The following is a 57671-nucleotide window of genomic DNA, read 5'->3' on the forward strand; positions in this document are numbered from 1 at the left end:
CTGATGCCTGATAAAAAAGTGACGGTCAGCAATATTAAAGGTAATTAGTGCTCAAATTTATATAAAGAATTCTATCGTTTACAAGTTCATGTAAACATAGAATTCTTTTTTTATGAATTCCACAAATGTTGTTGTATGCAAGATTTGAGCCGAAAGCAGCATCAGTAAAAATCGTTTTGAGGCATCGTGAGAGGCGTCAAAGGTTACTCCCTCCTAGGAATATATTCACTTCAAGAAAATCTATTTTAAAGTAAAGAAACTGTAAAAAAAAAGTGAACTCTATTGACTCAATAGAGGAGAAGGTGTATATTATAAATGAAGTTAGCACTCAACTGATTAGAGTGCTGATAAAAATATTTTATTCTTTTAAAGGAGGAGTCATTATGTTAAGTTTAAGACCATTACCATCACAAAAAAGAGAATTGGAAAATATTTATGATGTATTTGAAGAATTTTTTAATGACAGCTTTCCTGTGATGAATCGATTTGGAAATGATAATTTTAGGATTGATGTCAAAGAAAACGATGATGCCTATATTGTAGAAGCAGAATTACCTGGATATTCAAAAGAACAGATTAAAATAGAATATCATGATTCGAAGTTGTTTATCTGTGCAGATCAAGTTACTGAGACAAACGAAGAAAATGATAAATTTATTCATAGAGAGAGAAATGTAAGTTCCATGAGGAGAGGCATCTACATGAAGGATATCAATTCCGATAAAATTCAAGCATCACTAAAAGATGGGATTCTCAAAATCACTGCACCAAAATATGAAGCAAAACAAGAAAAACATTATATTGCAATTGAATAGCGGGACCCAAAATGAGTCATGGGTTGTCGGATAATGGACAGCGTCATAAGAGGCTATTGCAAATCAAACGGACTAGATTTGCAATAGCCTCTTTTTGTATAAAAAAACCTCAAGATATTGCAGATTATTAAAATCAACATATCTCGAGGCATTTTAATTTAGTCTTGAGTTCAGTGAAATAATTTTTTCTGGAATGCCTATTAAATTAATGGCGTCGTGTATCCATGTGTAAAACGACATAAATACGCCAAGATAAACCGCACAGAAGAAGGGCTATAATGATAAAGTGCAATAATGGTGCAAGAGTGTACGAAAAAGTGAATGAAATCAAAATGGTACACGCAATGAGCGCCACAATGATGTGAGTGATTTTTTCACCAAGTGTTACTTTAAAGCCTTTTGCTTTGTCCTCCTCATATTTTGCTTCATCAAGACGTTCCTTAATGGCAATCATGTCAAATGACGTTTTTTTACTCATAAACTTCCCCTTTTGTCGTATTATGTGACCTCTTTTCATTATACTAAATTTATGCGTGATAATCTATAATTTGACCTTCAAACTCATCATTATTACCAATGGTTAACACTCTATAATTGATTTTAAGCAATTGCTCCACAAGACCGTTGGGTTTATATAGAAATTCGAGAGCGGCAATATCGAAGGAAAAAGCGTCTATGAATCGTCTGCGATCAAAATGAACCATGCCATTGTTTAGGTAAATGCCTATATTTTTAAGTTCATTCTCGTAATCGTGAAGATAGGATTCAACTAAAAAGTAGAAATGTGTTCCATAAGAAGCATCTACTTCTTTTGAATCTCTTATAAGTTGATTGATTGCCTTTACAAGATTTTTACCTCCTGATAGAATTTCTTGTTTATGGGATTTATAGTAATTCTTTGCCGTATTTTGATCAGAAAGTCTTTGATAGGAAGCTTTTAGATTATGCACTTTTTCATAGAAGTAATCAATAAGGACACTTTCATTATTGGCACTTTTGTGAGGATTATTATGTGCTTCAGATTTTGGTTTGAGCATGGTGACAGCAATGGGCTTATAAGTGGATTTAATTTTACTCGCAGAAAGATTTTTAGAATTATAAACTTGGTTGGTTTTTAAAATTTGAGACATAATCTGTCACCTCCTCTATAGGATATATCGGTATTTCTGGGACATTTCTTTAGAGGGGCGGAGTTTTAACTCCCAATTGTAATACCCACTAGAATATGGGATAATAGAGTAAATAGTGAGCTTGTGGGGGGATGAAATGATTAATAAAATGGAGCAGTTTATAGAGGATATTGAAAAGGAAATTTTAAATAGATCTTTTTTGAAAAAATATGGATTCGAAAGAAAAGTGATAGATGAATTTCTGTTGGGAGATCATTTTCTCCACATGGTCCACGAAATTATTGAAAAAGAGCAATTTCATTCCAAGATGGTGTTTGAAATGGTGGCACCTTTAATTGAACGCTCTTTCTATGGGACACCACCAGAGCATTGGCTTAGCTATTTTTACAACTACGCGCTTTATTTTTCTTTTCCGGATGCAGTTACAACCCAATTGACAGCATCTTATAATCGAATTGCTGAGTTGTATCTACGTGTTTTAAAGGTTGTCTGTCAATATCAAAAAAAATCGAATGACGGCACGTGGCAAAGCAGATATGCTCTGGAACTCTTAACAGATGCAGAAGTACTAGAACTCGAAGATTCAAAAGAGTTTTTAACTTTTAAAAAATATTTTAATAATGAATATGTGTATGAAATGATGAAACTCAACCAAGAAGTGATTGGCTTTACTACGCTTGACCACATCTGTGGGGTACATTTTTTGGCAATGAGAATTGCAAGACAACTAAAATATGCTGGGTTTCCAATTGATTTAGGGCGGGTATCCGGTGCTGCTGCAGGCCATGATATCGGTAAATTTGGCTGTAAACAAGAAGAGATGAAACGCGTTGCATATTTCCATTACTTTTATACAGGTGAATGGTTTGAAAAAAGAGATATTATCTATATCAGAAATGTTGCTCTCAACCATTCTACTTGGGATCTTGAACTGGAAGCCTTGCCAATCGAATCACTCATTTTAATTTATAGTGACTTTAGAGTAAAAGCTGAAAAAGTCAACGGTAAATCTGTGATGATGTATTTCAATTTAAAGGCGTCTTTTGATGTCATTTTAGACAAGTTGGATAACGTAGATGCCGCTAAAGAGGACAGATACCGAAAGGTATATCGGAAATTAAGTGATTTTGAACACTTCTTATTGGATCTTGGTATTCAAGTGAGTCCGGATAGCGATCAACTATTAGGACCAAATTGTATTCAAAAACGCAAATATTTTTCGTTAATGCAAGGTAAAGAAATTACTGAAAATGTCATTCACTCATCTATAGAGCACAATATCAATTTGTTGTATCGCCTTAGAGATGAAGCTTCTCTCAATAAGCTTTTAGAGCCCGTTCGGAATAGTCGCGACATGACTAAGTTAAGAGGGTACATTTCGATTTTAGAGGAATACTATAACTACTTAACTCAAAAACAAAAACAAATCATGATCAATTTTTTATATGAAAAGCTGATTTTACCAGAAGAGGATATTAGAAAGCAATGTGCTGAGTTGATTGGAACCATTATCGCCTCATACGATGAAGAGATCAGAAAGGAGATTCCGCCAAGTGTTACACTTGTTGAGACAGAAGTGGATACCGTTCGGCTTTTTGATATCTTTGTGGAGCGCTTTCTTTTGCCTGAAAATCAAATTATTGATAGACATAAAAAGTATATCAGCTACAGTCTTAGAGATATGATCGATTCGTATTTTAAACATTTAAAAATTAAAAGAAGTCGAGAAAAGAGTATCGCTCTGATCGTTCAATATTTCAAAGCATTTGATCAAGATGATAAAATTAGATTTTATCTTGTAAAGGCAGCGAGAATATTGCCTTTTAAAGAATTTGATGAATCGCAAAAGGCAACGATTCTTAAATTCGTCTCAAGGCTTTTGACAAACGATGATTTAAAATTGAGGCTACGTGCGTTCAATTTGATTTACACGCTGATTTCTTATGCAAATGATGATCTGCTTAAAAGTTGTGATGTTTATAGGATTTTTAAAGAACCCTTTAAATCTGCAAATTCTCCTGCTGAGAACTATGCGCGCTTAAAGCTCGGAGAGCACTTAAAACTGGAACCCGATAGGATTAACAGCTTAAAGGAAATTTGCTTAAATGATCTTCAGTACACTTCTAATATTTTTTTGAGCAACTTAAAATCGGCAACGCTTGATATTGAAAAACGATTTCAAATCGAATTACTTATAAGAAATACATTGCTTTACGATTATGATAACTGTTTTTATATGGCAATGCATCTTTGCAATTTACTCAAAGTTAGTGCGCTTGAATCCGTAAGAAATACGGCTGGCAGAATGCTGTTGGAGTTAATATCACATCTTAACTTCGAACAGAAGAATGATATTGCAATAGAGCTTATCCGGGCGCTTGAAATGGAAAGTTATGAATTCACAAAGTACATTCCACCTTATTTAGGAAAAATTTTACTGCATATTAAGCCTAAAGAGTTAGATGAAATATTGGAGAGTTTTGAAAGAAAGATGAGCACATCTAATTCAGGACTGATATCGTTGATTGAAAAGACGATCGGTGTATCCATCACCAAGTATGCAGATTATAAATATGCTTTTAAAGAGGAAGCAGATGGGCACAATAGGCGTGTTTTAAGAATGTATGGCATTCTCTTTACTGGATTTGTTCATTCTTCAAGTCATGTCAATCAAATGGCCTTTAGCGTCATTGCCAAAGACATTTTCCAAGATCAGTTTTTAAGTCTGAGAAAGAGGGAATATCTCTACAAATTGATTATCAAAAAAATTATGTCCCTTATGGTAAATACTGATGAGGATCTGGATCTTATTTTCTTCAATAATTCGTCTTGTTTAAAGTATATTTATCAGTTTATTTCAGAGTTTCAACACGAATATGGCGATATCGAGCTGAAACCCAATAAAAAAATTGCATTTTTCCCAGGTGCTTTTGATCCATTCACATTAAGCCACAAGCAAATTGCCATGGATATTAAAGAAAAGGGTTTTGAAGTGCTACTTTATGTGGATGAGTTTTCATGGTCAAAGCGTACGCAGCCGAACTTAATTAGAAGAAACATTATTAAGAGATCTGTGGCAAGCGAGATTGAGGTGTATCCATTCCCAAGAGATATTTCTATTAATATTGCCAATAATGAAGATCTCGATAAACTGGTTTCGCTCTTTCCCGATTCAGAAATATATTTGGTAGTTGGCAGTGATGTTGTTATGAATGCATCGGCATACAGTAGCGGGAAAGTAAGCAAGATATTTGAAATACCGCATGTTATATACCAAAGAGGCGGTTTGGAACTGTCACAAGAAGAAACAGAAAGGCTCAATGATAAAATCAGTAAATTGCATCCTAATACAGTTAAAGTCCTTTTGCCTAAGGAATATGAGAGCATCAGTTCAACACTGATCAGGGACTATATAGATGAGAAGAGAGATATTTCTTCTCTTATTGATCCGCTTGCCCAAAATTATATTTATGAAAAGGGCTTGTATCAAAGAGAACCTATGTATAAGAGTGTCATGACAACCAAATCTTTAGTGTTGGAATTACTAGAAGAACCTAATTTGATGGTCATTGAATCGCTGGCAAGTATTTCTGGAATCGAATTCCCTGAGGCTTATCAAAAACTAAAAGATATTTCTGGAATGCTTAATTTTAGAATGCTTATTTTGAGAAGCCTAGAAAAAAATAATGAAATTGTTGCCTATTCTCTGTTTCATTGGCTTAGAGCAACTAACATTCACAATGAATTTGAAGACCCTGCAATTATTAACTTTATCAGGGATCATTCTGTAGGGCGTATTATAGTCATTGATAGTATTGTTAAAAAGAAAAATTGCGAAATCAAGAATCTTGAACAGATCATGATGACTGAAACACTTGCAAATGCACTTTCTAGAGATTACACTTACTGCGTATATAAAGAATCGATTAGACATCAGGTGAGTCGAGAAATTTCGGAAATTCTTTTAGATCAAGGCTTTATCAATATCTCTTCATCAAAAACGAATGAGATGGTTTATGCTGTGAATATGTCCTCGCCATGCACGGTAAATTTGGATATCCACTCTATGTTTAAAGAACCATACAAGCATATTCCAGAAGTTGTACAAGTGATGAATAAAACGAGATCAAGGCTTCAAAAGGCATTTACAGAACTTTACCCAGGCAATCTTGTGCTCAATTTTGACAGATCTATGATCTATGAGACTTTGATTAAAAAGGTCTGTGATGAAAATAATATGCCCACCACGCCGCTTGTGCCAAAGCAAGTGGGTGAGGCTATGTGCGTCCCTTTTGGTGCGATTTTTAAACGGTGGATTTTGCCGAATACAGTGACTAAGACATTGCATGCAGAAAAATATTTTTCGACGGATTTAACAGAACATCGCATTATGGAATATCCTTTTTATCTAGATATTGCCAATCAAATAAAAATGATTAAATCATTTAACAGACCTTTAATTTTAGTAGATGATTTGTTGAATAAGGGTTACCGCATCAAGGCACTTCAACCTCATTTTAAAAAGGAAAATGTGGAAATTCAAAAATTTATTGTGGGTATCATGTCTGGAAGCGGCAAAGAAATTGCTGAACGCATGAACATAAATGTAGACGCCGCCTATTTCATTCCTAAAATCAAAGTTTGGTTTTATGAGAGCAAGCTTTATCCATTTATTGATGGAGATGCGATTTGGAGAGGCAGTATTCCAGAGAGTAATTTGATTAACTCGGTTAATCTCATATTGCCTTATTCATCAGCTAATTATATCGTGGGCGCATCCAAGGCTTCTATTTACAATCTCTCGGAAGTGGCGTTGCTCAATTCTATTGATATTATGAGTGCAGTGGAGCTTGCCTATGAAAGTCAAAATGATCGATTGCTGACGATTGATCGTCTAGGGGAAGTGCTCAACACACCTAGATATCCTGACAAGGGTAAACATATTTTTTACTCCAATAACATCAGACCTTCTGAATATTTAAAAGATGATTTGGAGCAGCTTAGAAAATTAAAATCATTTTATCTATAATAGAAAAATTAAATTAGGGGTGAGTTATGTATTATTACAAAATGGATGATCTGCAACTGGTTTCAAACGAACCCATTGAGGTTTTAAATTTCTTTAAAATAGAGAGCTTGAATTATTTTAAGCGTACATTCTTGGTGTTTAATAGCCCGAAATACAAAGGCAAACAGTACTTTAAAATTACACCTTCTTTTACATCTCTAGAAGCATATGAATCTGTAAAGTGGCTTATGAGCCCTCATACGAATCAAATTTCGGAAGAATTGAGAGTGCTCTCTGACAGAGAGCTCTTGAGTGGGCTCAATATAAATCCCTGGATCACACAATTAAATACAAGAGATGTCGAACAGATTATCATAGGGTTCAAGGGCTTTGTTGCAGAGGTGACGGCACTGGATACCGGTAAGAAGAGAATACATCTTTTAGGACTTGGAGATGTAGGTAGTACGCTGGCAATTGGTCTAAAACTTTTAGGTGGTGAACGCATTCATACACTAGGCGTTTATGATATCAATGAACATCAGAGAAAACGTTATGAAATGGAACTCAATCAAGTGATTGTGAATCCTGAAATAAAGGTGGAAGCATTAAATGGAGATGATCTTTTCCATTGTGATGTGTTCATATTTTGTGCTTCAAAATATGTGCCGAAAGTCGGTGAAAAAGTAGACGATGTTCGAATGATCCAGTTTGAAGAAAATTCGAAAATTATTGAAATTTACGCTAAAATGGCACGAAAGATGGGTTTCAAAGGTCTATTCTGTGTCGTATCTGATCCGGTAGATTTACTTTGTCGTAGCGTTTTAGAGGCATCCAATCAAAATGAAGCCGGCGAATATGATGGTCTGGGCATTTCTGCCGAAAGGATTAGAGGTTTTGGATTAGGTGTCATGCATGGCAGAAGTATTTACTATGCTAAAAAATTGGGCATTGAATATGGTGCCAACGGACGTGTATTTGGGCCGCATGGCAAAGACTTGATTTGTGTCAATCATATTAACAGATATGATCATGAGGCATCTCTTGCGCTTACGAATAGTGTTATTCGCGCGAATGTCGATGTGCGTGAAGAAGGGGTTAAGCCTTATATCGCCCCAGCAATATCCTCAGGTGCAAAATCCATATTGGATGCAATATCCGGGAATTGGCACTATAGTGCAACCTGTATGGGTTCGACTTTCTTTGGTGCTTTGAATAGACAGACAATTGCAGGTATCGAATACGAACAAAACATATTCGATGATCAATTATCGGAACGTATGATCACTTCTTATGAAAGGCTGGAATCGTTATGGCAGGCATTGAAATCATAAATTACTCAAAACATATGAAACCTATTGTAACATTTTGCGAAGGGTTGGTAAGCCAAGAGAGTGAAAAGGATAAAAACAAGTGTCTACTCGTCATTGAACTGGATGATATTGGTGAGAATGAAGCGGTTGATCAGCTCCTTAGAACTGAGACTAGAAAACAATTAAAAGGAGAGACTACTTTTTTCAATGACAAGATATTGGCCTTGATTGTGAAGTCGCATAGTGAGCATTATACGAAGACATTTGCCAAAAAATGCATTTATCATATCAATCAATTGGGAGGCACCTTTATTGGACATCCTCTTGTGGAAATAATCGAAGGATACCAAAACTTTAAGACGTGGCAGAAAGTTGATTCAAAGCCATTAGAGAGAATTTGCTTTGAGCAAATTGAACAGTTGATAAAAAGACTCCATACCTATCAAGCTTTAAATAGAGCAACGCTCAATATGCTCGTTTTACATGCGGGATATAGAGAAATCTCAAATACATTAATGCTTTGGGACGCTGTTGCAAATGCGTTAGAAATATATAATGCCAAGAAAGATGTGCCCATATTAAATATGGATACACTTCACGTGGAAGAAGGTAAAATTTCAGATTGCTATGGTTGCAGCTTTGAAACCTGTATGTATTATGCACGTGAAAAAAGTTGCTTTTATGGTGGTTTTGTGGTGGAGGATCTTTATCCAAAACTTGAAAAGGCAGATATTGTGGTGTGGATTTGTCCCAATTACAATGACGCTATTTCAGCTAAATTAATGGCCGTAATCAATCGTTTAACAGCACTCTACAGAAATATGGGTTTTAAAGACAAATATCTTTTAAGTGTTATTGTTTCTGGAAATTCGGGAAGTGATTCTGTAGCGAGACAATTGATTGGTGCACTTAACATCAATAAAGGGTTTAGATTGCCAGCAGGCTTTTCAATTATGGCACTTGCAAATGACCCGGGTGAGATCAATCACGCTTTAAATATTGACGAAAAGATTTCAAGTTATGTAAACAAAGTGGTGACGTTGATTGAAGAAAATATTATAAAAAATTGAAAAAAGATGTTTTATTTTTCGTACAATATGGTATAATAAGTGTAACAAAACAAGATTTTGTTAGATATAAAACTGTTGTTACTGAGTCAATTAAACGTTTTCAATGGAAGGGGTGAGACCGCCAGGAAAATAGCGTAATGATTTAGTTTCAAGTATTTTTTTAGGAACTAAAGATAGGGTTTTAATGGTGAACGTAAAGTTACGTTAACCTCTCGAAATCAAGTCTATGTATGAAATCACAAAGATTTTAAGTTTTAAAGATGACTTTAGAAAACAATGAAAGGCACTGTTAAGACCAAGTGTGACAACTGTATTTAAAAAGTTACTATTATTGATTTATAATTGAAATTAACAATCGATAAGCAATTTGTGTTTTACATTGAGAAAGGGTGAGACCACCAGAAATGACAATTGAAGAATCTATTTAAAAGCACTTCTCTAAAGAATGAAAATGGAGAAGTGCTTTTATTTTTTTGTTATTTTCAAAAAAGAGTTGATGGCGTTTGAAAAACATGTTACTATATTGTTGTATTGTTGAACAATTGAACCGTTAAACTATAAGACAATAAATTCAAGATAAATAAGCACTTTAAATGAGCTTAAATATAAATATTAAATAAGAAAGGAATGTGAGCGATGGATATTCGACCAATTAGAACAGATAGACTTTCGGATAAAATAGTCAATCAGATGATTCAAATGATGAGAGAAGGCAATCTAAAGTCGGGTGATAAGTTGCCAAATGAAGGTATGCTGGCAGAACAGTTCGGTGTTAGTCGTGGTATTTTGAGAGAAGCATTGACCCAATTGCAAGCGCAGGGATATATCAGACGCAAGCCTAAAGATGGCACGTACATTCAAGATGATATTCAAAGCATGTTGATGAATGATTCCGTAAATGAGCTCCTCAAGAAGACAACTTACAGTGACCTTCTTGATTTTAGAGAAACACTCGAACTGAAAATGGTGGAGAAAGTAATTGAGAGAGCCAGTGATGAAGAGATAGAAGAAATTATTGAAGGCCTTGGAGTTGCAGATAATGAAAAGGTTCAACATGATATGGATCATTATTTTCATTACAAACTTGCACAGGCATCAAAAAACATTTTTTTTATGAATTTCATTGATACTTACTATGATCTCATTACAGAAATTGCTGTGAAGAGTAATCGAGATCAAGTGAGAAGAAATCAAATTGCAGAAGAACATCTTGCCATTGCCAAGGCAATTTCCGCAAGAGACAAAGAAGCTGCTAAAAATGCAGTTTTACATCATATGAAAATGGTTGATAAGACCGTTATTGGTGAGGAAGGAAAGTAATATGAAGGATCATGTTAAAATTTTATCCCCCTGTGGCATTCTCGGATATGGGTTTCCTAAGGCGTCCTTTTGGAAGGGGATAGAGGATGAACCGGATGCCATTGTTGTGGATGCAGGCTCAACAGATGCAGGGCCTCATAAATTAGGCGCAAATACGGCTATTGTCAGTAGACAGGCCTGTAAAAAAGACCTTGAATTTATGCTTGTTGCAGGCCATGAGCATAAGATACCAGTAATTATAGGTTCTGCAGGTGGCAGTGGTGGCAAAGTGCACGTCAATTGGACATTAGATATTATCAATGAAATTTTAGAGGAAAAGGCATTGATGCCTTCTAAAATTGCTGTTGTCTGGGCAGATATTCCCAAAACATTGATTAAGGAAAAAATGCAATTAGGACAAGTGACACCACTGGGTAAAACGGTTCCTGAATTAAATGAATCCGTTCTGGATGAGACCAATGATGTGGTTGCACAAATGGGCATCGAACCCATACTGGAAGCATTGTCACAAAATGCAGATATCATCGTTTGTGGCAGAGCATATGATCCTTCGCCATTTGCGGCGGTGGGGGTATATTACGGCTTTGACGAAGCTTTATCCTATCATCTTGGGAAGGTGCTTGAATGTGGTGCTCTAAGCAGTGAACCGGGAACCACTAAAGATTGTATGATGGGTATTATATACAAAGATCACTTTGAAGTTTATCCCACAAATCCCATAAGGAAATGTACTTCTGTCAGTGTGGCAGCACATACCTTTTATGAAAAGGATCATCCCTTTCTACTTCATGGACCAGGTATTATGATGGATCTAGAATCCTGCGAATTCGTTGAGTCCGAAGCAGGTCACGTCAAAGTATATGGTTCCAAGTTGACGCATACATCACCCTATAGAGTAAAACTTGAAGGCGCAAGAAAAGTGGCCTATAGAACGATTGTGGTGGCAGGTGTAAGAGATCCCATTCTCATAGATCGAATTGATGAAGTCGAAAAATCCGTTTATGAAAGTGTATTAGAGCAATACAGCGATATGGATAAGGCAAATTATCAAATTAATTTCTATAATTATGGGAAAAATGGTGTTATGGGAGCTCTTGAACCTCATAATAAGGCCGGCCATGAATTGGGTATTCTCTTTGAAGTTGTGGCCAAAACACAAGAATTAGCTTCAATGATCTGCAGTTCTGTTAGGTCCACTTTTATGCATTTTGGCTATGAGGGCCGAAAATCCACAGCAGGCAATTTAGCGTTTCCATTTGCACCAAGTGATATTGAATTTGGCGCTGTCTACGAGTTTTCAGTTTATCATCTTATGGATGTAGAAGATAGCACAACGTTATTTCCTATAGAATACATCAACAAGGAGAGTGCTTAAATATGACAAAATTAGTGGACCTTGCGAAGGTTTTACGCAGTAAGAATAGTGGTCCTTTTGAAATTACACTGGATATTTTATTTGAAGATCAAAATGTCTACAAGCGTGTTGAGAGCAGTGGGGCCATTTCCAAAAAATCCATTGCGACACTTTACCAGCTGCAAGAAGAAGAAATTACAAATATCATTTTTTTTAAGAAAGCACTTGGTATAAAAATCACTTATAGCAGAAAAATTTCTTCTGGTACAATTGGAGACCGTGATGTGTATGGCGCTCAACAACATGCGCCACTCATGGATATATTAATTCCATAAGAGGAGTTGAAAATGAAATCATTGACACAAAAAATAATAACCCCCCAGATGAAAAAACAACTTAAAAAAGACTGGATGCTCTATTTGATTCTAGCGCCTACTTTAGCCTATTTTATAATTTTTAGATTATGGCCAATAATTGGAATGCGTTTGGCATTCTATAATTATAAAGCGCGGAGTCCATGGACGTTTGCAGGATTAAAATATTTCTCGATGATTGTGAAGTCACCTGCATTTTTAGATATCGTAAAGAATACTCTAATCATAAGTTTTATGAAGTTCATCATCCTATTTCCCTTCTTCGTCTTATTTGCTATTTTACTGAATGAACTGAGGGTTTCTGGTTTTAGAAAGTACGTCCAAGTGGTTTCTTATATGCCCCATTTTTTATCTTGGGTTGTTATTGCTGGCATTTGGATTGCTGCACTTTCTGTTACCAATGGATCAGTAAATCAAATATTGAATATATTCAACTTGCCCTCCATTGATTTTATGACAGATAAGAGTAAAATCAGGTGGATCTTGATGCTGTCTGAAGCTTGGCGGAGTATCGGTTGGGATTCTATCTTCTACTATACGGCCATTATAGGCATTTCGCCAAGTCTTTTTGAAGCGGCTGAGATCGATGGGGCCAATCGCTTAAATATCATCAGGCATATTATTCTGCCGGCTTTAATTACACCGATAGTGACTATGTTTATCTTGAATTTGGGATTTTTCTTAAATGCAGGGTTTGATCAAGTTTTAAACTTTTCAAATGATGCCGTCCTTAGTGTTGTGGATATTCTAGATACTTACATTTACAGGGTGGGGATTCAGAATGCTCAATATTCTCTATCTACTGCTGTGAGTTTAATAAAAGGTGTCGTGGGCGTCTTTCTGGTGCTGGGGACGCATTTAATATCCAAAAAAGTGACTGGGAAAGGAGTGTGGTAATTTGAAGCGATTTAAAAAATTATCTCCGAGTCAAATTTTTTTAATGGTCGTTTTAGGAGCGATCACTCTTACGATGATTATCCCCCTTTTAAATATTTTAGCACGTTCTTTATCGGGACCAGAAGCGTCTGCAACGATGGGAGGCCTTGAGATATTTCCAAAGGATTTTGATTTGATCAACTATAAAATAGTGCTCAATCATCCCAAATTAATGAAGGCGTTTTGGAATTCCATTTTTGTGACTGTGGTGGGCACATTTATCAATATCATGCTGACGACTTCAGCTGCCTATGTGTTGACACGCCCCAAATTGGTCTTTAAGAAGGTCATTATGGTTTTTTTAATATTCATGATGCTGTTTGAACCTGGATTAGTACCGGAATATCTTGTTGTAACTAAACTAGGACTTATGGGCAGTAAGTGGTCTGTGATTTTGGTCTCGGCAGTGAATGTGTATTACTTAGTCATTATGATGCGCTATTTTGAAGAAATTCCTGAATCTATTTTCGAAGCAGCCACATTGGATGGCGCTGGACATTTAAGAATGATGTTTTCTATTGTCTTTCCACTTTCAAAAGCGGGAATGGCAACAATAACGATGTTCTATGCTGTTTTGAGATGGAATGAGTACTTTAAGGCAAGTATCTATCTTATAAAAGCAAATGATACCTTATTCCAGGTAGTTCTGAGACAATTTGTCGTACTGGGGGATACCACTTCTATTGTAGGACAACAAAATCTCTTTAACTATAATGATCTTGCAAGAATTGATTACACTGCATTAAAAGGTGCTACGATTATAGTAGCTATTATTCCCATTTTATTGCTCTATCCTATTGTTTTAAAATACTATGCAAAAGATGCAATGGGTGGTGGCGTTAAGGAATAAAGTTTCTGCATTAAAGAAGATGAACTTGATTTAAGGAGGATTTAAGATGAAAAAGTTATTTAGTATGATTTTAATTTTGATTTTGATCTCATCAATGCTCATAGGCTGTGGATCAACAGATGAAAAGGCACCTGAACAAACACCAGCAGCAACGAATGAGACGGCACCAACTGATGCCAATAAAGAGACAGCAGGTATTGGTACAGCTGATGCACCTGTTCATGTGACATTTCTATGTAAAGATGTCGTCCCTTCAGAGGAAAATGTTCAGAGCTTAGTGGCTGAAATTGAAAAGGGCATGGCACTTGAGGGCAACTATATTGAGTTGGAAGTGCTTGAAGCACCTGCGGGAAAATACGCTGATGTTGTGCCAATCGCTTTTAGAACAGGTCAAATCACGCCAGATATCATTTATTTTCAAGGCGGCGATTTACCAATCGCACAGGAAGATATGCTGGTGGATTTAACATCATATATTGAGAATTCCAAAAATATTAAGGGCATTATGGAAATGCATCAAATAGAGAAGGTTAAGAATTATCCATATCTTCTTTGGCTGGCACCAGCAAGAGTTCAGATACCTGTAATGCGAACAGATTGGTTTAATCAACTTGACAGTGGCAAAGTGCTTTTAGAAAACCCAACGTCAGATAATTACTACGCACTCTTTAAGGAAATTAAGGACAAGGGGCTTGCAGAATATCCTGTGACAACGGATGGCGGTATTGCTAAACTTGACAGTGTTTTCAATCATGCATTTGGTGTAACGAGCACGATTATGAATGTTGAAGGCAAGTTTGTGTATTCTAAGGCAACTGAATTTGAAAAAAATAAACTTGCATTTTATGCCAAATTATATAAAGAAGGCCTGTTGGATCAAGAATATGTGACAAAACAATGGGATACAATGGAACAAGCATTTTATGAAGGTAAAGCTGGGTTTGTATCGGGAACTGCTGGGGATGTTGTAAACGTCTATAACAATAAAATGATTCAAACCAATGGCGATTCTGCAGAACTTATCGTACTGCCACCAGCTAAAGGCATTTCTCAAGCATATCAATCCATTGATGTCACTAAAGAATCACGAGGATTTGCCATTAATGCCGATTCCACCGTTAAAGATGCAGCATGGGCAGTTCTGGACTTCATGGCAGGTAAAGAAGGTCGAAAATTAGATAAATTAGGCCTTAAAGATATTCACTACAAAGAGTCTAATGGCAAATATGTTTTAACAGATAAATTCCCTGAATGGTGGGCAAAATTCTGGCCGACATTGAACGGATTAGACCTATCTGTTGTAGAAGGTGAGGTTTTAACCAAACCAGCAGTGGACTCTCTTGAGGCGGCAGGTCAATATTACTATGGCGATATCAATGTCGTGTTGCCAAATGACTTATTGCCCCTTAAAGATGGTATGGACAAGTTGTATACGGAGTACTCTACGGACATCATTCGCGGCGTAAAAAGCATTGACAGTTTTGACGAATTCGTTAAAAAATGGAATGATGCTGGTGGCGATGAAATCAGTGTCTATTTACAAGAGCAATTACAGTAAACTCGGTGCCTCCCTTTGACGATTCAGAGGGAGGTACTTCATAACGAAGAGGTGAATTATGATTCCAGAAAATTATCTTGAAAAAACCTATGCGGGATTTCTAGGTATGAATATTGGTATAAGATTGGGTGCCCCTGTGGAACCCACTGCATGGACCAGTGAAAGAATTGAACGCTTTTATGGGGACATTAAAGACTATGTCAAGCCCTTTAAGAATTTTGCAGCCGATGATGATGTGAATGGGCCCGTTTACTTCTTAAGGGCACTTACAGATCGTGAAAACAAGAACTCATTGACGCCTCAAGATGTTGCAAATGCATGGCTTAATTATACGCGCGAGGGCGTTGGTATGTTTTGGTGGGGAGGATATGGCGTCAGTACGGAACATACGGCTTATCTCAACTTAAAAAGAGGTGTTTCAGCACCGCTTTCGGGTTCGGCAAGCACAAATGGTCTTGTAATGTCCGAACAGATCGGCGGGCAAATCTTTATTGACACTTGGGGGCTTATCTTTCCAGATCAAATTGAGAAAGCAGCTGAATTTGCAAGTATTGCCGCCAGTGTTTCTCACGATTTTAATGGAAAATATGGTGCCGCTTTTATTGCAGCGTGTATTTCTAAGGCTTATGTGACTTCTGATGTATTGGAAATTGTAAGTGCTGGTCTTTCACAAATTCCAAAAAGTTCGACTTATGCTGAAGTGGTTAGAGCCGTGATGCAATTTCACGAGGCGCATCCGGAGGATTTTAGATTGTGCTTAAAATTTTTACAAGATCACTGGGGCTATGACAAATACACTGGTGTCTGTCACATTATTCCGAATGCAGGTGTTTGTGTACTCTCCATGCTCTATGGTAAGACTTTTAACAGAACGGTTGAGATTGCAACCATGTGTGGCTGGGATACAGACTGTAACGCAGGTAATGTTGGCACGATTATGGGTGTTGCAGGTGGACTTGAACAAGTGGGTATGCATTATAGAAAACCCATCAATGACTCAGTGGTGCTGTCGGGTATTTCAGGCTATTTAAATATCTTGGATATACCCACTTATGTGAAGGAGATTGCAATTATTGGATATGAACAATCTGGTGTGGCGGCACCAAAATCGCTTTTAGAAAGTTATAGGGCGGGAGAAATCTACTTTGATTTTGAGCTCAGTGGTGCCACACACAATTTTAGAGTTTCCAATCCAACGTTTTGCAGTATAAGACATAGTGATCGAATAGCCTATAAGGGCACTGGCTCATTGGAAATATTATTCGATAGGATGTCTAGAGGTCAAAGCTCAAAAATTTACTACAAGCCTTTCTACAGGCGGTTCGACTTTGATGATGAAAGATATATGCCTGTATTCTCTCCAACAGCATATCCAGGTCAAATCGTTTCAATGATGGTGAGTTTAAAACAGTTCAGCGGTGAGAGTATTATCATCAATCCGTATGTTAGAAACACTGATACGAAGGCAGATGTCTTGCTAGGCGGCATAGTTCTAAAAGATGAACTCTGGCATGAAATCCAATTTGTGATCCCTGATTTAGGTGGGAGCATGATTGATGAGATTGGCCTCTTATTCGAGGCAAATTCACCTGCAAAGAATAAAGATTTTGGTTGCCTTTATATCGATGAGTTTTCTATTTCTGGTAAAGCGCATTATACGATAGATATCTCTAAACAGTCGGCAGAATTGGCATCCATTACGCCTTTTTCTCATAATCATGGTGCGTGGCAAATAGAGGCAGGTCTTATGGAGGCCATGTGTTTGGAGCATGCAGAGGCGATGACAGGCAACTATTATTCTAAAGATATTTGTGTTAAAGGGAGTATAAAACCGCATACTGGTCAGATGCATTTCATTTCATTGAGAGTTCAAGGGGCTTTAAAAGGTTATTATGCAGGACTCTATAAGGAAGGCATTGCCATTTTAAGACACAATCATGAATTAGAAGTGCTTGCTTACATGGATTATGCATGGGAATTTGAAGAGCAGTATCCTATAGAATTTAGTGCAATAGGAGATCAATTGATTTTTAAAATAGATGGTAGGGAAGCACTCAGTTGTGTGGATCATGTATTAAAATATGGTATGGTCGGTTATGCGCTTTATGAGTGTGGAAGATGTGGATTTGGCAATTTAGAAGTAGAGACATTTTAAGGAGAAGAATATGATTTCAATATCTGAAATAAAGCAAAATAAAACATTGGCAAGAAGTAAAGCAACTGGTTGCATTTGTGGTCTTGCAATTGGTGATTCGTTTGGAGATGCCTCTAGAATGCAGAGTAATCGTGAAAATTATGGCATTACAACGGATTTTAACAGTGGTGCAACGTGGAGTACAGATGACACGGAGTTTGCTTTGCTGACAGCTAAAATATTGATTGGATGCAAAGGCAATTTAACTACAGAAGATGTGGTTAAAGCTTGGTTTGAAGATGTGGTTGTTCAGGATGAATTCAAAAGAGGTGGTGCAAGTGAAGTCTCAGCCGCTAATAATCTCAGAAGAGGCATAAGGCCACCTGAATCAGGAAAATACAGCACATTTCATATGAGTGATGGTTCTGCAATGAGAATTGCACCTGTGGGTGTTATCTGTGCTGGAGATCCTCAAAAAGCAGCTGAAATGGCTGAAATTGATGCTTCAATTAGTCATTACGCAGATGGTATTTGGGGCGCACAAGCTGTTGCAGCAGCGGTTTCAGTGGCAATGGTTGATGGGACTATAGATGAGATTATTGCAGCTGCAATGTCCGTTATTCCAAAAGATTCATGGCTTTTTGCAGCTATGAATACTGCTTTTGAAATTGTGGAACAGGCAGAAGGTTCTATTATTGATGCCTGGATGCCACTTCACGATGCGCTCAGAGCTAGTACCTGGGCAACTACGGCTGAAGCAATTCCAGCTGCATTTGCATGTCTCAAGATGGCGCATAAAGATTTTAAAACAGGCGTTATTTTGGCAGGAAATTTTGCAAGAGATGCAGATACTATTGGTGCAGTGGTAGGTGCTATATTGGGCGCTAAGTATGGTTTAGAAGCAATTCCAACGCATTGGGTTGAAAAAACAAGATTCCCTTCTGGAACTTGTCTTACTTTTACCAAGGGTATTGATCTTATTCAGATAGGAGAAGCGTTGGCGGAACTGATATAAATAAAAACTTATACGGAGAATAGAATCATTACAGTGATGTGTGGTGATCTTTTCAAAATAACGACCTCCCAAAATAAGGCTATGTCGAAAATTAAAAAAGTTTTCAGCATAGCCTTATTGCAATGTTAAGAAAGATTATGATGTCATAAATTCACTAAAGCACTGTTCTTTATTTGGAAAGTGCCTTCGTCACAAACAAATTGCATTGATTTTCGTTTCGCATGGCTGTTAAAAGATTTTTGCGGCTGTTTGGGACTTCCTTGTAGAGTGCTTTTAGCATATCGGCAACTTCTTCGCGTTTTGTATGTTTATCCATGGGACACGGACTCTTCAATACAGGGATGTTCTCTGAGTGAATTGTACCGACAATTTGTGCCTCGGAAGCATCTAAAAAAGGTCTGATCACGTGGATATTTGTACGCGAAAGATAGGATTTATATTCCAAAGTATTCATTTTCCCAGAATAGAGCATATTCAGAAACAGTGTGGACAGTGCATCATCAGCGTGATGTCCCAATGCCAATACATTGAGATTTCTTTCGATCATCGCTTGAGCAAGTGCACCACGCCTCATATTTGCACATAGTGCACATGGATTTTTTTCATACCGAATTTCAAAGACGACTTTTGCGATATCTGTTTTAATAATTGTGTAGGGAACATCCAGTTCAAGACAAAATGCCTTTGCTGCCTCTAAATCAAAATTATTGAAGCCCATGTCTACGGTGAGTGCTTCCAAATGAAATTTAAAGGGACTAAAACTTTGATATCGCTTTAAAAGACGTAATAATGCCATGCTGTCTTTTCCACCCGATAAGCCCACCGCGACGCGGTCTCCTTCGGCGATTAACCCGTATGTCTCTATTGTCTTTCTCATAGCACCTGATAAACTTTTCATTTTCAATTAACCTCATTTTTAATTTCTATCTATCTCTCTTCGACTTCATTGATTATAGTCTATAAAATCTTTTTTTTCAACAGTTTAAGGGAAGGGCAGGAGACATAAATAAAAAAACTGAAGGAAGAGGGCGGACGAGAAAACGCCACTTCTATCAGTTCTACTTTACAGATTAATTGCCTTTGCTATTTGAAGGTGCTTTAGAATCGGATGTATACACATAGTCTTGTTTATATTCTTTGCTCCAATTGCCTTCTTTATCCATGACGCGAAGGACAACTTTGTATTTACCCTCAGTATCAAAGATGGGGTAAAAATTTTCCGCTTCGTAAGTTTCTATAAGCTTATCATCATAATAAACGGTCCATTCACAGAGATCTAAATTTTTAAGGTTTGAGCTCGTATTCACAAATGCCACGCGATTATCTGCCAAGGTATTGATTTCGTAACTGGCCCTTAATTCAGTATCCTTGTGGAAAAGGAACTTGTTGGCCAAGAAGATAATCAACACTAGAGTGAGGAGTACTGCAACGGACAATAAAATCTTCTTCCAATGGTTTGGTTCCGGTTCATCTTCAGTAAAGAGGTCTTCCAATAGTGTATCGCTTTCAGTAACCAGTTGCTCATCATCCCATTCAGGAAACTTTGCAGTCTGCTTAGTATTTTCCACAGGCATTGCATTTTTATGAGCACGTCTGACCTCGGCAAAAGTAGCATCCATATCGTCAATAGATGGCAATGTACGTGTATTCATCGTAAGTGTAACTTCTTCTGTGAAAAGCAATTTTGAAAGTTCACTTCTGAGCAGTTCGCTTTCTGCAAATGGGTCCTCTCTAGAAGCTAAGGCATCAAATGGTGTGGATTCATCTTCTCCGTCGTTCGCTTCCTCTGATTGGACCTTTTCAATAGGATCTGTTGAAGCGATATCGATGTCAATTAAAGATTCAGGTGAATTTGAATCTGAATCAAGAGGTTGCGTATGTGTAATTGCTTCAGAAGTCTTTGAGAGAGAACTCCCTTGGTTATTTTGCTCGAGAACGAGATGATACTCATAAGCAATTTTAGTAAGTATTTCAGGCTTCTCATAAATGAAGATATCTTTGTAATCTTGCAATAGATCAGAGATCGTATAGTAATGATGATTTCCAATCAAAAGGTTGTCAATGAATTGCTGATGAAAATCTGTTTCAGGCTGAACAAGGCGTTCCAGTAATCGAGCACTCCTAAAAATGACATCCTTAAAACTATGATGTGTAATTGTTGTATAGTCAATCAGTTCTTTAAAACATATGACGCCATTATGAATTAAGATTTGGTCGTCTTCCAGCAGTTGATATTTAATTGCATTTGAAAAGGTATCGTATTTATTGAGTGCTTTGAGTAAACTCAACCCTAAATAAATGCGTTGATCATATGAGCCATCAGGATCAACAAGATAAGTTTCAAGAGGTATGCCTAAGGGGTGTCTCAACACAATATGGAGTTCATTTTGTTCTTCAAAGACATCAAGGACATTATATAGATGATCTGCAATCAATAAGCGCGTGGTTGTTAAAATACTTGCAGGATTCTTAATTGATATAAGATTTATTTCAGCAGGCTCATCATCTAGATAGCCTGTGGAAAATCGCTGGAATGAATCTTCGTGAATTAATTTTTCTACTCTAAAATTCGATAGATTCATAGGTTTGCCTCCAATATAGTAAACTCAAGTTTATTATATAATATAATGAGGCAATACAACAATACAATTTCAATAAAATTAGAATAAATACTCAAGATGTAGTGGAAAAATGATAAAAAAGCACTAAATCTTCCTGATATATTGAAATCTTATGGCGTGGTCGTGGGAATTGAATTATAATCGTAGTATAGAAAGCGAGTGATACAAAATGATTCGATTACTTCATATTTCAGATATACATTTAAATACAGGATTTGCCAGCAAAGAAAATGTCGTCAGAGAACAACTCAAAGAAGGCCTTGTTAAATCTTTTGAGAGGGCAATTGAATATACCATTTCTGAAGATTTAGATGGTGTTATACTATCGGGAGATTTTTTGGACAATGATAAAATGCCCTTCAAACTCGAGCAAATTATTTTGATGTTGTTTGAAAAATTATTTCACGCTAAAAAGTATTTGTTCTACACGACTGGAAATCATGATCCGATGAACACGGCTCCATTTTTAAAAAAATTTGAGGAAGAACCTTTTTTTTATTATTTTGACAGTGATGAACCCAAGCATTTTCAAGTGGAAATGTCTTCTGGAGATATTCTTGAAATTGTAGGTTGTGGTCATAAATCTAAAAATGAGAAGCGCAATTTAATTAAACAATTTCCAAGAAAAAATAATGATCATCTATGGCTTGGTGTAGGACATGCCAGTGTACCCTCGGCTTTTTCAGTGGGGGCAAAAGAACAGTATATGGCAACTTCACTTGAAGATATAGAGGCTTTAAAATATGACTACTTTGCATTGGGCCATATTCACATACAACAATTATTATCAGAACGCATTGCTTATTCGGGCAATATTCAGGGGCTTAATTACAAAGAAATTGGTGATAAAGGTGGTCTTCTCATTGAACTTAAGAAGGATTACATTGAAATAACGCCAAAAACATTTAACGAAGTTCAATGGGAGGCGTTTGATTTTGAACTCTCAGAGGGCATAGAGTCCCTACATGATCTTGAAACAGCACTTTTGGCATTTGTTTCAGAAGAGATTTCAGATATAGATCGAAGTTCAAATCGGTTAATTTTAAGGATTAACCTTGAAGGACGAACGCCTTTAGCACATGTTTTGAAAGAAAGTGAAAATTTAGAGTATCTCAGCTCTTTAATCAAGAGAAAAATAGGTCTTTTAAATGTGGATATAAAGTTGCTTTCAGTGAGTGTCATAGTGGATAAACAAGCTCTATTAGAAGAGAAGACGGTTTTGTCGGAAGCTCTCAGTCTTGCATCGCATTTAAATGAAAATGAGCCTTTGTTAGAAAGGCTTTTAGAACTCCCTATTTTTGATGCTAAAATGACATATAGAGAAAAATGTTCTGAAATTCAAAGTATTCTAGAATCTGCTGAAGATGACCTCATTGATTATTTTATAAGAGGCAAAATATGATTATAAAAAAAATACACTACAAGTCTTATGGAAAACTTAAAAATCAAGACATTTGCTTTGACAAGGGTCTGAATTTGATCTATGGCGAGAATGAAGCTGGAAAATCCACTATTTTTAATAGCGTATTGAATTTGCTCTATGGGATTTCACCGCAGTCTAGAGAACGTCACCCCTATGTGAATTGGGATACGAATGATTTGGATTTTTCTGCTTGGTTTGATGCAGAGGGCGATTCGTATTGGATCAATAGACGCCTTATGAGTTCACCGAAGGCTGTACTCACCAATCTGTCAAAGAATTTTACAGAAAATAGCAGGAATGATGCGTTAAAAGTGACTTCTGGCATCAGTGAATCTCTATATGCATCTGTTTTTCATTTTACCTCGGATCATCTTTCGAATTTAGAAGATGAAACATGGGAGAGCATTCAAGAAAATTTAATTTTTAATTATGGTATGGATTATCTTAGAAAAACAAGCGATATTGTGTCCGAGCTTGAGCATGAAATTAACAGCATTTGGCGCAAAGATAAGAGAGGGAATCCTCTCATTAACCAAAAGCAAGCTGAAATTAGAGAGATTATGAAAAAGCGCATTGAACTAGATGCGCGTTATGATGAAATTTCAAAATTGAATGTTCAAGTTGAAGAACTTACAGGCAAAATGAATCGCGCCATGCTTCAAAAAAGAGAGATCGAGCGTGAGTATAAAGAGATTCAAGCGCTCATTCCAATTAAAGAAAAAATAGAAAAAATTCTCTTTTTAAAAACACAATTGGTCAATTTTGAATGGCATGAAGTTATTGCAGATAATGCTTATGATCTTTGTATGATGTTAAAAAAAGACGTTATAGAATTTGACGGTGAAATTCTAGCGCTGGAAAATGAAAAAAGCCAGTTGGAAAAATCCATAATTGCGTTTACAGATGAATCTCAAACGATACTGAAGAATGCTGACAGCGTTCAATATGCAAAAGGTCAATTGGCGAAACTTGAACAATTAGAGGGTCAACTTCAAATTTTCACCACGGAACTCAGTAAAAAAAGCGATCTCATTCAATATCAGTTTCAAATGATGTTTGATTTGCCGTATCAGGTTGAATCTGAAGAACAGTTGGCAAAGTTAAATCCATTGGAGATAAAAACAGAGTTGTACAAATATCTTGAAATTTCAAGACGACCAGTCCCTCAATTCAATGGGAAGAAAAGAGCTATAGACTACCTTTTAATTGTTATTGGCATTGGGATGATGACAATTGCTCTTATTTTCTCATCTCTAATGCCACTTGGATTTTTGGGAACTGCTCTCTTGGGATTTGCTTTAAGCCGCTACATTTCTAATCGAAACATAAGTGGTACAGCGCATGAATCTGAACCCATTAAGTCTGCCTTAATAGCGTTATTTGATCCTATGCCTTTGCCAGAATACGTTTGGCAAGATGCTTCGCTTTCTTTTATTTCAAAGTTGGAACAGCTTCTGGCTCTATTGTTTGAACGCACGCAAACTGAGGTGCACATTAAAATGATAAAAAGCGAAGTGTCGACAATTGAAGCAGAATTAAGAGAAGTTTTATCGTTTGTCGCTTTAGATCAGGGCAATAATATTAAGCTCTTTGTGCACATGATCAGCCTAAAGCTTGAAAAAGTAATGGAAAAAGCAAAGGCGCAAGAGCTCATAGAATATGAAATTAACGAACTCAACAAGCAAATAAAATCTCTTACAACAAAGAGAGCGGCTAAAAACGATCGCTTATCAGAACTTGAGATGAATTTTTTGAACTTGGGCCAGGGCAATTTAGAACAAGGATTTAAAAACTATCATGACAATAACGAGCTTATAAAACGTATTAAAGTTTTTGAAGAGGAATTGACATTTTCTGATAAATTGGTAAAAGCATACGAGGCATATGAGTCAAAGCCATTGATAAACACAATGTATTTAGAGGAAATAAGTAAGACGGTTTCTGAGCTTACACATGAAATTCAGGAAATTTCAATTGAAAAGAATAATCTAGAAAAGGATATCTCTATTCTCAAAGAAAGTTTTCAGATGGATGAGCTCGAGAGTCAGTTGCTATTTTTACAAGAAGAAGTTGAAAGTCTTATGGCGAAACGCAATAGATTAATGGTCATGTGTGAAGTCGTGAAATTTGCAGATGAAAAGTTTAGGAGAGAAAATCAACCTGACATCCTACAAAGAGTTAGTGACTATATGAGACGCATTACAAATGGCAAATATCAAGAGGTTTTGATCAGCGAGCAAGGTGGAAAATTTGAACTTCAATTTTTAATGGGTTCAGAAATTTATTCGATTTCAAGAGCCTTTAGTAAAGGGACAATTCATCAGCTTTTTCTAGCTTTCAGATTGGCTGTTATTGACAGTCTGAATGGAGGGGATGATAAATTGCCGCTTGTGTTGGATGAAGTCTTCATAAATTGGGATCATCAGAGACTGGATACTACCCAGAATATTATTGAAGAAATCTCTAAAGAACGTCAAGTAATTTTATTGACATGTCACGCGCATCAATTGAAATATTTCGAAAAAGCGCATATTATAAAGTTAGAAGAAACATCTTTAAAAAATGTGAATTGAGGACAAATTTATGAATAAAGCTTTAATGGAACAACTTGAGCTTGAGAAGAGAAAGAGAGAAATTTTAAAAGAAGCTCAAAACAATAAAAAAAATGTATCCGCCAAGGAACCGTTTAGTGAAAAATCATCTTCAGTTAGAAAAGATGTGTCTTCGGTTTATGAGGAAGCTTTAAACCGGGAGGATTCACAGAAATTTGCTTGGGAATATGAACTCGAGCGCTATAGAAGAGATAAAAGGAGAGATAGATTCTACTTATTCGGAATGATTTGTGGTATTTTAGCTTTAATTCTAACGCTTTATTTCAATGCGTCAGAGTGGATGCAGTGGTTTTAAAAAGAGGGTTATGATAGAACAATTTCAATGTAGAAGCGTGGCTGTTAAATGATAATATAGGAAAAATTTATATTGAGTCATCAAATCTGAGTTCATAAAAGGGATGCTTTCTAAAATCAATTTGAATTGTTTGGGAAACATCCCTTTAAAATATGTAATGAAGAGGAACTTAATTCGATCATCTTGCGTCTCAATGGTGATGGCAATGTATTCACATATGAAATTTAAATCAACCTGATTAAACGTTATAATAATGATTTATAATTTTTTCTAATGAAATTTTAAGAAAAATAGATTCAAAACAGCTGTAAAAGTTCACACAAAGGACATAACAAAAAGATATGCTAGCAAGGGTATGGAAAAATGTTTAAGGGGATAAATCCTATCAAAATTTAGAATGCTCTGTTAAAGTGTTTTTAAATTATAATAATTGTGTGGATATAAAAGAGAAAGGAGGGTGTTCGTGGGAGAACTGATTATTGAAGTTAAAGATCTTAGAAAGGTCTATAAAATTGGATCTGAGAAAGTGGTGGCACTCAATAAGATAAATTTATCTATTTATAAAGGCGAAATTTGTTGTATTTTAGGGACGTCAGGTTCTGGAAAATCAACACTTTTGAATATGATGGCAGGACTGGAGAAACCCACTAAAGGTTCTATTGAGATTAAAAGTGTCGGCATAGAAAAAATGACTGAGAAGCAATTGGCTCGTTTTAGACAAAAGCACATTGGATTCATATTTCAGTCCTATAATCTTTTGGGTGCATTGACTGCCCTTGAAAACGTTGCAATGCCCCTTATCTTTAGAGGTTTTTCAAAAATAAATAGAGAGAAATTAGCACGAAAATACTTAAACATGGTAGGTCTCAAAGACCGTTATAAGCATAGACCAACACAGATGAGTGGCGGACAGCAACAGCGTGTTGGGATTGCTAGAGCTTTTGTAGGGACGCCTGAAATTATATTTGCAGATGAGCCCACAGGGAACTTAGATACGAAGACATCTATTGAAGTCATGCACATCATGTGGAAAATGGCAAGGGAAAAGCAGCAGACTATTGTTATTGTAACGCATGATCCGGAAGTTGCCCTGTATGCAGATAAAGTCATCCACATTAGAGATGGTGATATTCAGAAAATTGACAATCGGGAAAATGACGATGTATATGAAAAATATATCTTGCCTTATGAAGTTCAATATGATGAACATTTGGAAGATGCAAAAGTAAGCACCTGATTTAAAAAAAGGAATGAAATTATAAAGAAAGAGGAAGGATACAATTTATGAAAAAAAGTGTATTATTAATGATAATGATTTTAATAGTTAATATGATGTTGCCGGTGAGTATGGCTCTTGATATGAACCAGCCTTATATTGTATTAGAAGGTACAGAAGAGATTCAAGTTATGAGGGCAGGTGAGGAGGGAACCTTTAAACTTACACTAAAAAATGAGACTTATAATACTGCATTATATATGGATGTTGAGCTTTCAGGGGAGCATCCATTTAGAACAGATTTAAATAATTTAACCCAGTATGTACCTTCGGTTGAGGTAAAAAAATCTGTGAAGTTGGAATTTGATGTGGAAGTGAGTCCGACTGCTCAGTCCAAATTGTATGAGTTTGATTTGGTTTTAAATTATGTAAATGCCTTTGGGACGGTTTACAAGCAAACAAGAAAAGTATACGTTAAAATTGAAAATAATACTGTAGGTCCAATACTTGGTGCGTATACAACGGTTGGCCCCGAATATGTTTTTAAACCAGGAAATTCTGATGCAATAGGGATCAAGCTAGTGAACTCAGGCACTATGGTTGCTAAAGATATCATTTTAAAAATTTCTGGATTTGGTGTGAACAATTTAATGTTAGACAAAGATGTTGATACGAAAAAGGTTGTGATGATTGGCAAGGAATCTTCAGAATTTGTTTATTTCAATGTTGTTTGTGCCCCTAAAGCAAAGACGGGTATTTATCCTTACAAGGTGGAAGCGAAATACATTGATGAATTCGGCGGTACTTATGAAAAGGAATTTGAAATATATATGAGTGTGGAGGGGAATGATACTTCAGGTGCGGAACTGGCCATAAAAAATATAAAGGTACCAGAAGTCATTGTTCCAAACGAACCCTTTGAAGTTTCTTGTGAGCTTGTAAATGAGGGCGATATACTTCTAGAAAAAGCTGAGGCAAGCATTGAATATCCATCGGAGTTTACTTCCAAATCCACTTCAAAAAAAGTTGTCAAAAACTTAAAACCAGGTGCAACAAGTATTGTGACCTTTAATTTAATGGCAAAAAGCGATACCAAATCGGATAGTTACAGTGGCTATATCAGTGTAAAATACATTGCCGATGGTGATACGGAAGACAATGCGCAAACCATTCAAGATTATGTGGGACTCATTGTGGATGGTTCCTCTGGAACCAGCAAGCCGAAATTGATCATCGAAAATTATGAGTATGGCGGGGAGCATGTTTTAGCAGGTGAACCCTATAATTTAAAACTCTTCATTAAAAATACAAGCACAGCAAGTGATACAAAAAATATAAAGGTTACTCTATCCAGTGAAGAAAATGTGTTTACACCAGTGGATTCATCAAGTTCATTTTTTATTCCCAAAATTGCAGCTGGGGAAATTTATGAGCACAATATTCAATTAAAAACAAAAATTGATGCTTCCGTAAAAATATATCCGCTGACCATTAAAATGGTATATGAAGATGGCAAGGGAAATGCTTACGATGCACAGGAAAAACCTTTTGAAGAATCTGAAGCATTAAGTGTTGCCGTGGCGCAACCTGTTCGTCTTGAAACCGCGGAACTCATTGTGCCTTTTGAAAATTATGTAGGTCAACCCTTTTATATAGAACAAGAATTTTACAACATGGGGAAAGCAACCATGTATAACACAATGGTTAAACTTGAAGGTCCAGAAAGTAGCAGTAGCAGTTATTTTGTAGGCAATTTTGAAGCGGGAAGAAGCGAATATTACAGCGCAGAAGCTTTTGCGAATGAAGAGGGAACGTTTGAAGGCAAGCTCGTATATACCTTTGAAGATGCACTCGGAAATGTTTCAACGCACGAAGAACCTTTTAATTATACAGTTGTTGCGGCACCGGCATTTGATGAATTTGGCAATATGGATTTCAATATGAATGAAGAATTTCCTATGGAGGAGCCCCAATCAGGTTTGCCTGTGACCAAAATTGTCATCGGTGTTGTTGCGCTTGTAGTTGTTGTAGGTGTCTTTATTATTAGGAAGAGAAGAAAAAAAAGAAAATTAAAGATGGAGTTGGAGGCACTCGATGAGTAATATAGACTTAGCAATTATGGGCATAAAAAACCTGCTAAGGCGAAAAGCGAGAACTGTTCTGACGGTTTTAGGCGTTATCATTGGAACCGCAGCGATTGTGGTTATGGTGTCATTAGGTCTTGGTATGACAAAGGCCTTTGAGCAACAACTTGAAGAATACGGCAGTTTGACCATGATTACAGTCCAAGCGAACAGAGACTATGGAAGCATGATGGTGTCCTCCTCTGATTCTTCATCAAGCCTTTCAAGTGAAAAGGATAAAGTTGTATTAGATGATGCCATGATAGAATCTGTAGAATCCATGGATCATGTAAAATTTGCTATTGGATTCAAGCGATTTGATTCTAAGTTTTTTGCAGGTAGATATGAGAGCTGGTCCAATGTCAAAGCAGTGGATTTCAATAAGCTGGCGCTTATGGATATTGAACTCAGCGAAGGTGTTTTGCCGACTTTAGAAGGACACAATGAAGTCCTATTTGGATTTCAAGCATCGAAGGAATTTTATGATCCTAAATCAAGAAATTACAATGGACAATCTCCTGAGATTGATATTTTTAATACGAAGATTGAAATGATTCCAACATCAAACTACAGTGACAAGAGACCAAGAGGTTATATTGTTACGCCAACAGGCATCACTTCTGAAAAGAATTGGGATTATGCATGGGACATTTTTATGGACTATGACACTTTTGAGAAAATAAAAAAAGAATTTGATCGCAAGAATAAAAATAATAATAACGATACCAATAAAGGCAATAGCAGACGAAAGAGCCAACAAAAAGAGAATAAGTACGATGAGATGAAAGTCAATGTAGATAAAATTGACAATGTTCAAGAAGTTCAAGAAAAGGTTAAAGCCCTGGGATTTGAAGCATACAGTCTTACGGACGCGCTTGAACAGCAAAAGAAATCATCGGGTCTCATGCAAGCCGTATTAGGTGGAATCGGTGCAGTGTCCCTTTTTATAGCAGCCATTGGTATTACCAATACTATGGTGATGTCCATTTATGAGCGAACAAAAGAAATTGGAGTCATGAAAGTTATTGGCGCTGAGCTCAGGGATATCAAACGATTATTTTTATTTGAAGCGGCTATGATTGGATTTATTGGGGGGGTATTTGGTGTACTCGTAAGTTTTGGGGCCTCCTTCTTAATCAACACGGTGCTCTCAGGTATGAATGGAGACTCCGGTTATTATGGGCCTCAGATGTTGTCTGATATCCCCGTGTGGTTGGCAATATCGGCATTGGGATTTTCCACTATAATCGGACTCCTCGCAGGATATTATCCTGCAGTAAGGGCCACTAGACTCAGTGCACTTGAAGCGATTAGAACAGATTAAAATTATTTTGTTAGGGAGATGTTTAGACAATGATCTGAGCATCTCTTTTTTGTAGAATCGTTGCAAATTTAATGGATAAGGGTTTATTATTTTAAAGGGAAGGCTTATAATTTAATAAAAAGTAAAAGTCATTGGGATATGCTTAAGGCTTTTTTACTCCTATGAGATGAGAACGAACTGCAGAACCACATGAAAAATATTTATCAGGAAGGGAGCTGTGAGGGGCATTTGGTCAATCACAATACGGGAATATGAATAATCAATGTCATATAATGATTATAAAGAATGGCGAGTTGATGGGTTTAAATGAAGAGATAAAGTACATTCAATCTCCTGTTTATGAAGTCATTCGAATTATAGACGGAACACCTTTATTTTTTCAAGAGCATATGGCGCGATTTCGAAAGTCATTAGAACTTGTCCACTATCAGTGCGACTATGACGACAGAGAGATCTTTTATCAAATTGGAACCTTAGTTAAAGTAACTGGTTTGAAAAATAATAATATTAGGATTGAATATGGTCTTACGGATTTAGGCATGGTCATGATCTGTTTTATGGTAAAATCTGAATACTTGGACAAGTGCTTTTATGAGCAAGGTGTCAAAGTTAAAACCGCTTGTATCGTCAGAAAAAATCCCCATGCCAAAGTTGTTAACAAGTCCTATCTGGATCAGATTAAAGCATTAAAAGAGGCTTCAGGGGTTTATGAAATCATCCTTAAAGATGAAGTGGGAAAAATTGCTGAGGGCAGCAAATCCAATTTATTTTTTTTAAGGGATCATACGATTTACTCTGCTATGGAAGCTGATATTTTAATGGGCATTACAAGACTTGAACTCATGGATTTGTTTAAAAAATTAGGTTTGAAGTATGTTGAACTCGATATTTACGAAGAAACTCTGGCGACATATGAGGGCTGTTTTATTTCGGGAACCTCAATAGGTGTCTTGCCAATTGAATTCGTGAACGAAATGAAATATAATTCTGCATCGAATCATGTTATCATGAAATTAATACAGGCTTATGATGATGTTGTAAAAGCAAATTTAATGCAAATAAGGAGGTTGTACTTATGACAAAAGTACATGAACGTTTTTTAAAATATGTGTCGGTTGATACAAAATCTGATCCTGACTCGAAAAGTTGCCCATCTACTGATAAACAAAAGAAACTTGGTGCATTTCTTGTCTCTGAAATGAAGGCAATGGGTATTTCAGATGTTGAAATGGATGAGAATGGCTATGTCTATGGCCAAATTCCTTCGAATTCTCCTAATGATAAGGCGCCGAGTTTAGCACTTATAGCACATATGGATACATCGCCAGATTTATCTGGTACCAATGTTAAGCCCCAAATTATTGAAGCATACGATGGTGGAACAATTGTGCTCAATGAAACGTTAGACATCAAAATGTCACCTGATGAATTTGATCATCTGGCACACTATAAAGGACAAGATTTAATTGTTACGGATGGTACAACACTTCTTGGGGCGGATGATAAAGCGGGGATTGCTGAAATTTTGACCTTATGCGAGTTTTTGCTTGAACATGATGGAGTACTTCATGGTCCTCTTAAAATTGCATTTACGCCCGATGAGGAGGTGGGTAGAGGTGCTGACCTGCTCAATCTCGAAAAGTTAAAGGCTGATTTTGGCTACACTGTAGACGGTGGCGAACTTGGAGAGCTCGAATTTGAAAATTTTAATGCGGCATCAGCAAAAGTGATTATTCATGGAACCAATATACATCCTGGATCAGCAAAAGGCAAAATGGTAAATTCCATTTTGATCGCTATGGAATTTAATCAAATGCTACCAGCATTTGATGTGCCCTCATTTACAGAAAACTATGAGGGGTTTAATCATTTAAATGACTTTCATGGTTCGGTTGAAGAAACGCAAATGCTTTATATTATAAGAGATCATGACTTCAAAAAATTTGATGAGAAAAAAACACTTTTTATGAACGTGACGCATTTTCTGAATCAAAAATATGGTGGGGATATTGTTGAAACACAAATAGTGGATTCATATTTTAATATGAGAGAGAAAATCATACCCCATTTTCATCTGATTGAGACGGTTAAAAAGGCAATGGAAAATTGTGAAGTTACGCCTCTTATCGTTCCCATTAGAGGTGGCACAGATGGTGCACGACTTTCTTATATGGGGCTGCCATGTCCAAATATTTGTACAGGTGGACATAATTTTCATGGTAGATATGAATACATCTCCATACAATCCATGGAAAAAACAGTGGATATCTTAACCGAGATTGTGAAACTCTATGAACAATATTCGTTGGAGGTTTAGATGAAGCATCGCTTTCAACGGTTTGAATTTTTAATTGGCGAAAATAAACTTAGAATATTGGAACAAAAGCATGTGGTTGTGTTCGGTGTCGGTGGAGTAGGTTCATTTGCAGTGGAAGCACTCGCTCGATCTGGCATTGGCAAGCTCACTATTGTAGATTATGACACAGTTGATATGACCAACATTAACAGACAAATACATGCAAATGATCATACAATTGGGCAGATCAAGGTTGAGGCAATGGCAGACCGCCTAATGCTCATCAATCCAAAACTAAAACTGGATGCAGTAAACCGAATGATCACACCCGATAATGCAGATGACTTTTTTGATTCTAGACAGGTGGATTACATCATAGATGCCATTGATATGGTTACCTCAAAAATTGAGCTTGTACTCCAAGCACAGAAGAGAGCAATCCCCATTATTGCTTCAATGGGGACGGGAAATAAACTCGATCCTACTCGATTGAAAGTAACGGATTTGTATAAGACGGAAGTTTGTCCTCTTGCCAGGGTGATGAGAAGAGAACTTAAAGCAAGGGGGATTAAAAAATTAAAGGTGGTATTTTCAGATGAAACACCAATTATTCCAGATTACTCAGGGACCGATGAAATAAAATCTAGTGGACGTAAACTACCTCCTGGCAGCTGTTCTTTTGTACCTTCAAGCGCAGGGCTTATTTTGGCTTCAGTTGTGATTAATGACTTCTTAAATGAGGTTGAATTAGTTGACATAATGTGATAAAATTTAGACAATAGTGATTAAAAACTACAAGCAAAGAGAAAAGACATCCATAGAGCTTGTTTGTATATACGAGGTAAGATAAGCTGTGCATGGCGTTTAAGGTTTATTATTGTAGAAATTCTGCGGAGGAAATTTATGGCGAAAAAAATATGGATTCAAGTGATGTTGGTGATATGCTTCTCTACACTTCTGTCTGTGAGTTTTATGGAGAGTGTTATTCCAGTGAGTCAGAGCACTTATAAAAAAGGTGATGATTCTGAGGATGTTAAGCTCATTCAGATTGCACTCGCACTGGATGGTTCTTATGATGGAAGTGAATTTACGACGACATTTGGACCCAAGACAGAAAAGGCCGTTATTGCATTTCAAAAAAAATATGATCTGGATGCAGATGGCATTGTAGGACAGTCTACAATTGATAAGATGGCTTCTAAAAATTTATTTCCACTCTTATCTCAGCCGGTATACAAATTTGAAGATGAAAATAGTGAAATCAAGTTTATACAGTATGCACTTATTCAAGAAGGCTTGTTAGAGATAGAGCATCCAACCACTTATTTTGCAACTTTGACAGAGCGTGCTGTTAGAGATTTTCAAAAAAAATATGATCTGACGGTAGATGGTATCGTTGGTGAAGCGACAATTAAAAAATTTGCGGCTCTGGGATATGTGAAAAACAGTATTCAACAAGAAGTGACAAGTGAGAATAACAGTGATAGCGAAGCTGCTATCGAAGATGCAGTGGTTTTAGATGCTATTGATCCTCAATCGTTGAGTTATTTAGGCAATGTCCAAGTGACTTCTTTTAAAAAGGGCGATAACAACAGTGATGTGGCGCTTATTCAGAACGCACTTCAGATGATGGGGTATCTTGAAACAAGTGATTTTACGACGTTTTATGGCGATCAGACCGTTGAAGCAGTTAAAAAGCTACAAACGGCAAATGGTTTGGAAGCGGATGGCGTCATTGGCAGTTCAACTTTCGCAATTTTTAGACGTTATGGTATATTGACGAGTGATGTAGCTGTGGTATCAAGAGGAAATCAGAGATATGGTGAGTACTTAGATTGGTTTAAAGACGTTTTGCCAATGGCAAAATCAAAATATGGTGAAGACTATCGAGGCAAAATTAAAATTGTCATTGAGGATTATCAAACAGGTGTTAAGATCAATGCACTCTTTTCATATGGTCATAATCATATGGATATAGAACCTCTGACGAAAGAAGATACTGAGAAAATAAAGAAATTGTGGAATTACAAGTATGAGTGGACGATGAGACCGGTTCTTGTATACTACTTAGATCATGTGGTGGCTGGGTCACTTGCAGGAATGCCACATGCGGCGTCAACTTTAGATAGAATTGGTGATAATGGCATGGCTGGCGTATGTGACCTGCATTTTAAAAACAGCAGAACGCATGCCACTAACAAGATTGACGAAAGACATCAAAAGCAAGTTCGAATTGCAGCGGGTGTAAAATAAAAAGAGCCTTAAAAGGTCTATCTCAAAATGATTTAACTTTAATCATTTGACATAGACCTTTTTTATGTGTTGTCTTATTGTTTTTTTAGTGGTTTAAAACGACTTTACTTTTTTAATCGATCTGAATGACATGTATTTTTTGAATACTTTGAACTGGTAGCATCATCACTGTATTGTTTATCGCAATGCTCATCAAATGTTTCATCATAAGCTTCATCGAAATCATCATCCTCGCGATCTTTAGTGATAAGATAGAGTCCAAAGAGGACAAGACCAATGTAAAGCGCCATATCAAATGGAATATTCAAGATTGTATCAATTAGAAAAATACTAGAGGTGATTACAAGAATAATGCCCATTTTAAAATTGTACTTGCGACTGTGACCGTAGTAATACATTTGTAAAAATCCAAGTCCCGGTCCCATAATATATAGTGGCCAAATTCGACTGGAATAGTTCCAAGAAGCAAAATTACTAATCATAAAGATGAGTGAATAAGTAATTAAAGTAGCACCTGTTAGAAGGTTTTTAGAGCCACCTCTGCCATTGAAATACTTCCGTTCTGCTTGAATGCCCATGTATAAAATAATAAGAGGCCAAAGCTCCCAAATGCTAAAGTGGATAAAGTGATAATGATCAAAGATGAGTAAAGCGCCTAAAATGATAAAGATAAGTCCCAAAAACCCGTTGCGTGTTTTCATGCTGAAATCCCTCCTAAGAAAATATAAGCTTTAAATAAACTATATCATAAATCAATTATGGATTCATAATAACTTTATGTCTCTATTATGTGCCCAAAAAGTTAAGAATGCGTTAGAACGCTATTAAAAGCGAATTAGCGTTTAAGAACAATAGAGCGCCTCGTAACAGTTGACAGTGGATTTAGTTTTCATTATAATAAGAGTTATCTATATAAGAAATATTTATAGTGTTAATATCTGAGAAAAAGAGGAGTAAACATCGTGCACTTACTAGAGAAGAGAATCCACTGGCTGTAAGGTTCTTTAAAGGGCAAATGTTGAAGGTAGCTTTTGAGATGATTTTCTGAAAAAAGAGTAAGAATTTCCGGTGAGAATCGTTAAATCTGTTGAGAGTTATGATGAAAGTCATAAAATTAGGGTGGTAACGCGGTCCATTCGTCCCTTTCAAGGGATGAGTGGCTTTTTTTGTGTCAAAATAGCATTTCTAGCTAAGGAGGTTTAGGGATGAGCGATTTATTGATCAGACATGTTGAAATGAAAGATGCTGACGGTATCGTGGCAATTCGAAAGCAAGAGACTGTTGCTCAAAATACCTTAGGATTGCCATATCAATCCGTCAAGCGAACAGAGCAGTTTTTATCAAGGGCACTTGAGGATGCCACCGGTTACATTCTCGTCGCAGAAAAAGGTGAAACCATAGTAGGGATTTGTTCCATAAAAGTTTTTGATAATCCAAAGATGAATCATGCGGCAACTCTCGGAATTATGGTACATGAAGCTTATCATGGGCAAGGCATTGGCAATGCACTTATGACTGAAATTTTAAAATTGTCGGATGATTGGCTTATGCTTAAACGCATTGAATTAGGGGTGCTCAGTGATAACGAAAAAGCGATGAAGCTCTATGAAAAGCACGGCTTTGAAAAAGAAGGACTTAAGAAGTATTCCATTAAGAAAAACGGTGTTTTTGCAGATGAAGTGATTATGGCAAGATATCGTTAAATTAAAATAGAGAATTGTGGAGGAGAAATGCATATGGACAGTAAATACAATCCAAAAGAATTTGAAGATCGAATTTATGATGAGTGGATAGACAATAAAAGCTTTATGGCAAAGGTAAACCCTGAAAAGGAACCCTATACGATTGTATTGCCGCCACCTAATATCACTGGGCAGCTTCATATGGGACATGCCCTTGATCAGACGCTTCAAGATGTTTTAATCAGATGGAGAAGGCTCCAAGGTTATGAGGCACTGTGGTTACCTGGCACAGATCATGCAAGTATTGCAACTGAAGTAAGGGTCTTAAAAAGTATAGAAGAAAAAGAAGGTATTACAAAAGAAGCGCTTGGGAGAGATGAATTCTTAAAACGTGCATGGGAATGGCGTGATGAGTATGGTCGCATTATCGTCAATCAAATGAAGAAGTTAGGCTCATCATGTGATTGGGATAAAGAGCGATTTACAATGGATGAAGGGTGTAATAAAGCGGTTACAGAAGTCTTTATAAGACTTTACAATAAGGGACTCATTTACAGAGGCAATCGGTTGATTAACTGGTGTCCAGATTGTATGACAACATTATCTGATGCAGAAGTTGAGCATGAAGAAAAACCAGGTCATTTTTATCATATTAATTATCGTGTTAAAGACTCTGATGAAATGCTTGAAATTGCAACGACTCGTCCAGAAACAATGATTGCAGACACAGGGGTTGCGGTAAATCCAAAAGATGAAAGATATAAGCATCTCATTGGCAAAACCTGCATTTTGCCACTTGTTGGGAGAGAATTACCTATTATTGCGGATGATTATGTTGATCTTGAAGTTGGCACAGGGGCTCTAAAAGTCACACCTGCCCATGATCCAAATGACTTTGAAATCGGTATAAGACATAATTTAGAGCAAATCAATATTTTTAATGAAGATGCAACCATGAATGAAAATTCAGGAAAATATCAGGGCATGGATCGCTATGCTTGCCGAAAAGAAATCGTTAAGGATTTAGAGGCAGAAGGCTATCTTGTAATGATAAAAGATCATGCTCACAACGTGGGTACTTGTTATAGATGCAACACAGTGATTGAACCCAGAGTATCTGATCAGTGGTTTGTTAAAATGGCACCTTTAGCAGGCCCGGCAATGGATGTGGTCAAAGAAAATATTTTGAAAATCGTTCCAGAGCGATTCACTAAAGTATATATGCATTGGCTTGAGAACATCAGGGATTGGTGTATCTCTAGACAGCTTTGGTGGGGCCATAGAATCCCAGCCTTCTATTGTGAATCCTGCGCAGAAATGTTTGTTGCCGCTGAAATGCCAGATATTTGTCCTAAATGTGGTGGGACGCACTTTAGACAAGATGAAGATGTCCTCGATACTTGGTTTAGTTCTGCATTGTGGCCATTCTCTACATTGGGTTGGCCGGATAAGACACCTGAATTGGATTACTTTTATCCTACAAATGTCCTTGTAACAGGTTATGACATCATTTTCTTCTGGGTTATCAGAATGGTTTTCTCAGCACTTGATGAGATGGGAGAAGTGCCTTTTGAGCATGTATTCCTTCATGGTCTTGTTAGAGATGCTCAGGGTAGGAAAATGAGTAAATCCCTTGGCAATGGTGTTGATCCACTGGATATTATAGATCAATATGGTGCAGATGCACTTAGATTTATGCTTGCCACAGGTAACAGCCCGGGAAATGATTTGAAATTTCAAATTGAACGCGTTGAATCCTCACGTAACTTTGCGAATAAATTGTGGAATGCTTCTAGATTTGTCATTATGGGGCTTGAAGAAAAAGACTTAGCGCTTACAGGTGACGAGCAGTTAACGCTTGCAGATAAATGGATGCTTTCCAGATTGAATACAGTGACTCAGGATATCACAACAAGTCTTGAAAAATTCGAACTTGGTCTCGCTGCAAATAAAATTTATGAGTTCACATGGAATGAATACTGCGATTGGTATATAGAACTTGCCAAGAAAAGACTTTATGGCGAGGATCAGACTGCGAAGCAAACGGTGCAAAAAGTATTGATTACAGTGCTCAAAGATATTTTGAGACTGCTACACCCTTTTATGCCATTTATAACAGAAGAGATTTGGGCTCACATGCCAGGAGCGGGGTCATTACTCGTAACGGATCAATGGCCAGTTCAAGATCAAAAGTGGTTAGATGCGAATTCTGAAAAACAAATGGAACTTGTCATGGAAGCTATTAAAAATCTTAGAAATGTAAGGGCGGAAATGGATGTGGTACCGTCGCGTAAAGCGAAATGCATGATTGTGGCATCGGATGTAGAGATAGGTCGCCAATTGATTGAAAATGCAGAGTACTTGATGACACTTGCATCATGTTCAGAAGTAGTATTAATCCATTCCAAATCAGAAGTGCCTGAAGATGCGGTTTCAACAGTGGTTTATGGTGCAGAATTGTTTTTACCCCTTGCGGATCTCATTGATTTTGAAAAGGAGATGGAGCGTCTTAAAAAGGAAAAGAGCAAGCTTGAATCCGAGGTAGAGAGAGTTGCTAAAAAGCTTTCCAATGAAGGCTTTGTAAAGAAAGCGCCGCCTGCGCTCATAGAGGAAGAAAAAGGCAAGCAGCTTAAATTTATAGAAATGTTAAACGCTGTAAATGAGCGTATTGAAGCGATTGCGAAGAAACTTTAACTTCATGGAAGAAACTATTTTGGAAACAGAGGCATAAAAATGGAAATGACAATTGATGAAGCATTGTCCTATATTCATGGGACGCATAAATTTGGCATCAAATTAGGGCTTGATAATATTCGCTATTTACTTGAAAAATTAGATCATCCTCAAAAGCAGCTTAAATTTGTACATGTTGCAGGTACAAATGGCAAAGGGTCAACCTGCTCTTTTATAGCCAATGTTTTATCTCAAGCAGGTTATAAGACAGGTCTATACACATCGCCTTATATAGAAACCTTCAATGAGCGCATGAGAATTGATGGGGGCTATATTTCGGACAGCGAACTTTCAGAGCTTGTTAGTGAAGTAAAAGTAACCATTGAATCCATTGTTGCAGAGGGCCGCAACCATCCTTCAGAATTTGAAGTGGTTACGGCAATTGCAATGCTATACTTTAAAAGACATCACTGTGATATTGTCATTCTCGAAGTGGGCTTAGGCGGGAACTTAGATGCGACAAATGTGATTGATACGCCTTTGGTATCTGTTATAACGCCTTTGGCTCTAGATCATACGGAATATTTGGGCACGACATTGGCGCAAATTGCAGAAGTAAAAGGCGGCATCATTAAAAAAGATGGCATTACGGTTTGTCATCCACAGCCATTAGAGGCCATAAATGTGATTCAGGGCATATGTAAAGAAAGAAATAATGATCTCATAATTGTGCCTGTTGAACAAGCTCAAATGATTGAAGATGTAGTCGGTGGACTTACTTTTAAATACGAAGGGATTCAATATGTGCTCAAGATGATCGCGCCCTATCAAATGCAAAATGCTGTTGTCGCCATTGAAGTTTTGAAGGTGTTAAAAAATATTTATAACTTTAAGTGGGATGAAGAGATGCTCGTGAATGGCATTGGGGAAACCAGATGGTTGGGACGATTGGAAGTGCTTAGAGCAGAGCCCATGACGATCATTGATGGTGCTCATAATTTGCATGGCATAAAAGGCCTTAGTGTGGCTATTCAAACATTATTTGAAGGGAAACCGATAACAGCTGTAGTAGGTATTTTAGGTGATAAAGATGTAGATGGCATGTTGGCTGAGATTTGTCCTCATATTCATAGGGTTATTGTGACGAGTCCAAATAATCCAAGAGCATTGCCTGCTGAACGCCTTGCAGAAAAAATGAGAGCATATGAACACTTGGAAATTCTCTATGTGGATGATCAAATTGAAAATGCTGTGCGTTACGCAGAAGCCCACAAAGAATCACTTGGTATTATGATTTATTTTGGTTCTCTCTATATGATTGGAGAAGTCAGGACGAAGATCCTCAAAGGAAATCATTAAATTGAATAGATGTAAAAAAAGGCAACCTGCAAAGTAAAATAGTGCAGGTTGCTTTTTTATAAATGACACATACAAATAAAAAATTAAGATCATGTACTACTTAAATTCAGTAATCACGCGAATACACACATTGGATTCAGGGTGATCAATTCCAATATCCTCAAAACCATCATGATCTGGATTAGGTGATATATAGCTCTCATTGAGGTTGCCTGTAACTGTATAGTCTATTCCAGGGTAGGGACCTTCAAGAGGTAACAGGAAGATCGAATCATCATTTTCGTACGTAACGGCTATTGAAAAGGGGTGATCTGGCGTTAATTTTATAGGGTGCTCTAATTTTATGGTATGATAACCAGGAAGTTTGGCAACGCCGGATGCAATTTCAGTAAGGTCTAAAAAGCCAGATTCAGGCACAGAGCTGTCCGCATAGGAAATTTTAAATTTAGAGTCTTTAAAACTCGTGTAAAATCCAATAGTAGTGATATATTCTGAATCACTTTCTTTAGCAGGACTAGAATTAAATACATTTAAACCTGTGGCTTGGTAGTGGTCAGAGTAACCTTCTAATCTATTGGTACCAGTTTCGTCATAGTAGTATTGTTTTTGATTTTCTTTGCGGTTAGAAATAGCGGCTATGGCTGTTGCTTTTTCGCTAATGTGGACATCTTCATAGGAAACATAGAAGAAACCATTTTCACCCCAGTCATCACCCCAACTGTTTTGAACGATGAAAGCACCATTACTTTTGGGTGGTACAAGGAAGTTTAATTTAGAATAGTGATCATCCCAGCCAACGATGACAATTGCGTGTGTGGGATCAGAATAGTAATTGTTATTGTAAAATCCATAAGTGGTATTGCTGTAGTATTTTTTTGAATCATCATAGCCAATAGCAGTGAAGACGGCACCATACTCATAAACGGCGCGTTTAATTGTGCTTACACTATTTTCAATGGTGACATAGTCTGTCATGATGTAATCTGGTTTCAAATCAGTATTTGTTTTGCCATCGCCAAAGGTATCTTCTGGATCGACAACAGGGCCTGTCCAGTTGTTATAATAGGGGTAAGCAACTTCCATGTTGCCACCAGAGTCATAATTCACTTTAAAAGGCGTGTTTAGAATCAGATGATCTTCTGATAAATCAAGATAGACCTGTTTTTGTTTAGCCAATGAAAGTTCGAAGAGTGTATTAGCAGCAAATGCCCAACAGGTACTTGAATTACCTTGATTTCTTTGGAAAAAGGATTTGCCGTCATCTCTTAAAATACGATAGGTAGAATAGGATTCAGGCAAAGGAACCGAATCATCCAAGGCGTTGAGTATAACATTGGAGTTTGGAAGTATTGGTGCTGCCTCCTGTGTGGTATCTGCAACTGTTTCTTTTGGATCTGGGCTAGCAGAATTGGCAACTTTTATTTCAAGTCCCTTATGCATATCAAAGGTATATTGCCATCCAAAATCTTCAACGGCAAAACGCCAAGTCATTGGGAAATAGGTGATCTCCTTGTAGGTTAAAAGTGGGTAGATCTCATTTTCATTTTGAATCATTACATTATTAACCTCGATGGGATATGAGGGCAGTGTTGCATACAAATCTCTTTTTAAAGGCGCAAAGTCAAGGTAGCTCACCGTAAATGGATTTGAATTAGCAGCGGCATAAGCAATGGAAAAACCCTCATGAACATCAAAATGAGTATTGAGACCAAGTCCATTTGAAAATTGATAAGTCATTGGGAAATAAGTGATATCATTGTATACAATCATAGGGTATTCAAGACGGTTATTTTCTATTTCAAGACCATTAATGGTAATAGGGAACTGTGGTAAGTTTATTTTGACCGTTTCAATTTGAGCATAGGCTGGCAGTTGTACACATAGAAGTAAGCTCAAAAAAATTAAGCTCATGATTTGCTTTTTAAATGTCATATAGACCTCCAATTGGATGTGCTGTATTGAATGTAAAATGGTATATTTTATTTTATCTTATGTTCTATTTTACCATAAGTTTCATGCGAACGTTAAACAACATTTGAGTCATCTTTCGATGCCTCAAAACGATTTTCGCTGACGCTGTTTGAGGTTGAACATTCCTCAGCACAGCTTTCGGCTCAAATCTTGTTGTTTTAATCAAAAAAATGATACAGATTATTCTGTATCATCCACTAAGCGATTCATTATATCCCCATATAAATATTGAGCCTTCTTTTCCCAATTTTCACATATCTGTTTGGCAATTTTATTTGAAACGACATTTACTTTGATGTCCATTAAAGTATAGATGCCTTCTTTAACAACAAGATTGACCACATAGTCATTATCATCCTCTTTAAAGTAATCCGCCGTGACATTTGTTTTAATCACAAATGATTTTTTTTTAGAATCTACGCTGTCATTAATTTTTCTTCGAAGGGACTGTGATACTCTATCTGAAAAGAGCTCAAGCGTATTTCTGCCACTTTCAGTGATAATATAGTAGTTTTCTCCTTCGCTCGTACTGTATTCCAACATTGATGATTCTACTAAATCTGTTAGAAATTGCTGCAAATCAAAATAGTTCATGATATCATGTTCTAAGATGAAATCCGTCAGTTGTTGATTGGTGAGCGGAACAGAAAATTGGTTTATAGTATATAAAATAATAATCTTAAATTTTAACTGTTGATCTGATGTTTGGTTAAGCAAAGCCTGCCTCCTAAAATGATGTTACAAAAATTAGTATAGCACAAAATAAGCGTATATCAAAACAAAAAACGTTTATATAACGAATGTTTCATTATATAATATAGATGAGACGATAAATTAAGGACATCTAGGAGGTAATATGAAATCAATTGGCAAATTTTTAGTAATGATTATTTTAGCAGCATCTATATTGGCTGGCTGTGCTGCTTCAACTGGCTTAAAGGTGAATTCAGATGAACCGATTCAGGCGCATTCTGAATCCGATGTCACTTCACCTACGGAGACGCCAACCGCGCCTGAGGGAACGGAAAATCATATAGAGGATACTGAGGCGGAGCAGACAACTCAAACAGCTCAAACATCTCAAACGGATAAAACAGATTGGGCTGATGCCACTGAAGCAGAAACCGTAAAAACAACTGCCAATGAACTGGATTATCAAATGATTAAACCAGATGAGAGCAAGGAAATCATGTTGATAATGTACCATAATTTAGGTGAAAAAAATACGGACTATGGTAGGACGGTTGAAAGTTTTAAACAGGATTTGGAGAGATTATATGACATGGGATTTAGAACCCTATCCATGAAAGATTATATTGAAAATAATATAACCACTGAAGCGGGCTATACGCCAGTTGTGTTGACTTTCGATGATGGTCATATCAGTAATTTTAAATATATTGAAGATGATGGCAAATTGGTTATTGATCCAGATTGTGTTGTGGGCATAATGGATGAATTTTCTAAAACACATCCCGGATTTGGTAGAAATGCGATATTTTATCTTAATTATGGCAATGCATTTGGTCAAGCAGAATATTTAGATCAGAAGATAACTTATTTGCTTGAAAACGGTTACGAAATAGGCAATCATACTTTCTCGCATGAAGATTTGTCTACGCTTAATGCTGAAGGCATTCAAACTGCACTAGGAAAAAATGCCGCTTTATATCATGAACTAAATCCAGAAATCCTCATGAATACTTTGGCATTGCCCTATGGGAAGCGTCCAGATGACGACAATCTCAGAGCCTATATTGATTCCGGTCAATATGAGCATTATAATTATGAAAATAAGGCAATCCTCGCGGTAGGGTGGAAGCCTGACTATCCAACATATCATGTCAAACACAATTACAGGTATGTCTATAGAGTTCAAAGCGGTGATGGAGAAATGCAATTGACATGGTGGCTGGACAACTACTTAAAGTCACCTTCCAAACGATTTATCAGTGATGGTGATCCAGGAAGAATTTCAGTTCCAGCAAAATATAGCGATCAAATAGATGCCAATAAAGTAGGGGAAAGAGAACTTTACTTTTATGAACTCGAATCCAATTAGCGATAAGGAGGTTCCTTTTGAAATTTGATATTATTGCGATTATTTTTTTCTTTGTGATTTTAATTTCGATCCAGTATACGCTCAATCAGATTCTTTTAAACTTAAAAGATATTAATAGAAAATTAAATCGTGTCCACAAAAATAAAATAGAATAGTTGAAAAATTCATTATAAATTAAAAGGCAAGCTCAATTTTTTGGAGAATATCTACAAAAAATTTGATCTTGCTTTTTTCTTAGGTATAATCTTAGATAGAGTAATGAGATCGCGATCAATTGTAGTGATCCATAAAAACGACTATGATCAAGTTGTGGCAGAGAATAACTCTGTAAAGCAAAATCAGATTATGAAGGGAATGGACATGAAAGTGAGCAAAGTAGCACAATTTGTCATCTATAATCTTTTAGCATCTTTTGGTATTTCGCTTTCAATTTCGTTTTTTATGACTTTAATGACAAATGGTTTATCAAATGATTTTTTACTACTTTGGTTCAAATCATTTGTGATGGGATATATGATAGCAGTGCCATCCTCTATGGCGGTGATTCCCGTTGTGAATCGAATTATGAATCGAATTATGCGTGAAACTTAAGATGTCTAACCTACTCACAAGGTATAGCATATAAAGATACCAGCCATGACGCTTCCACGTTATTTTGGCTGGTATTTTATTAAAACAACAAGATTTGAGCCGAAAGCTGTGCTGAGGGATGTTCACCCTCAAACAGCGTCAGCGAAAATCGTTTTGGGCATCGGAGATGACACAAATGTTGTTGTATGCAAGATTTGAGCCGAAAGCTGTGCCGAGGAATGTTCACCCTCAAACAGCGTCAGCGAAAATCGTTTTGGGGCATCAGAGATGACACAAATGTTGTTGTATGCAAGATTTGAGCCGAAAGCTGTGCCGAGGAATGTTCACCCTCAAACAGCGTCAGCGAAAATCGTTTTGTGGGCATCAGAGATGACACAAATGTTGTTGTATGCAAGATTTGAGCCGAAAGCTGTGCTGAGGGATGTTCACCCTCAAACAGCGTCAGCGAAAATCGTTTTGAGGCATCGGGAGATGGCTCAAATGTTGTATAAATCCGCTCATGCGGTAAAAGATACTGAGAGGGTCCAATATAAGCATTAAGTGGATTCTTCTCAGTGAACCTTATGCAAAGATATTTAACGGAATCAGAATTTAAATAAATATAATGAAATATAGTGGACATACAAACTTGAAAAAAATAGCTTGCTGGTATAAAATAGTGTTTATAATTGAAAAGTCTGGGAGGTACTAAATGAGTATTGAAAATAAGAGACGTGAAATATTATTATCGAAGGAAGCTATTGAAAATCGCGTTTCTGAACTTGGAGCTGAACTCACGAAAGCATATGAAAACAAGCAGTTATTGGTGATTTCGCTTTTAAAGGGGAGCTTTATATTTACAGCGGATCTTGTTAGAAAGATTGATTTACCTGTGAGAATTGAATTTATGACCACATCGAGTTATGATCATGGTGAAGAGACAACGGGGAAACTTAAAGTGGTTCAAGATATAAATGTAGATTTAGAAGCGTATGATGTGCTTGTTGTGGATGATATTACGGATTCTGCATTGACGATGACAGGTGTCATTGACATTTTAAGTCAACGCAATCCAAAAAGTATTAAATCTTGTGTGTTATTAGATAAACCTTCTAGAAGAAAAACAACTTATCAACCGGACTATGTAGGTTTCGAAATTCCTGATAAATTTATTGTAGGTTATGGTCTTAACTATGGTGATTATTTCAGAAATATAGATCACGTCTTTGCATTTGTAGACTGATAAACAAAGAGCTATGCTGAAAACTTTTAAGTGATCGGCATAGCTCTTTTATCGTTTACCTATATGATGTCATGCTTTACTTGCGAAGATCATCCAATAACTTGGTCTTTTCTTCCGTATTGGCATCTTTTTCTTTAACGACTCTAGCAGGTGACCCAGCAACCACCATCCCAGGAGCGACATCTTTTGTCACAATTGATCCAGCAGCAACAACTGCGCCTTTTCCAATTCTAACCCCTTCAAGAACCACTGCATTGGCGCCTATGAGGACATCATCTTCCAAGATAACGGGTGTTGCACTAGGGGGTTCTAAAACGCCTGCAATAACGGCACCTGCACCAACGTGACAGTTAGCGCCAATCGTTGCACGTGCGCCAAGGACTGCATTCATGTCAATCATAGTGCCATTTCCAATTTCGCTGCCAATGTTAATGACAGCGCCCATCATGATAACCGCTTGATCCCCAATTTTAACACGATCTCTAATAATCGCACCTGGTTCAATCCTCGCATTTACAGCTTTAATATCAAGCATTGGAATTGCAGAGTTTCTGCGATCGTTTTCAAGTTCATAGAATTCAATGTTTGTTTGGTTTGCCTCAATTAAAGCCAGTACATTTTTAGATTCACCAAATACCACTTGTAAACTGGAATCTCCAAAAATTTTCACTGGAAAATCAATATTGTCGAGTACGCCTTTAATATAAGCTTTAACAGGCGTTGTTTTTTGAGCATCTTTTATGAATTTGGCAATTTCATAAGGATTCGTCATATCGTATTGTGTCATTGTATATCCTTTCTTATATCTTATTATATGTTGCTGAAAATATGGTTCATATCATATAAACCAGGTTTTTGCGATTCCAAAAATAGGGCTGCATTAACAGCACCTTTAGCGAACACTTTTTTACTTTGAGCACTATGAGAAATCGTGATGACTTCATCTATGCCAGCGAATAAAACATCGTGCTCACCTACAATCGTGCCACCTCTAACCGCGTGAATTGTCATTTCGTTTGTGGACCGCTTGGTTTCATTGCCATGTCTCCCATATAGAAGTGTCTTAGGTGATTTTATCACATCATTAATACCCTCTGCAATCATTTTAGCAGTACCGCTTGGGGCATCCACCTTTCTATTATGATGTTTTTCAATGATCTCAATATCAAAATCATCTTCTAAAAGCGTTGCCGCTTTTTTTGCAAGTGCAATTAATAAATTGATGCCCAATGACATATTGCCAGATCTAAAAACAGGAATAACCTTAGAGGCTTCAATGATGTGTTTTTCAGTTTCATCTGTTAATCCAGTTGTACAAATGACGATAGGTGTTCTATGCTCCATAGCATATTGAATTAAGCTTGGTACCACAGAATAATGTGAAAAATCAATGATACAGTCCACAGCGACATCACAAGCTTCAATTGTCTCAAAAATAGGGAAAGGGGCAGTGCTTTCAGAAAGTCTATCCACTCCTGCAACCACTTTTAAGGTACTGTGATTTTCTAATACTTCAATTACATTGCGTCCCATGGCGCCATTTGCGCCAGCTAAAAGAATTCGAATCTGAATGACCTCCTTTGTAAATAACGGTTAATCATAGTATAACCGATTTTGATTAATCATTGTTAATACTTTCTAAAATAATGGGTCTTTAGCACATGAATAGATAGTAACTTACTTTTGACAAACACTCTAATCGTAAATGAAAACAGAACATAAAAAAGAGACAGAGAAACTTCCCCCTGTCTCGAATAAGCTTTTGATCATTTTAAAGTAAATGATACGCATTTAAAATTGAAATGAGTTGCTCTTTATGTCCTTCATCCATTTCCGTTAAAGGTAATCTCAGAAGTCCTGCATTCATACCCATTAAGTTTAGAGCAGTTTTTACTGGAATCGGATTTGTTTCAATGAAAAGGGTTCTCACAAGCGGATTAATCCTAAATTGAATTTCACGGGCCAATTTCAAGTCACCAGACATGTAAGCCTTGACTAAGTCATGTGTTTCTTTGGGCAAGATATTTGCAACAGTTGAGATAACGCCTTTCCCTCCAAGAGAAAGAATAGGGACAATATGATCATCATTACCTGCATAGAGAGCAAAATCTTCTGGTAAAAGGCTTGCCAGTTCAGCAATTTGAGAAATATCAGCACTTGCTTCCTTTATGCCCACAATATTTTTATGTGCAGAAAGCGCCTTAATCGTGCTGGGGGTTAAATTGACAGTTGTTCTAGAGGGTACATTATAGATAATAATAGGGGTGCTTACCGCATTGGCAATCGCTTCAAAGTGAGCAATCATACCTTTTGCGGTGCCTTTGTTGTAATAAGGTGATACAACAAGTAGCCCTTGAACGCCTGCTTTTTCAGCCATAACACTGAGCTGAATTGCTTTTTTAGTATCATTTGAGCCCGTACCTGCAATGACAGGTACTCGGCCAGCCACTGTTTTTACTGTGAATTCATAAAGTGATTTTTTTTCTTCATCCGATAGAGTTGCGGCTTCTCCAGTAGTGCCACTAACAATGATTGCATCGGTATTATTAAGGATATGCCATTCGATTAGCCCTTTTAAGGCTTCGAAATCAATCCCATGGTCATTTAATGGTGTAACAATAGCAACACCTGACCCAATAAATAATTCCATAAATCATACCTCTACATCATTTTTATGAGCGTTTCAGCAATTTGAATGGTATTTGTTGCTGCTCCTTTTCTTATATTATCAGCTACGACCCAAAGATTCAAGCCATTATTGACACTTTCATCTCTTCGAATCCTACCAACATAAACGGGATCTGTATCAGCAGCCACCTTTGCAAGGGGATAAACGTTGTTTGCAACATCATCTTGAAGGATGAGCCCTTCAGCGTTTTTCATCAGCTCAAAGATGTCCGCAATTTCAAACGGCTTACAAAGCTCCACATTAATAGACTCGCTATGGCTATAAAAAACGGGCACTCTAACCGCAGTTGCTGTAATTTTAAGCGTATCGTCACTTAAGATTTTTTTGGTTTCATTGACCATTTTCATTTCTTCTTTGGTATAGCCATTTTCTAAGAATACATCAATATGTGGCAGACAATTTTGTGCAATTGGATGTGCGTAACATCCCATGATATCATTGCCCTTCAATCCTTCTTCTAAATCCTTCATGCCTTTGACACCAGAGCCTGAAACCGCTTGATACGTGGAATAGACAATGCGTTTAATGCCATATTGATCATATAAAGGTTTTAAAGCGACCACTGCTTGAATGGTTGAGCAGTTTGGATTGGCAATAATGTTTTTGTGATTTTTAAGTGCCTCTGGATTCACTTCTGGTACGACAAGAGGTACTTCTGGGTCCATACGCCATGCACTTGAATTGTCAATGACGATGACACCTTTACTGGCAGCGATTGGTGCAAATTTTAAACTGATATCACCGCCAGCAGAAAATAAAGCGATATCAATATCTTGATCGAAAGAGGATTCTGTCAGTTCCTGGACGACATAATCTTTTCCCTTTACAGTTACTGTTGTTCCAGCTGATCTCTTTGAAGAGAAGCAATATAGATTTTCATATGGAAAATCTCTTTCCTCAAGTACTTTTAGAAAAGTTCGTCCCACCATGCCTGTGGCACCAACAACAGCTAAATTAATCTTCTTCATGGATACACCCCCTATTGAATACTGGTCGTATATATTATAAAATATAATGACGACGAAAATTAAAGTCTATTATCATAAATGATGTGAAAACATTGAAAAAACTAGACTTTACAAAATAATTATATATATACTAACATTACGTCTATCTCGCGTCAACAGCAAAACTAGAATTTTTAGGAATGATTTGACATGATTTTGTACGAAATGATTTGATGAGGTGAAAAATGCAATTAGACCAACTGGCGTCAGACGTCATAGAATTTAGAAGAGAACTACATAAAATTCCCGAGAATGGATTTGAGGAGCATAAGACAAGTCAATATCTTCAAACCGTTTTAAAATCATTGAATATTGATTTTGAAATCGTTTTTGGAACTGGGATCCTTGCTTACATCAAAGGGCGTGATCCCAAAAGAACGCTTGCTTTCAGAACCGATATGGATGGACTCCCTGTAACGGAAGAGAGTTCGTGTAGCGTTCACTCAGAGCATAAGGGCTATATGCACGCCTGCGGTCATGATGGTCATATGGCGATGATGCTTGGATTTGCAAAGTGGCTTTCTGAAAATTCAAATGATGTTTTAGACAATATTTTATTGATTTTTCAACCGGCAGAAGAAGGTCCAGGAGGAGCTTCCCCCATTGTAAAAGGTGGGTATCTTAAAAAATATCACGTGGATGAAATCTATGGCATTCACTTATACCCAGTTGTACCAGAGGGGAAATTTGGCCTTAAGAGCGGCGCTATGATGGCTATGACAGGTGAATTGGATATTGATATCATCACCAAAAGCGCCCACGGGGCACAACCGCATCAAGGAATAGATGCCATTGTAATCGCGGCACAGCTCATCAGTGCACTGCAATCTATTGTCTCTCGAAACGTATCGCCTATCAAATCCAGTGTGCTTACAATTGGCCGATTAGAATCTGGTGAGAGAAGAAATATCATTTCGGGTTCTGCGCGCCTTGAAGGCACTTTGAGAGCTTTTGATAAAGCCGTTTATGAACTCTTAAAAAAGAGGATCGTGGAAATACTAGAAGGCTATAAAATCGCATATGATTTAGATTATAAGATAGAGATAAGAGACTTGTATCCACCTGTAATCAATGACAATAGACTATTTGAACAATTCGTTAGAATACAGGGTGCCGATCAGTGCGTGGTACTAGAAGAACAAATGATCAGCGAAGACTTTGCTTTCTACCAAGAAGCAGTTCCGGGCCTCTTTTATTTTGTAGGAACTTATAATGCAGAGAAAGGTTATACATTTCCGCTTCACAATTCAAAGTTCAACTTTGATGAAACCGTATTGTTAAATGGGATAAAATCATATGTCAATGTTTTATTAGACTATAATAAGAGTCGAAAATAGGTAAGAATGGAGTATTCATGGAAAGCCAGAACTCAAGATCACAGCATTATAATATCTTAGAAGCAAATGTACTCTTTTTAGTCTTAGCAGGTGTATTTTTAACATTTGGTGCATATGTACAAAGTAGGAACGTGTTGTCTGGATTGTTGATTACAGAATATGGTATCATTTTGATTCCCATTTTAATGTACACCCTAATTACTAAAAAGGATTTTAAAGCCATTTTTAGAATGAAGCTTATACCGATTAAACAAGTTATTAAGATCATGGGCATTGCCGTTTTGCTTTTGCCGACAATAGCAGTGGTCAATTTAATTACTATTTTAATAATAGAAATTTTCAGTGATGCCATTGTTGTGGATATCCCCACAGCTCAGACTGGTGTACAGTACCTTGGATTGATGTTTATTATTTCCATTACAGCAGGCATATGCGAGGAAGGTTTCTTTAGAGGGATGGTACTAGATGCTTATGAAACAGAACTTGGACGGAAATGGGGCGCCATATTCAGCGGCATTTTATTTGCGATATTTCATTTTAATCCTCAAAATTTTTTAGGGCCGCTTGTACTTGGGATTATGTTTTCCTATTTGGTTCAGATGACGGGATCAATATTTGCTGGTGTTATTGCACATGCAACAAATAATGGTATAGCAGTGTCCATGGGTTTTTTGGTCAACCTCATGAGTGATGATATGGATGCAATTTCTCAGAGCAATCAAATGTTTGAATCCACAGGAACGTTATTGATTGTTATTGTATTTTATGGTATTCTTGCTATTGGTTTTGCACTTCTCATTCGTGGTCTGTTAAAGAGCTTGAAGTCTGATTATGCGGCATTTGAAGTCGGTGATCAAATCTGGGTCAATGAGAAAGCCTATGAAATTGTGGAGAGGGCAGATGAACAGTTGATTATCAGAGCGACAGAATCGGAAAAACTGTTGACGACGAATACAGAAAGACTTAAAAATGCAGGTATTTCTACTGAATATAAGCTTTGGGACAATAGACCGCTGCAATTAAATATGATGAAAATGGTACCTGTGGTGGGTGCTGTCATTGCTTATGGTTATATTATCTATCTAGCTTATATTAAAGGAGTTGGATAATGACAAGCTATGGTGCATTTGCAAGTGTTTACGACCTAATGCAATACGATGTTGACTACGCATTTTGGTCTGATAAACTGATTGAAAAAATAGAGCGATTTAAAAAAAATTCAAGAAGTGGACTTGAACTTGCGTGTGGCACAGGGACACTTGCAATAGAGCTTAGCAAGCGCGGTTTTCTTATGGAAGGGCTTGATATCTCTGATGAAATGCTCTCTATTGCACAACATAAATCAAGTCAAAGCAGGCAAAAGGTTCGCTTCTTTTGCCAAGATATGATTACCTTTCAGACAAAAAAGGCATACGATTTTATATTTTCAATGTGTGATGGCATCAACTATATTTTAGATAATGATGATTTAAACAGTACTTTTTGTACTGTGAATAATCATTTAAAAGCATCTGGTCTTTTTATTTTTGACATCAGTTCACACTACAAACTTTCAAAAGTGATTGGTGATCGGACTTTTGCAGAAACATTTGAAGAGACTGCTTATATATGGGAAAATCAATATGATCAAGAATCCGACTTGCTTGAGTTTGAATTGACACTTTTCAATAAAGTTGGAGCAGCTTATGAGCGGCATGAAGAGTTTCATACACAAAGAGCATATCATGTGAATGAGATTGAATTGCTTTGTGAGCCATATTTTGAAATACTTGAAATTGTGGATGGCGATACATTTGAAAATGTAAAGAATACTTCTCAGAGAATTTGTTTTATATGCCGTAAGAAAGAGACTAAGTAAGATCAAAAGATTATAAATTTGAAAATAGAATATGGAGGAAAATATGGATAAATTGATAACAGGGATGTCCAGTAATCGCGAAGTGAGAATTTACGTTGCAGAGACAACAGATATGGTAGATCAAGCCAGAGCTATTCACGACTTATCGCCTATATCCACTTCTGCACTTGGTAGAACAATAACAGCTGCTGCAATGATGGGCATGATGAGCAAAATAGAGCAGGAAAAATTAACCCTTCAAGTTAAAGGGAGTAGTGATATTAAACTCATTATTGCCATTGCAGATATCCATGGCAACGTAAAGGGGTATATTTCAAATCCACATGCAGAAAACAGATTTACAGAAGATGGCAAGCTGGCTGTGGCAGAGTCTATTGGCAAAGAAGGTGGATTGATTGTCATTAAGGATCTTGGCATGAAAGACCCTTATATCGGCCAATGTGAAATGGTCTCCGGTGAAATTGCAGAAGACATTGCACATTATTTTGCCAAATCAGAACAGCAACCCACTGCAGTGGGATTGGGTGTGGCATTGAGCTCAGAAGGTCATGTGAAAAATGCAGGGGGATTTATCGTTCAACTGTTGCCTGAAACAACAGAGACCACAATAGAACAACTAGAAGCAAACTTGAGCGGTCTAAAATCTGTAACTCAATTATTTGAAGAAGGTTTAACGATTCATCAAGTTGCAGGTCAAATCTTTGCGGGATTAGGATTAGATGATCTTGAAGAGTATCCATTGAATCTAAAGTGTGATTGTACAAGAGAAAAAATGGAAAAAGCGCTTATCAGTTTGGGAAGTGTTGAACTCAAAACATTACTTGATGAAGATGGACAAGCAGAATTAAAGTGTCATTTTTGTAACCAACAATATTATTTTGACAAAGAAGCACTTGAAACACTATATAAAAATGCAATATAAGGAAATTTGTCTGGAACAGTGCTATGTACTATAGTACTGTTCTTTTATCGGTCACCAGTATTGTTCACCAGGTAGTATTTGGCCTTGAATGAATTCAATGAGTATAACTCATATTTTGAGGCAAGATGAGGTAAAGATGATTGTTATAATTGCACCAAAGATATTACATTCCAAAATAGCTCCTTATTTTCATGAGCAAACTTTTTTCACTGAAATGCCTGAAATTGAAGCAGTTTTATGTCCATTGAGAAGTCATACGGATATGGGCATTCACATGACGCCAAAGGGCATTGTAATAGAACCTAGCATTTTTAACGCAATGAGAGATCAGCTCATAGACATTGGTTTTTCTGAATCACAAATTTATAAAGGTGAAACTGAACTGGAGCTTAAATATCCGTTTGATATTGCCTATAACTGTATGGCGATTGGGAATCATTTTTTTTATCACGTCAAAGCGGACCCTGGAATTATATCGATATATGATGCTATTGGATATGAAATGAATTCTGTAAAACAAGGTTATACCAAATGTGCAACTCTGGTGGTTGGTGAAAATGCAGTGATTACTGAGGATCACAATTTATATTCGAAGTTCAAAGCGGTCCATATTGAGACGTTGTTAATCTCTAAAGGAGAAATTTTACTCGATGGTTTTGAATACGGTTTTATTGGCGGCACAGGGGGCTTATATAAAAATAAATTGTTCCTAAATGGCAGTTTAAGCCATCATTCATGTAAAACTGAAATTTTAAACTTCATCAAAGCTCAAGGCACTGAAATTATAGAACTTCATCAAGGACAACTGAAAGATTGTGGTTCTATTTTCATATTTGATTTCTGATGAATTTTAAAAAGGTATGTGTTATACTCATATAATCAAAATAAAATTAAATGATCATCTCATGTCAGAAGAAAGCAAGGTGTACAAAATGTTATTAAGAATGTTATTGAAACTGTTGATTTTAGCAATGATTGGTGGCGTTATTGGTTGGATGACTAATGTCATTGCGATAAAATTGCTCTTTAGACCTATAAATCCTATTAAAATCCCTCTGACGCCTTTAAAACTACAAGGTCTGATTCCAAAGCGCAAAACGGAAATTTCAAGATCCATTGGTGAAATCGTAGATCAGGAGTTGATTTCTATTGAGCAAATTCTAGATCACATAATAGAGCAGACAGATAAAAATCAAGTCATTGCGCTCATAAAGGCAAAAGTAGTGGCTATTGCAGAGGAAAAGATGCCTGCCATTATACCTTCTATGTTTAAAAATAGTATCATTGCGAATATTGGTGAAATTATTGATCAAAATGGAGAGCAAATAATCGTAGAGATGACTGAAAACTTAAGCCATAAAGTTATTGAAAGTGTTGATATTGCCAAAATTGTTGAAGATAAACTCAATGCCTATGACTTTGAAAAGCTTGAGGAAATGACACTTAAAATTGCCAAAACAGAATTAAAAGCAATAGAAATTTTAGGCGGTGTCATAGGCTTTTTTATTGGCATTATTCAAGGTGTCGTGGTTCTTTTTATATTATAAAATGGTCGCCCTAAATGGATTAACTTAAATGGGGTAAGTGAAAAAAAATGAATATAGGATTGACAAGAACCTAAGTTCAGCGTATAATCACGAATAACAAAAATAATTGGATAGCTCTGATGAAGAAGAGTAGCAAAATGATGCTTAAAAGAGAGAATTGTACGAGGCTGTGAGACAATTCAGGTCAATGATTTTGTGAAAACCACCTTCTAGCTTTTTGAAGATTAAGAAAATGCATCGTGAGACAGCTCAAATGCTATTTTCGAAATTCAAACGGGTGACGTCGTTATCGGTCATAAAGTGGCTTGTTAAAAATAAGTAGAATGTTTTAGCAGGATCAATAGAGTGGAACCGCGGGAATCTCTCGTCTCTAGCATGCGCTAGAGATGGGAGTTTTTTTATATTTAAAAGCAAAAATTATATTAAAGAAGGAGGGATTAAGATGACTGTTGTAAAAATAACTTTAAAAAATGGTTCTATTAGAGAGGTGGCTAAAGGCACCACCATGATCGAACTTGCAAGACAATTATCGGGTAGACTGGGAAAAGAAGTGATTGCAGCGACCTACAATGGCATTCTTGTTGACCTTCAATTCAGTCTTGAAGCAGATGGCGCTGTGAATTTTTATACTTTTGAAGATGAAGAGGGCAAAAGAGTGTTCCGACATACCACAGCTCATATTCTCGCTCAGGCGGTTAAAAGGATTTATCCCAATGTAAAATTGGGCATAGGGCCAGCCATTGAAAAAGGATTCTACTATGACTTTGATCTAGAATCATCTTTTAAACCAGATGATTTGATTGCAATCGAAAAAGAAATGGCGGCCATTGTCAAGGCAAATTATCCAATTGAAAAATCTGTCATGAGCCGATTAGAAGCGATTCATTATTTTAAAGAAATGGGAGAAACATATAAAGTTGAATTAATTGAAGCACTAGAGGCAACAGAGCAAGTCACAGTTTATAAACAAGGTGATTTTGTGGATTTTTGTAAGGGACCTCATCTTTTAAACACTGGATCAGTGAAAGCTATTAAGCTCTTAAGTGCCACTGGCGCCTACTGGAAAGGCGACCAACAGAATAAGATGCTTCAGCGGATATACGGGGTATCGTTTCCAAAGAAAAGTCAATTGGAATCGCATATAGAAAAGCTTGAAGAGGCCAAAAAGAGAGATCACAATAAGTTGGGAAGAGATCTGGAACTTTTTACAACGGTGGATGTCATTGGACAAGGGTTGCCTTTGCTCATGCCAAAAGGTGCTAAAATCATACAACAGTTACAACGATTTGTTGAGGATGAAGAAGCAAATCGGGGTTATTTGCTCACAAAAACGCCTATGATGGCCAAATCGGATCTCTATAAGATCTCTGGACATTGGAACATGTACCGTGAGGATATGTTCGTCATACCAAATGGTGTTTCTGAAGATGATGCGTTTGCTTTGAGATCTATGACATGTCCTTTCCAATTTTACATCTATAAAGCGAAACCAAGAAGCTATAGAGAATTACCGATGCGATATGCAGAGACATCTACTCTTTTTAGAAATGAATCCTCTGGTGAAATGCATGGTTTAATTAGACTTAGACAATTTACAATTTCAGAAGGTCATTTGATTGTGATGCCAGAACAACTTGAGGATGAATTTAAAGGCGTTGTTGACCTTATTAATTATATGATGTCTACTCTTGGTATTATAGAGGATGTTTCATAT

General features: G+C 36.8%; 48 protein-coding genes and 1 other annotated feature (2 of these 49 cut by a window edge). Of the genes, 37 read left to right on the forward strand and 11 right to left on the reverse strand.

All coding sequences use genetic code 11. The annotated features are described in order from the left end of the window. Positions 1-48 carry the end of an efflux RND transporter periplasmic adaptor subunit gene (locus ISU02_RS06570; protein ID WP_194701010.1) on the forward strand. The gene continues 1197 nt to the left of window position 1, outside the view, so the window shows 48 of its 1245 coding nt (coding positions 1198-1245); its start codon lies beyond the left edge, outside the window; its stop codon occupies positions 46-48. A 335-nt stretch (positions 49-383) separates the two neighbouring features. Beyond that, positions 384-815: an Hsp20/alpha crystallin family protein gene (locus ISU02_RS06575; protein ID WP_194701011.1), complete on the forward strand. Its 432-nt coding sequence runs from the start codon at positions 384-386 to the stop codon at positions 813-815. A gap of 205 nt (positions 816-1020) precedes the next feature. On the opposite strand, the gene ISU02_RS06580 is transcribed toward ISU02_RS06575, so the two are convergent. Then, positions 1021-1293, reverse strand: coding sequence for a hypothetical protein (locus ISU02_RS06580; RefSeq protein WP_194701012.1), 273 nt, complete (start codon positions 1291-1293; stop codon positions 1021-1023). A 49-nt stretch (positions 1294-1342) separates the two neighbouring features. Continuing rightward, positions 1343-1945 carry a hypothetical protein gene (locus ISU02_RS06585; RefSeq protein ID WP_194701013.1) on the reverse strand — a complete coding sequence of 201 codons (603 nt, stop codon included), beginning with the start codon at positions 1943-1945 and terminating at the stop codon, positions 1343-1345. Positions 1946-2081: 136 nt separating this feature from the next. Here ISU02_RS06585 and ISU02_RS06590 point away from each other — a divergent pair, with 136 nt between their 5' ends. From ISU02_RS06590 to ISU02_RS06640, 11 genes are all read left to right on the forward strand, one after another. Continuing rightward, complete coding sequence (locus tag ISU02_RS06590; protein WP_194701014.1) at positions 2082-6974, forward strand: cytidyltransferase; 4893 nt, start codon at positions 2082-2084, stop codon at positions 6972-6974. Between the two features lie 26 nt (positions 6975-7000). Then, complete coding sequence (locus ISU02_RS06595; RefSeq protein ID WP_194701015.1) at positions 7001-8284, forward strand: lactate/malate family dehydrogenase; 1284 nt, start codon at positions 7001-7003, stop codon at positions 8282-8284. Next, positions 8263-9333: a flavodoxin family protein gene (locus tag ISU02_RS06600; RefSeq protein WP_194701016.1), complete on the forward strand. Its 1071-nt coding sequence runs from the start codon at positions 8263-8265 to the stop codon at positions 9331-9333. Before ISU02_RS06595 ends, ISU02_RS06600 begins: the two co-directional genes overlap by 22 nt. 636 nt (positions 9334-9969) lie before the next feature. Beyond that, positions 9970-10653 (forward strand): FadR/GntR family transcriptional regulator, encoded by a 684-nt coding sequence (locus ISU02_RS06605; protein ID WP_194701017.1) that lies wholly within the window; start codon positions 9970-9972, stop codon positions 10651-10653. A gap of 1 nt (position 10654) precedes the next feature. Next, entirely contained in the window at positions 10655-12028 is a 1374-nt protein-coding gene (locus ISU02_RS06610; protein ID WP_194701018.1) for an acyclic terpene utilization AtuA family protein, read from the forward strand. Between the two features lie 2 nt (positions 12029-12030). Further along, positions 12031-12342, forward strand: coding sequence for a DUF4387 domain-containing protein (locus ISU02_RS06615; protein ID WP_194701019.1), 312 nt, complete (start codon positions 12031-12033; stop codon positions 12340-12342). 12 nt (positions 12343-12354) lie between these two features. After that, positions 12355-13278, forward strand: coding sequence for an ABC transporter permease (locus ISU02_RS06620; RefSeq protein WP_194701020.1), 924 nt, complete (start codon positions 12355-12357; stop codon positions 13276-13278). Between the two features lies 1 nt (position 13279). Then, positions 13280-14167, forward strand: a complete 888-nt coding sequence (locus tag ISU02_RS06625; protein ID WP_228727738.1) for a carbohydrate ABC transporter permease — start codon at positions 13280-13282, stop codon at positions 14165-14167. 46 nt (positions 14168-14213) lie between these two features. Further along, the gene (locus tag ISU02_RS06630; RefSeq protein ID WP_194701021.1) at positions 14214-15725 is read left to right on the forward strand and encodes an extracellular solute-binding protein; all 1512 of its coding nucleotides are present in this window, start codon (positions 14214-14216) and stop codon (positions 15723-15725) included. A gap of 58 nt (positions 15726-15783) precedes the next feature. Further along, a complete protein-coding gene (locus ISU02_RS06635; RefSeq protein WP_194701022.1) occupies positions 15784-17880 on the forward strand; it encodes an ADP-ribosylglycohydrolase family protein in 2097 nt (698 codons plus the stop codon). A gap of 10 nt (positions 17881-17890) precedes the next feature. Continuing rightward, complete coding sequence (locus ISU02_RS06640; protein ID WP_194701023.1) at positions 17891-18874, forward strand: ADP-ribosylglycohydrolase family protein; 984 nt, start codon at positions 17891-17893, stop codon at positions 18872-18874. 169 nt (positions 18875-19043) lie between these two features. Here the strand turns inward: ISU02_RS06640 and ISU02_RS06645 are convergent, their stop codons facing one another. Both ISU02_RS06645 and ISU02_RS06650 read right to left on the reverse strand, forming a co-directional pair. Then, complete coding sequence (locus ISU02_RS06645; protein ID WP_194701024.1) at positions 19044-19772, reverse strand: tRNA lysidine(34) synthetase; 729 nt, start codon at positions 19770-19772, stop codon at positions 19044-19046. A gap of 172 nt (positions 19773-19944) precedes the next feature. Next, the gene (locus ISU02_RS06650) at positions 19945-21456 is read right to left on the reverse strand and encodes a hypothetical protein (protein WP_194701025.1); all 1512 of its coding nucleotides are present in this window, start codon (positions 21454-21456) and stop codon (positions 19945-19947) included. A 208-nt stretch (positions 21457-21664) separates the two neighbouring features. Between ISU02_RS06650 and ISU02_RS06655 the strand changes: the two genes are divergently transcribed. The 10 genes from ISU02_RS06655 (at position 21665) to ISU02_RS06700 (ending at position 35037) form a co-directional block, all read left to right on the forward strand. Then, positions 21665-22897, forward strand: a complete 1233-nt coding sequence (locus ISU02_RS06655; RefSeq protein ID WP_194701026.1) for a metallophosphoesterase family protein — start codon at positions 21665-21667, stop codon at positions 22895-22897. Further along, positions 22894-25491 (forward strand): ATP-binding protein, encoded by a 2598-nt coding sequence (locus ISU02_RS06660; RefSeq protein ID WP_194701027.1) that lies wholly within the window; start codon positions 22894-22896, stop codon positions 25489-25491. Before ISU02_RS06655 ends, ISU02_RS06660 begins: the two co-directional genes overlap by 4 nt. A 10-nt stretch (positions 25492-25501) precedes the next feature. Next, a complete protein-coding gene (locus ISU02_RS06665) occupies positions 25502-25825 on the forward strand; it encodes a hypothetical protein (RefSeq protein ID WP_194701028.1) in 324 nt (107 codons plus the stop codon). Between the two features lie 463 nt (positions 25826-26288). Further along, the gene (locus tag ISU02_RS06670) at positions 26289-27062 is read left to right on the forward strand and encodes an ABC transporter ATP-binding protein (RefSeq protein WP_194701029.1); all 774 of its coding nucleotides are present in this window, start codon (positions 26289-26291) and stop codon (positions 27060-27062) included. A gap of 47 nt (positions 27063-27109) precedes the next feature. Further along, a complete protein-coding gene (locus ISU02_RS06675) occupies positions 27110-29143 on the forward strand; it encodes a COG1361 S-layer family protein (RefSeq protein ID WP_194701030.1) in 2034 nt (677 codons plus the stop codon). Next, complete coding sequence (locus ISU02_RS06680; RefSeq protein WP_194701031.1) at positions 29136-30488, forward strand: ABC transporter permease; 1353 nt, start codon at positions 29136-29138, stop codon at positions 30486-30488. The genes ISU02_RS06675 and ISU02_RS06680 overlap by 8 nt, the downstream gene beginning before the upstream one ends. A 296-nt stretch (positions 30489-30784) precedes the next feature. Beyond that, positions 30785-31567 (forward strand): aminotransferase class IV, encoded by a 783-nt coding sequence (locus ISU02_RS06685; protein WP_207736210.1) that lies wholly within the window; start codon positions 30785-30787, stop codon positions 31565-31567. After that, complete coding sequence (pepT, locus tag ISU02_RS06690; protein ID WP_194701033.1) at positions 31564-32805, forward strand: peptidase T; 1242 nt, start codon at positions 31564-31566, stop codon at positions 32803-32805. The genes ISU02_RS06685 and pepT overlap by 4 nt, the downstream gene beginning before the upstream one ends. Then, the gene (locus ISU02_RS06695) at positions 32806-33549 is read left to right on the forward strand and encodes a tRNA threonylcarbamoyladenosine dehydratase (RefSeq protein ID WP_194701034.1); all 744 of its coding nucleotides are present in this window, start codon (positions 32806-32808) and stop codon (positions 33547-33549) included. Between the two features lie 138 nt (positions 33550-33687). Then, entirely contained in the window at positions 33688-35037 is a 1350-nt protein-coding gene (locus ISU02_RS06700) for a peptidoglycan-binding domain-containing protein (protein ID WP_194701035.1), read from the forward strand. A gap of 104 nt (positions 35038-35141) precedes the next feature. Here ISU02_RS06700 and ISU02_RS06705 read toward each other — a convergent pair whose 3' ends face one another. Then, the gene (locus ISU02_RS06705; RefSeq protein ID WP_194701036.1) at positions 35142-35738 is read right to left on the reverse strand and encodes a LiaI-LiaF-like domain-containing protein; all 597 of its coding nucleotides are present in this window, start codon (positions 35736-35738) and stop codon (positions 35142-35144) included. A 230-nt stretch (positions 35739-35968) separates the two neighbouring features. Further along, positions 35969-36184 (forward strand) — a binding site (T-box leader). Between the two features lie 58 nt (positions 36185-36242). Between ISU02_RS06705 and ISU02_RS06710 the strand changes: the two genes are divergently transcribed. The 3 genes from ISU02_RS06710 to ISU02_RS06720 are packed head-to-tail and all read left to right on the forward strand — an operon-like array spanning position 36243 to position 40751. Beyond that, entirely contained in the window at positions 36243-36740 is a 498-nt protein-coding gene (locus tag ISU02_RS06710; RefSeq protein ID WP_194701037.1) for a GNAT family N-acetyltransferase, read from the forward strand. Between the two features lie 33 nt (positions 36741-36773). After that, entirely contained in the window at positions 36774-39413 is a 2640-nt protein-coding gene (locus ISU02_RS06715) for a valine--tRNA ligase (RefSeq protein WP_323985017.1), read from the forward strand. Positions 39414-39452: 39 nt separating this feature from the next. Next, the gene (locus ISU02_RS06720) at positions 39453-40751 is read left to right on the forward strand and encodes a bifunctional folylpolyglutamate synthase/dihydrofolate synthase (RefSeq protein ID WP_194701039.1); all 1299 of its coding nucleotides are present in this window, start codon (positions 39453-39455) and stop codon (positions 40749-40751) included. Positions 40752-40847: 96 nt separating this feature from the next. On the opposite strand, the gene ISU02_RS06725 is transcribed toward ISU02_RS06720, so the two are convergent. Together ISU02_RS06725 and ISU02_RS06730 are read right to left on the reverse strand one after the other, a co-directional pair. Beyond that, positions 40848-42683, reverse strand: coding sequence for a C1 family peptidase (locus ISU02_RS06725; protein ID WP_194701040.1), 1836 nt, complete (start codon positions 42681-42683; stop codon positions 40848-40850). Positions 42684-42902: 219 nt separating this feature from the next. Continuing rightward, positions 42903-43439, reverse strand: a complete 537-nt coding sequence (locus tag ISU02_RS06730) for a DUF4364 family protein (protein WP_194701041.1) — start codon at positions 43437-43439, stop codon at positions 42903-42905. A 139-nt stretch (positions 43440-43578) separates the two neighbouring features. On the opposite strand from ISU02_RS06730, the gene ISU02_RS06735 reads away from it, so the two are divergent. From ISU02_RS06735 to hpt, 4 genes are all read left to right on the forward strand, one after another. Further along, the gene (locus tag ISU02_RS06735) at positions 43579-44784 is read left to right on the forward strand and encodes a polysaccharide deacetylase family protein (protein ID WP_194701042.1); all 1206 of its coding nucleotides are present in this window, start codon (positions 43579-43581) and stop codon (positions 44782-44784) included. Positions 44785-45042: 258 nt separating this feature from the next. After that, entirely contained in the window at positions 45043-45375 is a 333-nt protein-coding gene (locus ISU02_RS06740) for a DUF2798 domain-containing protein (RefSeq protein ID WP_194701043.1), read from the forward strand. A 267-nt stretch (positions 45376-45642) separates the two neighbouring features. Then, the gene (locus ISU02_RS23735; RefSeq protein ID WP_207736211.1) at positions 45643-45915 is read left to right on the forward strand and encodes a hypothetical protein; all 273 of its coding nucleotides are present in this window, start codon (positions 45643-45645) and stop codon (positions 45913-45915) included. Between the two features lie 157 nt (positions 45916-46072). Then, entirely contained in the window at positions 46073-46597 is a 525-nt protein-coding gene (gene hpt / locus ISU02_RS06750) for a hypoxanthine phosphoribosyltransferase (protein WP_407646422.1), read from the forward strand. Positions 46598-46673: 76 nt separating this feature from the next. Here hpt and dapD read toward each other — a convergent pair whose 3' ends face one another. The 4 genes from dapD to ISU02_RS06770 form a co-directional block, all read right to left on the reverse strand. Continuing rightward, a complete protein-coding gene (gene dapD / locus ISU02_RS06755) occupies positions 46674-47384 on the reverse strand; it encodes a 2,3,4,5-tetrahydropyridine-2,6-dicarboxylate N-acetyltransferase (protein ID WP_194701046.1) in 711 nt (236 codons plus the stop codon). A 23-nt stretch (positions 47385-47407) separates the two neighbouring features. Beyond that, positions 47408-48169 carry a 4-hydroxy-tetrahydrodipicolinate reductase gene (dapB, locus tag ISU02_RS06760; protein ID WP_323985022.1) on the reverse strand — a complete coding sequence of 254 codons (762 nt, stop codon included), beginning with the start codon at positions 48167-48169 and terminating at the stop codon, positions 47408-47410. A 199-nt stretch (positions 48170-48368) separates the two neighbouring features. Then, positions 48369-49247 carry a 4-hydroxy-tetrahydrodipicolinate synthase gene (dapA, locus tag ISU02_RS06765; RefSeq protein ID WP_194701048.1) on the reverse strand — a complete coding sequence of 293 codons (879 nt, stop codon included), beginning with the start codon at positions 49245-49247 and terminating at the stop codon, positions 48369-48371. An 11-nt stretch (positions 49248-49258) separates the two neighbouring features. Beyond that, on the reverse strand, positions 49259-50254 hold the full coding sequence (locus tag ISU02_RS06770; protein WP_194701049.1) for an aspartate-semialdehyde dehydrogenase: 996 nt from the start codon (positions 50252-50254) through the stop codon (positions 49259-49261). Positions 50255-50478: 224 nt separating this feature from the next. Between ISU02_RS06770 and ISU02_RS06775 the strand changes: the two genes are divergently transcribed. The 7 genes from ISU02_RS06775 to thrS all read left to right on the forward strand — a co-directional run. Further along, complete coding sequence (locus tag ISU02_RS06775; protein WP_194701050.1) at positions 50479-51630, forward strand: M20 metallopeptidase family protein; 1152 nt, start codon at positions 50479-50481, stop codon at positions 51628-51630. A gap of 17 nt (positions 51631-51647) precedes the next feature. After that, positions 51648-52739: a type II CAAX endopeptidase family protein gene (locus ISU02_RS06780; protein ID WP_194701051.1), complete on the forward strand. Its 1092-nt coding sequence runs from the start codon at positions 51648-51650 to the stop codon at positions 52737-52739. After that, the gene (locus ISU02_RS06785; RefSeq protein ID WP_194701052.1) at positions 52739-53488 is read left to right on the forward strand and encodes a class I SAM-dependent DNA methyltransferase; all 750 of its coding nucleotides are present in this window, start codon (positions 52739-52741) and stop codon (positions 53486-53488) included. Before ISU02_RS06780 ends, ISU02_RS06785 begins: the two co-directional genes overlap by 1 nt. Before the next feature lie 43 nt (positions 53489-53531). Next, positions 53532-54410, forward strand: coding sequence for an Hsp33 family molecular chaperone HslO (hslO, locus tag ISU02_RS06790; protein ID WP_194701053.1), 879 nt, complete (start codon positions 53532-53534; stop codon positions 54408-54410). Between the two features lie 136 nt (positions 54411-54546). Beyond that, positions 54547-55254, forward strand: a complete 708-nt coding sequence (locus tag ISU02_RS06795; RefSeq protein WP_194701054.1) for a DUF6873 family GME fold protein — start codon at positions 54547-54549, stop codon at positions 55252-55254. Between the two features lie 88 nt (positions 55255-55342). Then, positions 55343-55957: a DUF445 domain-containing protein gene (locus tag ISU02_RS06800; RefSeq protein WP_194701055.1), complete on the forward strand. Its 615-nt coding sequence runs from the start codon at positions 55343-55345 to the stop codon at positions 55955-55957. A 442-nt stretch (positions 55958-56399) separates the two neighbouring features. Beyond that, positions 56400-57671, forward strand: the 5' portion of a protein-coding gene (thrS, locus tag ISU02_RS06805) for a threonine--tRNA ligase (RefSeq protein WP_194701056.1). It continues 699 nt past the right edge of the window; the window shows 1272 of its 1971 coding nt (coding positions 1-1272); the start codon lies at positions 56400-56402; the stop codon falls past the right edge of the window.

The sequence above is a fragment of the Fusibacter ferrireducens genome, assembly GCF_015352425.1.
GTDB lineage: Bacteria > Bacillota > Clostridia > Peptostreptococcales > Acidaminobacteraceae > Fusibacter_A > Fusibacter_A ferrireducens.

Bases quoted from the DNA above. Each gene is read 5' to 3' on its own strand.
- ISU02_RS06575 (WP_194701011.1), top strand. From the start codon at position 384: ATGTTAAGTTTAAGACCATTACCATCACAAAAAAGAGAATTGGAAAAT.
- ISU02_RS06580 (WP_194701012.1), bottom strand. From the start codon at position 1,293: ATGAGTAAAAAAACGTCATTTGACATGATTGCCATTAAGGAACGTCTT.
- ISU02_RS06585 (WP_194701013.1), bottom strand. From the start codon at position 1,945: ATGTCTCAAATTTTAAAAACCAACCAAGTTTATAATTCTAAAAATCTT.
- ISU02_RS06590 (WP_194701014.1), top strand. From the start codon at position 2,082: ATGATTAATAAAATGGAGCAGTTTATAGAGGATATTGAAAAGGAAATT.
- ISU02_RS06595 (WP_194701015.1), top strand. From the start codon at position 7,001: ATGTATTATTACAAAATGGATGATCTGCAACTGGTTTCAAACGAACCC.
- ISU02_RS06600 (WP_194701016.1), top strand. From the start codon at position 8,263: ATGGCAGGCATTGAAATCATAAATTACTCAAAACATATGAAACCTATT.
- ISU02_RS06605 (WP_194701017.1), top strand. From the start codon at position 9,970: ATGGATATTCGACCAATTAGAACAGATAGACTTTCGGATAAAATAGTC.
- ISU02_RS06610 (WP_194701018.1), top strand. From the start codon at position 10,655: ATGAAGGATCATGTTAAAATTTTATCCCCCTGTGGCATTCTCGGATAT.
- ISU02_RS06615 (WP_194701019.1), top strand. From the start codon at position 12,031: ATGACAAAATTAGTGGACCTTGCGAAGGTTTTACGCAGTAAGAATAGT.
- ISU02_RS06620 (WP_194701020.1), top strand. From the start codon at position 12,355: ATGAAATCATTGACACAAAAAATAATAACCCCCCAGATGAAAAAACAA.
- ISU02_RS06630 (WP_194701021.1), top strand. From the start codon at position 14,214: ATGAAAAAGTTATTTAGTATGATTTTAATTTTGATTTTGATCTCATCA.
- ISU02_RS06635 (WP_194701022.1), top strand. From the start codon at position 15,784: ATGATTCCAGAAAATTATCTTGAAAAAACCTATGCGGGATTTCTAGGT.
- ISU02_RS06640 (WP_194701023.1), top strand. From the start codon at position 17,891: ATGATTTCAATATCTGAAATAAAGCAAAATAAAACATTGGCAAGAAGT.
- ISU02_RS06645 (WP_194701024.1), bottom strand. From the start codon at position 19,772: ATGAAAAGTTTATCAGGTGCTATGAGAAAGACAATAGAGACATACGGG.
- ISU02_RS06650 (WP_194701025.1), bottom strand. From the start codon at position 21,456: ATGAATCTATCGAATTTTAGAGTAGAAAAATTAATTCACGAAGATTCA.
- ISU02_RS06655 (WP_194701026.1), top strand. From the start codon at position 21,665: ATGATTCGATTACTTCATATTTCAGATATACATTTAAATACAGGATTT.
- ISU02_RS06660 (WP_194701027.1), top strand. From the start codon at position 22,894: ATGATTATAAAAAAAATACACTACAAGTCTTATGGAAAACTTAAAAAT.
- ISU02_RS06665 (WP_194701028.1), top strand. From the start codon at position 25,502: ATGAATAAAGCTTTAATGGAACAACTTGAGCTTGAGAAGAGAAAGAGA.
- ISU02_RS06675 (WP_194701030.1), top strand. From the start codon at position 27,110: ATGAAAAAAAGTGTATTATTAATGATAATGATTTTAATAGTTAATATG.
- ISU02_RS06680 (WP_194701031.1), top strand. From the start codon at position 29,136: ATGAGTAATATAGACTTAGCAATTATGGGCATAAAAAACCTGCTAAGG.
- ISU02_RS06685 (WP_207736210.1), top strand. From the start codon at position 30,785: ATGGGTTTAAATGAAGAGATAAAGTACATTCAATCTCCTGTTTATGAA.
- pepT (WP_194701033.1), top strand. From the start codon at position 31,564: ATGACAAAAGTACATGAACGTTTTTTAAAATATGTGTCGGTTGATACA.
- ISU02_RS06695 (WP_194701034.1), top strand. From the start codon at position 32,806: ATGAAGCATCGCTTTCAACGGTTTGAATTTTTAATTGGCGAAAATAAA.
- ISU02_RS06700 (WP_194701035.1), top strand. From the start codon at position 33,688: ATGGCGAAAAAAATATGGATTCAAGTGATGTTGGTGATATGCTTCTCT.
- ISU02_RS06705 (WP_194701036.1), bottom strand. From the start codon at position 35,738: ATGAAAACACGCAACGGGTTTTTGGGACTTATCTTTATCATTTTAGGC.
- ISU02_RS06710 (WP_194701037.1), top strand. From the start codon at position 36,243: ATGAGCGATTTATTGATCAGACATGTTGAAATGAAAGATGCTGACGGT.
- ISU02_RS06715 (WP_323985017.1), top strand. From the start codon at position 36,774: ATGGACAGTAAATACAATCCAAAAGAATTTGAAGATCGAATTTATGAT.
- ISU02_RS06720 (WP_194701039.1), top strand. From the start codon at position 39,453: ATGGAAATGACAATTGATGAAGCATTGTCCTATATTCATGGGACGCAT.
- ISU02_RS06725 (WP_194701040.1), bottom strand. From the start codon at position 42,683: ATGACATTTAAAAAGCAAATCATGAGCTTAATTTTTTTGAGCTTACTT.
- ISU02_RS06735 (WP_194701042.1), top strand. From the start codon at position 43,579: ATGAAATCAATTGGCAAATTTTTAGTAATGATTATTTTAGCAGCATCT.
- ISU02_RS06740 (WP_194701043.1), top strand. From the start codon at position 45,043: ATGAGATCGCGATCAATTGTAGTGATCCATAAAAACGACTATGATCAA.
- ISU02_RS23735 (WP_207736211.1), top strand. From the start codon at position 45,643: ATGACACAAATGTTGTTGTATGCAAGATTTGAGCCGAAAGCTGTGCCG.
- dapD (WP_194701046.1), bottom strand. From the start codon at position 47,384: ATGACACAATACGATATGACGAATCCTTATGAAATTGCCAAATTCATA.
- dapA (WP_194701048.1), bottom strand. From the start codon at position 49,247: ATGGAATTATTTATTGGGTCAGGTGTTGCTATTGTTACACCATTAAAT.
- ISU02_RS06770 (WP_194701049.1), bottom strand. From the start codon at position 50,254: ATGAAGAAGATTAATTTAGCTGTTGTTGGTGCCACAGGCATGGTGGGA.
- ISU02_RS06775 (WP_194701050.1), top strand. From the start codon at position 50,479: ATGCAATTAGACCAACTGGCGTCAGACGTCATAGAATTTAGAAGAGAA.
- ISU02_RS06780 (WP_194701051.1), top strand. From the start codon at position 51,648: ATGGAAAGCCAGAACTCAAGATCACAGCATTATAATATCTTAGAAGCA.
- ISU02_RS06785 (WP_194701052.1), top strand. From the start codon at position 52,739: ATGACAAGCTATGGTGCATTTGCAAGTGTTTACGACCTAATGCAATAC.
- hslO (WP_194701053.1), top strand. From the start codon at position 53,532: ATGGATAAATTGATAACAGGGATGTCCAGTAATCGCGAAGTGAGAATT.
- ISU02_RS06795 (WP_194701054.1), top strand. From the start codon at position 54,547: ATGATTGTTATAATTGCACCAAAGATATTACATTCCAAAATAGCTCCT.
- ISU02_RS06800 (WP_194701055.1), top strand. From the start codon at position 55,343: ATGTTATTAAGAATGTTATTGAAACTGTTGATTTTAGCAATGATTGGT.